The sequence below is a fragment of the Bradyrhizobium prioriisuperbiae genome (assembly GCF_032397745.1).
In the GTDB taxonomy this organism is placed as follows: domain Bacteria; phylum Pseudomonadota; class Alphaproteobacteria; order Rhizobiales; family Xanthobacteraceae; genus Bradyrhizobium_A; species Bradyrhizobium_A prioriisuperbiae.
In genome coordinates, this window is sequence record NZ_CP135921.1 from 1432896 (window position 1) to 1489713 (window position 56818).

The 56818-nt window shown below is 62.8% G+C and carries 53 protein-coding genes, 1 tRNA gene, 3 pseudogenes and 1 riboswitch (2 of these 58 only partly in view); of the genes and pseudogenes, 18 read left to right on the forward strand and 39 right to left on the reverse strand.

Annotated elements, in window-relative coordinates; genetic code table 11:
* From RS897_RS06700 to RS897_RS06710, 3 genes are all read right to left on the reverse strand, one after another.
* A protein-coding gene (locus RS897_RS06700) for an SCO family protein (RefSeq protein ID WP_315835802.1) crosses the window boundary here: on the reverse strand, positions 1-178 show its 5' end (the start). Its footprint begins 413 nt before the window's first position; only the first 178 of its 591 coding nucleotides appear in the window; it begins with the start codon at positions 176-178; its stop codon lies beyond the left edge, outside the window.
* Between the two features lie 19 nt (positions 179-197).
* Positions 198-374 (reverse strand): hypothetical protein, encoded by a 177-nt coding sequence (locus RS897_RS06705; protein WP_315835803.1) that lies wholly within the window; start codon positions 372-374, stop codon positions 198-200.
* A 131-nt stretch (positions 375-505) separates the two neighbouring features.
* Positions 506-976, reverse strand: coding sequence for a hypothetical protein (locus tag RS897_RS06710; RefSeq protein WP_315835804.1), 471 nt, complete (start codon positions 974-976; stop codon positions 506-508).
* A 245-nt stretch (positions 977-1221) separates the two neighbouring features.
* On the opposite strand from RS897_RS06710, the gene RS897_RS06715 reads away from it, so the two are divergent.
* Positions 1222-2892, forward strand: coding sequence for an FAD-binding dehydrogenase (locus RS897_RS06715; protein WP_315835805.1), 1671 nt, complete (start codon positions 1222-1224; stop codon positions 2890-2892).
* A 6-nt stretch (positions 2893-2898) separates the two neighbouring features.
* Here RS897_RS06715 and RS897_RS06720 read toward each other — a convergent pair whose 3' ends face one another.
* Complete coding sequence (locus RS897_RS06720; RefSeq protein WP_315835806.1) at positions 2899-3471, reverse strand: hypothetical protein; 573 nt, start codon at positions 3469-3471, stop codon at positions 2899-2901.
* A 145-nt stretch (positions 3472-3616) separates the two neighbouring features.
* On the opposite strand from RS897_RS06720, the gene tcuC reads away from it, so the two are divergent.
* Both tcuC and RS897_RS06730 read left to right on the forward strand, forming a co-directional pair.
* Positions 3617-4909, forward strand: coding sequence for an MFS transporter (gene tcuC, locus RS897_RS06725; protein ID WP_315835807.1), 1293 nt, complete (start codon positions 3617-3619; stop codon positions 4907-4909).
* 20 nt (positions 4910-4929) lie between these two features.
* On the forward strand, positions 4930-5859 hold the full coding sequence (locus tag RS897_RS06730) for a CE1 family esterase (RefSeq protein WP_315835808.1): 930 nt from the start codon (positions 4930-4932) through the stop codon (positions 5857-5859).
* Here the strand turns inward: RS897_RS06730 and RS897_RS06735 are convergent, their stop codons facing one another.
* The 12 genes from RS897_RS06735 to RS897_RS06790 all read right to left on the reverse strand — a co-directional run bounded on the left by RS897_RS06735 (position 5860) and on the right by RS897_RS06790 (position 19390).
* A complete protein-coding gene (locus RS897_RS06735) occupies positions 5860-7041 on the reverse strand; it encodes an NADH:flavin oxidoreductase/NADH oxidase (protein WP_315835809.1) in 1182 nt (393 codons plus the stop codon).
* A 163-nt stretch (positions 7042-7204) separates the two neighbouring features.
* Positions 7205-7966, reverse strand: a complete 762-nt coding sequence (locus RS897_RS06740; protein ID WP_315835810.1) for an ABC transporter permease — start codon at positions 7964-7966, stop codon at positions 7205-7207.
* Positions 7963-8889, reverse strand: coding sequence for an ABC transporter ATP-binding protein (locus tag RS897_RS06745; protein ID WP_315835811.1), 927 nt, complete (start codon positions 8887-8889; stop codon positions 7963-7965). The genes RS897_RS06740 and RS897_RS06745 overlap by 4 nt, the downstream gene beginning before the upstream one ends.
* A gap of 205 nt (positions 8890-9094) precedes the next feature.
* On the reverse strand, positions 9095-9871 hold the full coding sequence (locus RS897_RS06750; protein ID WP_315835812.1) for an SDR family oxidoreductase: 777 nt from the start codon (positions 9869-9871) through the stop codon (positions 9095-9097).
* 22 nt (positions 9872-9893) lie between these two features.
* On the reverse strand, positions 9894-11096 hold the full coding sequence (locus RS897_RS06755; protein ID WP_315835813.1) for a CaiB/BaiF CoA transferase family protein: 1203 nt from the start codon (positions 11094-11096) through the stop codon (positions 9894-9896).
* A 49-nt stretch (positions 11097-11145) separates the two neighbouring features.
* The gene (locus tag RS897_RS06760; RefSeq protein ID WP_315835814.1) at positions 11146-12108 is read right to left on the reverse strand and encodes a 3-hydroxyacyl-CoA dehydrogenase NAD-binding domain-containing protein; all 963 of its coding nucleotides are present in this window, start codon (positions 12106-12108) and stop codon (positions 11146-11148) included.
* 10 nt (positions 12109-12118) lie between these two features.
* Positions 12119-12886 (reverse strand): acetoacetate decarboxylase, encoded by a 768-nt coding sequence (locus RS897_RS06765; RefSeq protein WP_315835815.1) that lies wholly within the window; start codon positions 12884-12886, stop codon positions 12119-12121.
* 294 nt (positions 12887-13180) lie between these two features.
* A complete protein-coding gene (locus RS897_RS06770; protein ID WP_315835816.1) occupies positions 13181-14509 on the reverse strand; it encodes an MFS transporter in 1329 nt (442 codons plus the stop codon).
* 119 nt (positions 14510-14628) lie between these two features.
* On the reverse strand, positions 14629-15054 hold the full coding sequence (locus RS897_RS06775) for a phasin family protein (RefSeq protein ID WP_315835817.1): 426 nt from the start codon (positions 15052-15054) through the stop codon (positions 14629-14631).
* A gap of 189 nt (positions 15055-15243) precedes the next feature.
* On the reverse strand, positions 15244-16893 hold the full coding sequence (locus RS897_RS06780) for a fatty acid--CoA ligase (RefSeq protein ID WP_315835818.1): 1650 nt from the start codon (positions 16891-16893) through the stop codon (positions 15244-15246).
* A gap of 297 nt (positions 16894-17190) precedes the next feature.
* Positions 17191-17874 (reverse strand): TetR/AcrR family transcriptional regulator, encoded by a 684-nt coding sequence (locus RS897_RS06785; RefSeq protein ID WP_315835819.1) that lies wholly within the window; start codon positions 17872-17874, stop codon positions 17191-17193.
* 79 nt (positions 17875-17953) lie between these two features.
* The gene (locus RS897_RS06790) at positions 17954-19390 is read right to left on the reverse strand and encodes a helix-turn-helix domain-containing protein (RefSeq protein ID WP_315835820.1); all 1437 of its coding nucleotides are present in this window, start codon (positions 19388-19390) and stop codon (positions 17954-17956) included.
* Positions 19391-19536: 146 nt separating this feature from the next.
* On the opposite strand from RS897_RS06790, the gene RS897_RS06795 reads away from it, so the two are divergent.
* A complete protein-coding gene (locus tag RS897_RS06795; protein WP_315835821.1) occupies positions 19537-21174 on the forward strand; it encodes an isocitrate lyase in 1638 nt (545 codons plus the stop codon).
* A 418-nt stretch (positions 21175-21592) separates the two neighbouring features.
* Positions 21593-22141: a hypothetical protein gene (locus tag RS897_RS06800; protein WP_315835822.1), complete on the forward strand. Its 549-nt coding sequence runs from the start codon at positions 21593-21595 to the stop codon at positions 22139-22141.
* Positions 22142-22499: 358 nt separating this feature from the next.
* On the opposite strand, the gene RS897_RS06805 is transcribed toward RS897_RS06800, so the two are convergent.
* The 4 genes from RS897_RS06805 to RS897_RS06820 all read right to left on the reverse strand — a co-directional run bounded on the left by RS897_RS06805 (position 22500) and on the right by RS897_RS06820 (position 27584).
* Complete coding sequence (locus RS897_RS06805; protein ID WP_315831728.1) at positions 22500-23540, reverse strand: IS110 family RNA-guided transposase; 1041 nt, start codon at positions 23538-23540, stop codon at positions 22500-22502.
* 136 nt (positions 23541-23676) lie between these two features.
* On the reverse strand, positions 23677-25020 hold the full coding sequence (locus RS897_RS06810; protein ID WP_315835823.1) for an 8-oxoguanine deaminase: 1344 nt from the start codon (positions 25018-25020) through the stop codon (positions 23677-23679).
* The gene (locus tag RS897_RS06815) at positions 25017-26594 is read right to left on the reverse strand and encodes an ABC transporter permease (protein ID WP_315835824.1); all 1578 of its coding nucleotides are present in this window, start codon (positions 26592-26594) and stop codon (positions 25017-25019) included. Before RS897_RS06815 ends, RS897_RS06810 begins: the two co-directional genes overlap by 4 nt.
* Before the next feature lie 15 nt (positions 26595-26609).
* Positions 26610-27584, reverse strand: a complete 975-nt coding sequence (locus tag RS897_RS06820) for an ABC transporter substrate-binding protein (protein ID WP_315835825.1) — start codon at positions 27582-27584, stop codon at positions 26610-26612.
* Positions 27585-27721: 137 nt separating this feature from the next.
* On the opposite strand from RS897_RS06820, the gene RS897_RS06825 reads away from it, so the two are divergent.
* The 5 genes and pseudogenes from RS897_RS06825 (at position 27722) to RS897_RS06840 (ending at position 30907) form a co-directional block, all read left to right on the forward strand.
* Positions 27722-29002, forward strand: a complete 1281-nt coding sequence (locus RS897_RS06825) for an ABC transporter ATP-binding protein (RefSeq protein ID WP_315835826.1) — start codon at positions 27722-27724, stop codon at positions 29000-29002.
* Positions 29003-29037: 35 nt separating this feature from the next.
* Positions 29038-29484, forward strand: coding sequence for a nucleoside deaminase (locus RS897_RS06830; protein ID WP_315835827.1), 447 nt, complete (start codon positions 29038-29040; stop codon positions 29482-29484).
* Positions 29485-29521: 37 nt separating this feature from the next.
* Positions 29522-30019, forward strand: a complete 498-nt coding sequence (locus RS897_RS06835) for an FAD binding domain-containing protein (RefSeq protein WP_315835828.1) — start codon at positions 29522-29524, stop codon at positions 30017-30019.
* A 2-nt stretch (positions 30020-30021) separates the two neighbouring features.
* Positions 30022-30264, forward strand: a pseudogene (locus RS897_RS42250) (hypothetical protein); the annotation flags it as partial.
* Between the two features lie 154 nt (positions 30265-30418).
* Entirely contained in the window at positions 30419-30907 is a 489-nt protein-coding gene (locus RS897_RS06840) for a (2Fe-2S)-binding protein (protein ID WP_315835829.1), read from the forward strand.
* Positions 30908-30929: 22 nt separating this feature from the next.
* On the opposite strand, the gene RS897_RS06845 is transcribed toward RS897_RS06840, so the two are convergent.
* Genes RS897_RS06845 through RS897_RS06885 form a run of 9 tightly spaced genes read right to left on the reverse strand, consistent with a single transcriptional unit; the run spans position 30930 to position 41107 of the window.
* The gene (locus tag RS897_RS06845) at positions 30930-31904 is read right to left on the reverse strand and encodes an isopenicillin N synthase family dioxygenase (protein WP_315835830.1); all 975 of its coding nucleotides are present in this window, start codon (positions 31902-31904) and stop codon (positions 30930-30932) included.
* Positions 31905-31964: 60 nt separating this feature from the next.
* On the reverse strand, positions 31965-32942 hold the full coding sequence (locus tag RS897_RS06850) for a substrate-binding domain-containing protein (RefSeq protein WP_315835831.1): 978 nt from the start codon (positions 32940-32942) through the stop codon (positions 31965-31967).
* Positions 32924-33979 carry a hypothetical protein gene (locus RS897_RS06855; RefSeq protein ID WP_315835832.1) on the reverse strand — a complete coding sequence of 352 codons (1056 nt, stop codon included), beginning with the start codon at positions 33977-33979 and terminating at the stop codon, positions 32924-32926. The genes RS897_RS06850 and RS897_RS06855 overlap by 19 nt, the downstream gene beginning before the upstream one ends.
* A gap of 30 nt (positions 33980-34009) precedes the next feature.
* Positions 34010-35515, reverse strand: a complete 1506-nt coding sequence (locus tag RS897_RS06860; RefSeq protein WP_315838544.1) for an NAD(P)/FAD-dependent oxidoreductase — start codon at positions 35513-35515, stop codon at positions 34010-34012.
* Positions 35512-36024: a flavin reductase family protein gene (locus RS897_RS06865; protein WP_315835833.1), complete on the reverse strand. Its 513-nt coding sequence runs from the start codon at positions 36022-36024 to the stop codon at positions 35512-35514. Before RS897_RS06865 ends, RS897_RS06860 begins: the two co-directional genes overlap by 4 nt.
* Positions 36021-37529 carry an amidohydrolase family protein gene (locus RS897_RS06870; RefSeq protein WP_315835834.1) on the reverse strand — a complete coding sequence of 503 codons (1509 nt, stop codon included), beginning with the start codon at positions 37527-37529 and terminating at the stop codon, positions 36021-36023. The genes RS897_RS06865 and RS897_RS06870 overlap by 4 nt, the downstream gene beginning before the upstream one ends.
* On the reverse strand, positions 37526-38446 hold the full coding sequence (locus RS897_RS06875; protein WP_315835835.1) for a polysaccharide deacetylase family protein: 921 nt from the start codon (positions 38444-38446) through the stop codon (positions 37526-37528). The genes RS897_RS06870 and RS897_RS06875 overlap by 4 nt, the downstream gene beginning before the upstream one ends.
* Positions 38443-39621, reverse strand: coding sequence for an amidase (locus tag RS897_RS06880; protein ID WP_315835836.1), 1179 nt, complete (start codon positions 39619-39621; stop codon positions 38443-38445). The genes RS897_RS06875 and RS897_RS06880 overlap by 4 nt, the downstream gene beginning before the upstream one ends.
* Positions 39622-39625: 4 nt before the next feature.
* Positions 39626-41107, reverse strand: a complete 1482-nt coding sequence (locus RS897_RS06885; RefSeq protein ID WP_315835837.1) for a 4-hydroxyphenylacetate 3-hydroxylase family protein — start codon at positions 41105-41107, stop codon at positions 39626-39628.
* 395 nt (positions 41108-41502) lie between these two features.
* Here RS897_RS06885 and RS897_RS06890 point away from each other — a divergent pair, with 395 nt between their 5' ends.
* The 3 genes and pseudogenes from RS897_RS06890 to RS897_RS06900 all read left to right on the forward strand — a co-directional run.
* On the forward strand, positions 41503-42204 hold the full coding sequence (locus tag RS897_RS06890; protein ID WP_315835838.1) for an isochorismatase family protein: 702 nt from the start codon (positions 41503-41505) through the stop codon (positions 42202-42204).
* Positions 42201-42500 carry a hypothetical protein gene (locus RS897_RS06895; protein ID WP_315835839.1) on the forward strand — a complete coding sequence of 100 codons (300 nt, stop codon included), beginning with the start codon at positions 42201-42203 and terminating at the stop codon, positions 42498-42500. The genes RS897_RS06890 and RS897_RS06895 overlap by 4 nt, the downstream gene beginning before the upstream one ends.
* A gap of 36 nt (positions 42501-42536) precedes the next feature.
* Positions 42537-42998 (forward strand): annotated as a pseudogene (locus RS897_RS06900) (amidohydrolase family protein); the annotation flags it as partial.
* Between the two features lie 41 nt (positions 42999-43039).
* On the opposite strand, the pseudogene ftrA reads toward RS897_RS06900, so the two are convergent.
* Both ftrA and RS897_RS06905 read right to left on the reverse strand, forming a co-directional pair.
* Positions 43040-43181: pseudogene (gene ftrA, locus RS897_RS42255) on the reverse strand (transcriptional regulator FtrA); the annotation flags it as partial.
* Between the two features lie 131 nt (positions 43182-43312).
* Positions 43313-43386 (reverse strand) — tRNA-Gly (locus RS897_RS06905).
* 185 nt (positions 43387-43571) lie between these two features.
* Here RS897_RS06905 and RS897_RS06910 point away from each other — a divergent pair.
* Both RS897_RS06910 and RS897_RS06915 read left to right on the forward strand, forming a co-directional pair.
* Positions 43572-44333 (forward strand): P-loop NTPase family protein, encoded by a 762-nt coding sequence (locus RS897_RS06910; RefSeq protein ID WP_315835841.1) that lies wholly within the window; start codon positions 43572-43574, stop codon positions 44331-44333.
* Positions 44334-44727: 394 nt separating this feature from the next.
* Positions 44728-45879: an EAL domain-containing response regulator gene (locus RS897_RS06915; protein ID WP_315835842.1), complete on the forward strand. Its 1152-nt coding sequence runs from the start codon at positions 44728-44730 to the stop codon at positions 45877-45879.
* Here the strand turns inward: RS897_RS06915 and RS897_RS06920 are convergent.
* Positions 45876-46634, reverse strand: coding sequence for an SDR family NAD(P)-dependent oxidoreductase (locus RS897_RS06920; RefSeq protein WP_315835843.1), 759 nt, complete (start codon positions 46632-46634; stop codon positions 45876-45878). The two genes, RS897_RS06915 and RS897_RS06920, sit on opposite strands and share 4 nt — an antisense overlap.
* 236 nt (positions 46635-46870) lie before the next feature.
* Here RS897_RS06920 and RS897_RS06925 point away from each other — a divergent pair, with 236 nt between their 5' ends.
* Complete coding sequence (locus RS897_RS06925) at positions 46871-47401, forward strand: MarR family winged helix-turn-helix transcriptional regulator (protein ID WP_315835844.1); 531 nt, start codon at positions 46871-46873, stop codon at positions 47399-47401.
* Positions 47402-47426: 25 nt separating this feature from the next.
* On the opposite strand, the gene RS897_RS06930 is transcribed toward RS897_RS06925, so the two are convergent.
* On the reverse strand, positions 47427-48536 hold the full coding sequence (locus tag RS897_RS06930; protein WP_315835845.1) for a 2'-deoxycytidine 5'-triphosphate deaminase: 1110 nt from the start codon (positions 48534-48536) through the stop codon (positions 47427-47429).
* 131 nt (positions 48537-48667) lie between these two features.
* A riboswitch (SAM riboswitch) is annotated at positions 48668-48747 on the forward strand.
* A 68-nt stretch (positions 48748-48815) separates the two neighbouring features.
* Here RS897_RS06930 and RS897_RS06935 point away from each other — a divergent pair.
* Positions 48816-50045, forward strand: a complete 1230-nt coding sequence (locus RS897_RS06935; protein ID WP_315835846.1) for an O-succinylhomoserine sulfhydrylase — start codon at positions 48816-48818, stop codon at positions 50043-50045.
* Between the two features lie 164 nt (positions 50046-50209).
* Here the strand turns inward: RS897_RS06935 and RS897_RS06940 are convergent, their stop codons facing one another.
* From RS897_RS06940 to RS897_RS06955, 4 genes are all read right to left on the reverse strand, one after another.
* Complete coding sequence (locus tag RS897_RS06940) at positions 50210-51493, reverse strand: IS701 family transposase (protein WP_315831101.1); 1284 nt, start codon at positions 51491-51493, stop codon at positions 50210-50212.
* 186 nt (positions 51494-51679) lie between these two features.
* The gene (locus RS897_RS06945; RefSeq protein WP_315835847.1) at positions 51680-52630 is read right to left on the reverse strand and encodes an SGNH/GDSL hydrolase family protein; all 951 of its coding nucleotides are present in this window, start codon (positions 52628-52630) and stop codon (positions 51680-51682) included.
* On the reverse strand, positions 52630-53523 hold the full coding sequence (locus tag RS897_RS06950; protein WP_315835848.1) for an SGNH/GDSL hydrolase family protein: 894 nt from the start codon (positions 53521-53523) through the stop codon (positions 52630-52632). The genes RS897_RS06945 and RS897_RS06950 overlap by 1 nt, the downstream gene beginning before the upstream one ends.
* Positions 53520-54785, reverse strand: a complete 1266-nt coding sequence (locus tag RS897_RS06955; RefSeq protein ID WP_315835849.1) for an OpgC domain-containing protein — start codon at positions 54783-54785, stop codon at positions 53520-53522. The genes RS897_RS06950 and RS897_RS06955 overlap by 4 nt, the downstream gene beginning before the upstream one ends.
* Positions 54786-55100: 315 nt before the next feature.
* Here RS897_RS06955 and apaG point away from each other — a divergent pair, with 315 nt between their 5' ends.
* A complete protein-coding gene (gene apaG / locus RS897_RS06960) occupies positions 55101-55493 on the forward strand; it encodes a Co2+/Mg2+ efflux protein ApaG (RefSeq protein WP_315835850.1) in 393 nt (130 codons plus the stop codon).
* Positions 55494-55597: 104 nt separating this feature from the next.
* Here apaG and RS897_RS06965 read toward each other — a convergent pair whose 3' ends face one another.
* Complete coding sequence (locus tag RS897_RS06965) at positions 55598-56608, reverse strand: Hsp33 family molecular chaperone (protein ID WP_315835851.1); 1011 nt, start codon at positions 56606-56608, stop codon at positions 55598-55600.
* Positions 56609-56809: 201 nt separating this feature from the next.
* Positions 56810-56818 carry the end of an ornithine carbamoyltransferase gene (gene argF, locus RS897_RS06970; protein ID WP_315835852.1) on the reverse strand. 933 nt of this gene lie beyond the right edge of the window, so only the last 9 of its 942 coding nucleotides appear in the window; its start codon lies beyond the right edge, outside the window — the gene reads right to left on this strand; the stop codon is at positions 56810-56812.

The window sequence follows — 56818 nt, forward strand, 5'->3', positions numbered from 1 at the left end:
GGCTCTTCTCGGTCACGGCCTTGCCGGTCTGGTCGCTGAGCTGGAACGGCCCGCCGATCGCGGCCGGTGCGGTGGCACCATTCAGGCCGCCGACCAGCCACAATGTCGCCAGCAGGCCGATGGCGAGGCTTGCCGCGAATGCCGCGACAATCACGAGCGGCCGTGTCCGAGTGGTCATTATGAATTCCTAAATCCGATCAGAAACAGGCGGCGAGCCCGGCCGCCAGTATCTGGAAAAACACCGCGGTGCCGTAGTGAATCCACGCCACCACTGCAGCCGCGAGCGCCAAGCCGAATGCGGCCAGCGCCACAGCCGCCAGCACCGTGGGCAACCGCCCCGGCAGTCGATCATCAGACAGTCGATTGTCGGACACGGATGTTCCGCGCGCCATCACCCGATAGCCTCCGCCATCCCGATGAGATAAGTCCGGTTCCGCCGGCAGGCAAGCGCTATTGCCCGCGGCCCGATCACGTCCTGCGGAGAGCGAATAGCGATCGCGGCAGATTAGCGCGGCAAGGGCTGATGAACCGAGGCCTGAGCATCCAGATAGCAGGGCCGGTACATGTTGGCGAGCTGCCGGCCGCGCAGGAAAATCATGCGCGGTGTGAGTCCGCCGCGATGCGCGATCCAGCGTTTGATCGAGGGCGGATACATCGAATAGAGCATCTGCGTCGCTTCGGGATTGGTGATGGTGCGACCGTTGGAGCCGAAATCCCAAGCTGCGTGGAAGCCAAGATTGGCGCGCGAGGTCACGCAGATCCTGTCGCGGGGAACGGCGCCGAGCACGATGGTGCAGGCCGAGGCGCAAAGGCCGTCGATCATCACCGACTCACCGGACGTTTTCAGATCCTCATACTTGTCGACATAGGTTCCGATACGACCGCCCCGATCCTCCGAAATTCGAACAACCGCATGACTTGCGCCGACGCCTGTGATGAGCAGCACGGCTGCGAGCAATCCCGTAACGATCTTCATTCCCCCGCCCCGTCCCACCGGAACAATCGAAATCAATCTGGCGCAAAGGTCTTTCGAACGCGCTGGTTTGTCCAGTGTCTGACGCCGGGTCGACGAACTTTCAAATCAGGTGTTGCCCGGAAGATGCACTGCGTCGAACTGAAACACGTCATCCGACTCAACAGCCCCTTGCACGGCTTCGTATATTTTCCGTTGACCGGAGTTCCACCCGCGCGCTTCAATCCACAGACGCTGGGGGAAACAAAATGGTTGGTCAGGCTGATCTGCAGGCTGATGTGATTGTCGTGGGCGCGGGTCTTGCGGGGCTGGTCGCTGCGACCGAGATCGCGGACGCAGGCAAACGCGTCATCGTGGTGGATCAGGAAGCTGAACAGTCGCTCGGCGGCCAGGCGTTCTGGTCGTTCGGCGGATTGTTCCTGGTCGATTCGCCGGAGCAGCGGCGGCTGCGAATCAAGGATTCCTTCGACCTGGCATGGCAGGACTGGCTGGGAACCGCAGGCTTCGATCGCGATGAGGATCACTGGCCGAAGCGATGGGCGCAGGCTTATGTCAACTTTGCGGCAACCGAGAAACGCGACTGGCTGCGCGCCATGGGCCACCGGATCTTTCCCGTGGTCGGATGGGCGGAGCGTGGCGGCTACGATGCCATGGGACATGGCAACTCAGTGCCGCGCTTTCATGTCACCTGGGGAACCGGCCCGGGCATCATCGAGCCCTTCGTGCGACGCGCACAGCAGGCCGCCAAAAGCGGCCGGCTGACATTCAAGTTCCGCCATCGCGTCGATGCGCTGACCATGACCAACGGCACGGTGACCGGCGTCAGCGGCACCATCCTGGAGCCCACCACAGTCGAGCGCGGCCAGACATCGTCGCGCACCGTGACCGGCGATTTCGCCCTGACGGCGCAGGCGGTGATCGTGGCCAGCGGCGGCATCGGCGGCAACCACGACCTGGTGCGACAGAACTGGCCGGCACGGCTGGGCGCGGCGCCGAAGCGCATGATCGCCGGCGTGCCGGCACATGTGGACGGCCGCATGATCGGGATCACCGAGGCCGCCGGCGCGCGCCTGATCAACCGCGACCGCATGTGGCATTATGTCGAGGGCATCCAGAACTGGAATCCGATCTGGCCGAATCACGGCATCCGGATTTTGCCCGGCCCCTCGTCGATGTGGTTCGACGCCAAGGGCAAGCGCCTGCCCTCGCCGCTCTATCCCGGCTACGACACCCTGGGACAGCTCGAATACATCATGAAGGGCGGCTACGACTATTCGTGGTTCATCCTGACCCAGAGCATCATCAAGAAGGAGTTCGCCCTCTCCGGCTCCGAACAGAATCCCGACCTCACCTCGAAAAGCTGGCGTTTGACCATCAAGCGCGCCACCAACAAGGGCGCGCCGGGACCGGTGGAGGCGTTCAAGAAACACGGCGTCGATTTCATCGTCCGCGACTCGCTCGACGAACTGGTCGCCGGCATGAACGCGCTGGCCGGCGATCGACTTCTGGTGCTCGACGACATCCGACAGCAGATCGAGGCGCGCGATCGCGAGATCGACAACCCCTACGTCAAGGACACCCAGGTGATGGGCATCCACAACGCGCGCCGCTATCTCGGCGACAAACTGATCCGCACCGCACGTCCGCACCGCATTCTCGATCCGGCGCATGGCCCCTTGATCGCGGTACGGCTGAACATCCTGACGCGCAAGACGCTCGGCGGTTTCGAGACCGATCTCGACTCACGCGCGTTTGGTGCCGACGGCCAGATCATACCCGGACTCTATGCGGTGGGTGAAGCCGCAGGCTTCGGCGGCGGCGGCATGCACGGCTACCGCGCTCTGGAAGGCACCTTCCTCGGCGGCTGCCTGTTCTCGGGACGCAATGCCGGCCGCGCCGCGGCAAAATCCGTGGCCTGATCCGTTTCAGGCCACCGCAAACGAAACCGGACGATCGCTGCAAAGACCTTTCACAAGGCCGATCGCGACGCCGGCTTGCCAGACCGGATAGAGCACTGAAACCAATGGCACCTTGATCAGGATATCGACCGCCAGCAGTATGCCGACAACGACGCCGATCGCCAGCATCGGCAGCCATGCGCGAAGCCCGGCCCGACCGAGCGGCAGCAGGCGCAAGCCGATCGCCATGATCGACGTCCCGACAAGTCCGCCAGCGATGCCCGCCAGCATGTATCTCACCACCTTCGGTAGTCCGGAGGGAAGCTCGACCACGAAAACGGCCGCTGACACAGCCGCCACGAAGGCCACTGTGGTCACCAGCGCCGCAGTCACCAGCGCCCACCAAGGCGGCGATCGCGTGGCATGGAGAAGTCCCATCACGAGGACGGCAAAAGGCAGCGCAAGCAGCACCAACGCGTGATTTCCACTTAGCTGGGTTCTGATCACCAGAAGCTGCATGAAGGGCGTCAGGACACCCGTGATGAGTCCGCCAAGCCCGGCCGCGACATACAGGCTCCGCCCGGCATCTGACACGTTCATTCCGGTATGTGCCTCCCCTCATCCCCGGCGATGGTATCGCAGTGAGTGACGGCCGCCGGCAAGGGGATATGGCTGGTGCCTTGACCGGGTGCGACAAAAGCGCACAGAGTAGTCCCTCAAAAGCATCCGAGAGAGAGACCTGTTCATGGCGACGGCACCGACATCCTCCAAGCTTGCCACGGTCCTGCGCGTGACCAGTGGCAACTTCCTCGAAATGTTCGACTTCTTCTTGTTCGGGTTCTACGCCACCCACATCGCGAAGGCGTTCTTCCCGGCCGGCGACGAATTCGCCTCCCTGCTGCTGACCTTCGGAACCTTCGGCGCCGGCTTCCTGATGCGGCCCCTGGGGGCGATCTTCCTCGGCGCCTATGTCGACCAGGTCGGGCGCCGCAAGGGCTTGATCGTGACGCTGGCGATCATGGCGCTGGGCACCATCCTGATCGCGTTTGTCCCGGGCTATGCGACCATCGGCCTGCTCGCACCGGTGCTGGTGCTGATCGGACGGTTGCTGCAGGGCTTCTCCGCCGGCGTCGAACTCGGCGGCGTGTCAGTCTATCTCTCGGAGATGGCGCCGCCCAACCAGAAGGGCTTCTACGTCAGCTGGCAGTCCGGCAGCCAGCAGGTGGCGATCATCGTCGCGGCGCTGATCGGCTACACCCTCAACAAGATGCTGTCGCCGGCCGAGATCTCGGACTGGGGCTGGCGAATTCCGTTCTTCATCGGCTCGCTGATCGTGCCCTTCATCTTCGTGATCCGGCGCTCGCTGCAGGAGACCGAAGCCTTCCTCGCCCGCAAGCACCATCCGACCACCGCCGAGATTTTCCACTCCATCGTGGAGAACTGGCAGATCGTGGTGGCCGGCATGCTGATGGTGGTGATGACCACGGTGTCGTTCTATCTGATCACGGTCTATACGCCGACCTTCGGCAAGAGCGTGCTGAAGCTGTCGGAGGTGGATTCGCTGATCGTCACCTTCTGTGTCGGCATCTCCAACCTGGTCTGGCTGCCGGTGATGGGCGCGCTGTCGGACCGGATCGGGCGCCGGCCGATCCTTTTGGCCTTCACCGTGCTGACCATCGTGACCGCCTATCCGGCGATGGCGTGGCTGACCGGCGCGCCGTCGTTCCAGCGCATGCTGCTGGTGGAGCTGTGGCTCTCGTTCCTCTACGCCAGCTACAACGGCGCACTGGTGGTGGCACTCACCGAGATCGTGCCGGCCAGCGTGCGCACCGTTGGCTTTTCGCTGGCCTACAGCCTCGCGACGGCCTTGTTCGGCGGCTTCACGCCGGCAGTATCGACTGCGCTGATCGAGATGACCGGCAACAAGGCCGCACCCGCGTTGTGGATGACCTTCGCGGCGGTGTGCGGCCTCGGCGCAACGCTGATAGTCTATCGGCGTGGCGAAGCCGGCCGCGTGGTGACGGCGGCGGCCGAGTAAGTCTTGCGAGTGATGCCTGCATGCGTCTTGCGATCGGATGGATCTGCCTCGTCCTTGCCGGACTGATCGCCGGACCGGCGCAGGCCGGCAGCGAGACGATAACGCTCAATGGCGCCAAGCGGACATACATCGTCGAGGTGCCGGCGCGGCGTCCCGCGCCACTGGTGATCGTCCTGCATGGCAACACCCAGCAAGGCGTCGACATGACGACCCGCACATCGTGGCCGGCGGTGGCGCGTCGCGAGCAGCTCGCGATCATCTATCCGGACGGGCTGAACAAGGCGTGGGCCGATTTCCGCAGCGACAGCAAACGCGCCGGTTTCACGCCGCCGCCGGGCACCGACGATGTCGCGTTTGTGACGGCCCTGATCGACAAACTGGTCGCGGCCGGCTCGGCCGACCCCAAACGCATCTACCTCACCGGCCTGTCCAATGGCGGCGCCATGACCATGACCCTGGTGTGCGCCCGCGCCGATCTGTTCGCGGCCGCGGCCAGCGTGATCTTCAGTCTCACCGATCTCGCCGACACCATGTGCCATCCCTCGCGGCCGGTGCCGATGCTGCTGATGAACGGCACCGACGATCCACTGATTCCTTATGAAGGCGGCAAGGGCAGCAGCGATCTCGCCGCCGGCGGTTTCTGGTCGACCGAAAAGACCTTCGCGTTCTGGAAACGGATCAATGGCTGCGACCCGGACCCGGTCAAGGCCGTCGATCTGCCGGATCGCGATCATGCCGACAGCTCAACCGTATCGCGCCTTGACGCGCACTGCCCGACCGGCCGCGACGTCGTGCTCTACCGCATCAATGGCGGCGGCCATCGTTTCCCCAGCTTCATGTCGGACGCCCGCATGCCGCGCCTGCTCAACGGCATGCTGGGCCCGCAGAACCATGACATCGATGGCCCGGAGGTTGTCTGGGCGTTCTTCCGGAAGTTCAGCCGGCCGTAGTTACCGCGCCTGACGGAACGGCAGCGCCGGACCATCGAGTTTGCGCAGGCCGGGCTCGCGGCGTTCCAGCCACCAGCCGTATTGTTTCGGCCAAGAATCAAACATGCCGTCGAACGCACCGTCGGTTTTGCCGGCCAAGGCCAGTTCCGCATGCAGCGGCCAGTTTGGATCGAACAGCGCTTCGCGCCCGACCGCGACGATGTCGGCATGGCCGTGGACCAGAATGTCCTCCGCGTGCTGCGGATGCAGCACCAAGCCCACCGCCATGGTGGCAATCCCGGCCTGCTTGCGGATCTCGGCCGCGAACGGCACCTGGAAGCCGTAGCCGCGCGGAATGCGCGCCGCGGTCGCCGAGCCCATCAGGCCGCCGGACGAGCAGTCGATCATGTCGACGCCGCGCGTCTTGGCCTCGCGCGCAAAGGCGATAGAATCCTCCAGCGTCAGGCCTCCGTCGAGGCCGTCGACCGACGAGATGCGCACAAACAGCGGCAGGTTATCCGGCCAGACTTCGCGCACGGTTTCGATGATCTCGAGCGGAAAACGCATCCGCCCGGCGCGGTCGCCGCCATAGGCATCCGTGCGATGGTTGGACAGCGGCGACAGGAACTCATGCAGCAGATAGCCGTGGGCGCAGTGCAGTTCCAGCAGCTCGAAACCGGCAGCGGCAGAACGCAGCGCGGCGACGCGCCAGCTCTCGCGCAGTGACTTCAGGTCGGCTTCGGTCAATTCATGCGGCAGCAGCCAGCCCTCATCCATGGCAATCGGGCTCGGTGCCACGATCTGCCAGGGCAGATCGCCGCGCGCATGGTCCTCGGCGGTCAGCGCCGCGTTGCCGTACCACGGACGCTGCATGCTCGCCTTGCGCCCGGCATGGGCCAGTTGAATCGCCGGTACGGCGCCATTGTTGCGCAAAAATGTCGCGATCCGCGCCAGCGGCGCCACCTGGCCGTCATGCCAGATGCCGAGATCGCCATGGGTGATGCGCCCCTCCGCCACCACGGCGGCGGCTTCGGTCATCACGATGCCGGCGCCGCCCTGGGCGAACTTGCCGAGATGCACCAGATGCCAGTCGTCGGCCAAACCGTCGGTCGCGGAATACTGGCACATCGGCGAGATGATCACGCGATTCTTCGACGTGACACCGCGCAGCGTGATCGGCGTGAACAGATTGGGATGCGGCATGAGAGAGACCATCTTCAGATTGGGCCGGGCGGCGGGACCATCATATGACACAGGCATATGACGTCAGGTCCATCGCTGCGCGCAAGCGACGAATCCGCGCGGCACCCCTGCGATGCCTCGCGGCGTCAACACGCTGCGACGATCCGACGCCGCAGCAGGCCGATCAGGTCTTGAGCCGGTAGCCGGTCTTGAAAATCCACCAGATCGCAATCAGGCACAGCGTCAGGAACGTCGCTGCGACCGCGGCGCTGATCGCCACGTGCACGTCGGAGATGCTGTAGAAGCTCCAGCGGAAGCCGCTGATCAGATACACCAGCGGGTTGAACAGCGAGATCTTCTGCCACATCGGCGGCAGCACGTTTACCGAATAGAATGTTCCGCCCAGGAATGTCAGCGGGGTCACCACCAGCAGCGGAATCACCTGTAACTGCTCAAAACCCTGCGCCCAGATCCCGATGATGAAGCCGAGCAGGCTGAACGACACCGCCGTCAGCACCAGGAACGTCAACATCCAGAATGGATGATCGATCCGCAGGTCCACGAACAGCGCCGCGGTGGCCAGCACGATCAACCCGAGGATGATCGATTTCGACGCCGCCGCCCCGACATATCCGATCACCACCTCGAGATAGGAGATCGGCGCCGACAACAGCTCGTAGATCGTGCCGGTGAATTTCGGAAAATAGATGCCGAACGAGGCGTTGGAGACGCTCTGGGTCAGCAGCATCAACATGATCAGCCCGGGAACGATGAATTCGCCATAGCTGACGCCGTCGATCTCGGTGATGCGCGAGCCGATCGCGGCTCCGAACACGATGAAGTACAGCGAGGTCGACAACACCGGCGACACGATGCTCTGGAACACGGTCCGCTTGGTGCGCGCCATCTCGAATCTGTAGATGGCATAGACGCCGTGAAGATTCATTTTCCCTTCCTCACCAAACCAACGAAAATGTCTTCAAGCGAGCTTTCGCTGGTCCGCAAATCCTTCAACGTCATTCCGGCCTGCCTGAGATCGCTCAGCAGCGAGGTGATTCCGGTGCGCTCGGAGTGAGTATCGTAGGTGTAGACCACCTCATGACCGTCGGCTCCGATCGTCAGCCCGTACGGCGCCAGCGCCGCCGGAATGGCATCGACCGGCGATTGCAGATGCAGCGTCAACTGTTTCTGGCCGAGCTCGCGCATCAGCTCCGCCTTTTCCTCGACCAGGATGATCTCGCCCTTGCTGATGATGCCGATCCGGTCGGCCATCTGCTCGGCTTCCTCGATATAATGCGTGGTCAGGATGATGGTCACGCCGTTGTCGCGCAGATAGCGGACCACCTCCCACATGCCCTTGCGCAGTTCCACGTCGACGCCCGCGGTGGGCTCGTCGAGGAACAGCACGGTCGGCTGGTGCGACAGCGCCTTGGCGATCAGCACGCGGCGCTTCATGCCGCCGGACAGCTGCATCAGCATGCTGTCCTTCTTGTCCCACAGCGACAGCGCCTTCAGCACACGCTCGATGTGCGCCGGATCGGCCGGCTTGCCGAACAGGCCGCGGCTGAAGGAGACCGTCGCCCACACCGTCTCGAACGCATCGGTGGTCAATTCCTGCGGCACCAGGCCGATCACGCTGCGCGCGGCGCGATAGTCCGTAATGATGTCATGGCCGTCGACGACGACCTTGCCTTCCGACGGATTGACGATGCCGCAGATGATGCTGATCAGCGTGGTTTTGCCCGCACCATTGGGGCCGAGCAGCGCAAAAATCTCACCACGACGGATGTCGAGGTTGATGTTCTTCAGCGCCTGGAACCCCGATCCGTAGACTTTCGAGAGGTTCGAGACGGAAATGATCGGCTGCATGGGGCGAACGCATTCTGCGACAACGGGTGATGAAAAATCGAGCCCACGACATACAGCCTGGAGGCACGATTTGCCAGTGCCTTGTCGGCGCAACACCGAGTGCATATATCCGGCGCTGCTATCGTTCCGACATCCCAGCCATGTTGTCGCACGCCATGCAAAACGTGCGACACCGATTGATGCGACGATGTCGGATCGATTGCCGCTACGCCGTGGTCGCCAGCCCGCCGTCGACCGGAATCACCGCACCGCAAACAAAGCCGCTCGCCTTCGAGGCAAGATAGAGCGCGATGCCGGCGAGGTCGTCAGCATTGCCCATCCGCTTCATCGGCGCATTGGCGACCACCTCATGTGCGCCTTCCTCCTCGATCGCCGCCGTCATCTTGGACGGAAAGTAGCCGGGAGCAATGGCGTTGACGGCGATATGTTTCGGCGCCAGGAACTTGGCCATGATGCGGGTGAGATGGTTTACGCCGGCCTTGGACGCCGCGTAGGAATAGGCCTCGAGATGCGAAGTCCGGATGCCCTCGATCGAGCCGATGTTGATGACACGCGCGTAGGCGTCCGGCGACCCCGCCGCTTCCAGCAGACCGAGCAGACGCTGGGTGAGGAAGAACACCGACTTGACGTTCAGGTCCATCACCTTGTCCCAGCCATTCTCGGGAAACTCCGCGAACTGCGCGCCCCAACTGGCACCGGCATTATTGACCAGGATGTCGAGCTTGGTCTCCCGCTTCTGCAGTTCGCCAGCGAGGCGATCGATCTCCTCCATGCGCGACAGGTCGGCTGGAATGGCGAAACATTCGCCGATCTTCGACAGTTCATTCGCTAGCGCCTCGCAGGCATCGGCTTTGCGAGCGGTGATGTAGACCCTGGCGCCGTTTTCCACGTAGGCGCGGGCCATCATCTCGCCGAGGCCGCGGCTCCCACCGGTCACCAGCGCCACCTTGCCGCGCACCGAGAACAGCTGTTCGATTTTCATGAGTCTCTCCCGAGGATTGTGATCAGCCGATTGCCCCATTGGCGCGCATCTGCGCAATCGCCGCCGCATCGAAGCCGGCCTCCCGCAACACCTCGTCGGTGTGCTGGCCGACCGACGGCGGCAGCCGCGGCTGGACTTTTTCGCTGCCGCGCAATGCGACCGGCGTGTTGATGGTCAGCGTGTCGCTGCCTGCGAAGGGAATCAGCACGTCGTTGTCCAGCAGTTGCTGGTCGGTCGGGATATCGGCCGGTGTCGCCACCACATCGAACACGATGCCGCGCGCGGTCAGCTCCTTGCGCCAGTGCGGACGATCCTGTTTGGCGAATTCGAGGTCGAGCAATGCGATCAATTCGCGGGAACGCGACAGCCGGTCGGCCTTCTTGGCGAAGCGCGGATCCTCGATCAGGTCGGCGCGCCCCAGGCATGAGGCGAACTCCGGCCACTGCTTCTCCTCGTTGAGGATGGTGAGGATCAGCCACAGGCCGTCACGGCAGCAATAGTAATTGGTCAGCGCGTTGAATGCCTCCTCGCGCGGCGGGCGGTCAGTGAAGGTGGCGCCGCACAGCGCCGCCTGCGCGGTATAGCCGTTCGCCCACAGCCCGTTGCCGACCAGCGACGAGGTCACCTCGGTGCCCTTGCCGGTTGTCTGGCGCTGGTACAGCGCCATCACGATGCCGGAATACAGCGCGAACGCCGAGGAGTGATCGCCCATGCCGTTGGCGGGGCGCACCGGCACCGCGGCCGACGACGCGCGCACCGTGTCCATCAAGCCCGAGCGCGCCCACCACGCGGTGACGTCGAAGCCGGGCTTGCTGGCTTCCGCACCGTTCTCGCCATAACCGGAGAACGACGCATAGATCAGCCGGTCGTTCAGCGGCGCCAGCGCTTCGTAGGTGATGCCGAGCTTACGGCGCACCGCCGCGGGATAATTGGTGATGAAGATATCGACCTGCGAGGCCAGCCGCTGGATCGCGGCCTTGCCATCCGGCTTGGACAGATCGATGGCCAGGCTGCGCTTGTTGCGCGAACCGATCATCCAGGCGTAATTCTGATCGCTGCGCGGGTGCCCGGGCAGCTTGGTGAGATGGCGATAGGGATCGCCAGTGCCGGGCGGCTCGATCTTGATCACGTCGGCGCCGAAATCCGACAGGATGGTGGCGGCCGCCGGCGCAGCGATGAAGCTGCCGCAGTCCACCACTTTCAGGCCGTCGAAGATATGTCCCATCGCTCTCTCCCTGTCGCACGCGGCTCGGTCAAGCCGATCGCTTGCCGTGTCATTTTGTCTTCAAAGCTTTCAGCGCGCGGATGATGGCGAGTTGCTTGTCGTCGCGTTCGGCTTCGAGCTGCTCCATCGGCGTGGCGGCGAACGACGCATCGGCCTGGGCGATGATCTTCCGCTGCGCCGCTTCGTCGAGCGACACCGGAGCCATGTTCTTCCAGGCGTTGTCGAGGCCGGCTCCGAACTGCTTGAAAAACGCCTCGAAGCCGCCGGCCCCGCCGCCGAGATGGAACGAGCGGAATGGACCGTCGGCGGCCCAGCGCAGCCCAACCGAACTCGTCACCACGTCGTCGAGCTCGTCGACCGTGACCACCCCCTCGATCACCAGGTAACAGCACTCGCGGAAGATCGCGCGCTGCAGGCGATTGGCGACAAAACCATTCATTTCCTTGCGCAGCACCCGCGGCACCTTGCCGAGCGCGAGATAAAACGCGACCGCGTCGTCGACCGCGGCGGGATCGGTCTTTTCGCCCGGCACCACCTCGACCAGCGGGATCAGATGCGGTGGATTGAAGGGATGGCCGACCAGCAATCGCTCCGGATGCGCCATGTCGCGGGCCTGCTCGGTCGCGGGCTTGGCTGAGCTGGACGACAGCAGCAACGCGTCCGCGCCGACCACGCGGCTGATCCGCGCCCACAGCTCCTGCTTGAACTCGATGCGTTCGGGGCCGTTTTCCTGCACCAGCGGCGCGCCCTCCACCGCCGTTTCCAGATTGGCCTCGAACCGCAGCTTCCTGGTCAGGTTGTCGGTCGGCAAACCCAGCGCCTCCAGGGTGCGCAGACTGCCCTTGATGTAGTCGTGGACGATGCCTTCCACGTCCGGGCGCGGGTCGTTGACCACGACCTCCAGTCCGTGAGCGAGGAACAGCGCCGTCCAGGACGCGCCGATGACCCCGGCGCCGATCACCACGGCCTTCGGATAACGCTGCAAGACGTCGGAGTTCGAAGCTGCTGTCATGACAAGCTGCCTATTTCTCTTTCGAGCTGGACTGCGGTGCGCTGTCGGTCAGGTAGTCGTAGATGACGACGGCCGGCGACAGCGTCAGGTCGGTCAGGATATGGGTGGCGGCAACGATCTCGCGCACCGGCAGATCCGCCAGCGGCGCCAGCACATGTTCGAACAGCTGCAGCCGCGCCGGCCCCCGCCACGCACCCTTGATGGTGATGTTGGAGATCTCGGTGCGAACCAGTTCGCAGATCCGCGGGCGCTTTTCATAGCCCGGCAGGATCTTCAGCATGAAGGTCGGCACGCAGATTTCCGCGCGCGCCTTCTCGAAGTCGAGCGGCTTGTGCTTGTAACCCATGGTGGCGGCGGCGACCCGCAGCGAGCCATAGTCCAGGGTTCCGACCAGTGTGTCGGAATCAACAAACAGCCTGGCCGAGCCGAGCTTCTTCGGGAACGCGCTGAGTTCGCGGCCCGCCGCAATCGCCGGCAGGTTGTCGAGATACATGCCGATAATGTACTCGCCGACCTCCTCCTTGTGGCGCACCACGGCCGCCTGCCCGCATTCCACATAAGAGCCATAGCCCGTGGTATCGGGCATGTTCATCACCTCGAAACGAACCAGCGGCTCGTCGATCTCCAGCGGTTCCGGCACCAGTTTGGCGAGCGCCTCGCGATCGGTGCGATAGGTGATGTTGAGATACTCACGCGATGTGAAGCGGTGCGGGCCGGGAACGAAAGCCGGCGCGCCGGTCGGCGTGGTGTATTGCTTGAGGACGTCTTCTTTTTTCATTGTGAGGCCCGGGTTCGAGAGTGGAAGCAGGCTCTGGCGGGACGAACCTGCCGCGGGCGGCAGGCGACGCATTTGGGCGAAGCGCTGGCGGGATCACGAACTGTCACGTGTCATCGGACGTGTCTCCACCGATGCTAGTGTCCCGAATTCGAAGTTCGCATCATTTCCCGCACCACTGAACGAACTTCGAATTCGAAAAGGACACTAGCAACTTTATGATTCTAGTGTGCTTGATGAACGCGAAGTTCCTGAAAGAGCTAGCCGCATACTCACAGGAACTTCGCGTTCAGCACACTAGGTGCCCGCCAGCATCTTCTTTGAGATGGTCGCGAGAAGCAACGCCGCTGCCAGCAGCAGACCGCATGCCATGATGTACAGACTGTGGGTGAAGTCGCCGGTGATCGCCTTGAAGTACGCCACCATGGACGGCGACACCGCGCCGGCGGTGACGCCGAGCGTGCTGATCATGGCGATGCCCGCGGCCGCCGCCGACTTGTTGAGCAAGGTTCCGGGAATGCTCCAGAAGATTGGCACGCAACTGGCGATGCCGGCGTGTCCGATCGCCAGGCACAGCACTGCGCCGACCGGGTTGTGCATGAACAGCGTGGTGGCGGAAAGGCCAAGTGCACCGATGCATGCTGCAGCCGCGAAGTGCCAGCGTCGTTCCATGGTCTTGTCGGAATGTCGCCCGAGCAGGATCATGGCAACGATCGAGACCACCGGCGGGATCGCCGACGCAAACCCGATCTCGAGATAACTCAGGCCCATGCCTTTCAGGATGGTCGGCTGCCAGAACGCCAGCGCAAACGAGCCGACCAGGCAGAGGAAATAAATCACGCCGAGCACCCAGACCCGCCAGTCGCCAATGGCCTGGCCGAAGGTGTGGTGATGCGAAGCGTCATGTGCCGCGCCGTCCTGCTGCAGCGCATAGGCGACGGACTGCTTCTCGGTGGCCGACAGCCATTTGGCGTCTTCAGGGCGATCGTCGAGGTAAAAATAACAGACGATGCCCAGCGCGACGCTGGGAATTCCCTCGACCAGGAACAGCCATTGCCATCCGTGCAGCCCCGCAATGCCGTCCAGATAGGCCAGCACCAGACCTGCGAGCGGCCCGGACACCATCGGTCCGGTCACAAAGGCCGCAATGAACAGCGCCGTGACCTGGGCGCGGCGATGCGAGGGATACCACAGCGTGAAATAATACAGCACGCCCGGCACGAAGCCGGCTTCGAAGGCGCCCAGGATAAACCGCAGCACATAAAACTGCGTCGCCGTCGAGACGAACATCATGCAGGCGGAGGCGAGCCCCCACAGCAGCATGATCCGCAGCAATGTCGTCCGCGCGCCCCATTTCGCCAGCAGCATGTTGCTGGGAACTTCCGCCAGCGCATAGCTGATGAAAAACACGCCGGCGCCGAAGCCGAAGACGGCGTCACTGAAGGCCAGTTGGTCCTTCATCTGCAGTTGGGCGAACCCGATATTGGTCCGGTCCATGTAGTTGAAGAGATAACAGATGAAGAGCAGCGGCAGGATGCGCCAGGTGATCTTGCTGTAGAGGTCGTCGGCGTCGCGGGCCCGGCCCGGCTGAGTGGCAACATCTGCCACGTCTGCGACTGAACTCATGGTCTTCCTCCCCGCTTCTGTATCGGCGAACGTTATCGCGCGCCATTAACTGCAAAGTGGTAGCGACCTGCCGCGGAGTGCCGCGCCGGCACTCCGCGTTTGCTTCAGTTGATCCCAGTCTATTTTCGCTCGATCGCCGCCCGCGCTTCGGCGACGCTTTCCTTCATGCGCTCCATGATGATGGCGGATGCGGCAGTGCCGGATTTCTGGATCAGCTCGGCGATATCGCGCATGTTGGCGATCGCGGCTTCGAACACCCGCCGCGACAGCTCGGCCTGCTTGGTGAGGATGTCCTGCGGATTGCCCTGCGGCTTGAAGTCGGCGATCAGCGCCTGCGTCTCGCGCATCACACCGGCGGCGATTTCCTGCTGCTTTGCGGCGATCGAGCGGCCGCCTTCCGAGAGCGCGGCCGCGGACTTGCTGATGGCTTCGATGTTCTTGCGGTGCGCCGCGGTCAAAGCCTCGAAATCGATCTGCGGCAGCTTCATCTGCTTGCCCCAGTCGGTGAACATGTCCGTGATGGTCTTGTCAGGCTTGTCCGTCATCTCGTTCTCCCTGTGTCATGTTTTGATTTTGATTGCGCCGCCTGATGGTGCTGCGGGCACCGGCGACGCCCGCCTCAGGTTCCCTTTCTTGCTGCATCGCGGCGACCGCTACGGATCGTCATCATTATAAGGATCATAGGGCGATCATTCCCCGTTAATCAAGCAATCGATCGATTAGATATCCAACGGTTAGCCGTCACCGTATTTCGCCCGCAGCGCTTTCTTGTCGATCTTGCCGACGCTGGTCTTGTCGAGCTCTTCGACGAACAGGATCTTGTGCGGAATCGCGAACCGCGAAATCACGCCCTTGTCGGCGAAGCTCTTGACGTGCGCCTGCACCGCATCGCTGCCGACAGTCTCGGTCGCCTTGGCGGAGGCGACCAGGATGGCCAGCGGGCGTTCACCCCATTTGGCATCGGAGATACCGATAATGGCGGCTTCGCTCAGCTGCGGCATCTGCAGCAGGATGTCCTCGATTTCGATCGACGACACCCATTCGCCGCCGGTCTTGATGACGTCCTTGATCCGGTCGGTGATCTGGACCATGCCGTGCGGGGTCATGGTGCCGATGTCCCCGGTGTGCAGATAACCGCCTTCCCACAGCTTTTCCGATGCCGCGGGATTGTCGAGATAGCCCATGGTCAGCCACGGCGCGCGGACCACGATTTCGCCGGGGGTGCGGCCGTCGTGGGGGACGTCCTTCATGGCATCGTCGACGACGCGGAGGTCGACCAGCGGCACGGGGATGCCGGTCTTGGTGCGCAACTCGACCTCGCTGTCGGGATCACCCGTGAGCTCGCGCGCCTTCAGCTGCGCGATGGTCAGGATCGGGCCGGATTCCGACATGCCGTAGCCGGCGAAGATATCGATGCCGCGCTGCATGGCGGCTTTCGCCAGCGCCTTGGTCAGCGCGGCACCGCCGATCACCATCTTCAGCTTCGAGAGATCGACATCGGCGCTGTTGGGCGCCGACAGCAGCATCTGCAGGATGGTCGGAACGCAATGGCTGAAGGTCACCCCTTCGGTCTTGATCAGGTTGAGCAGATGCTCCGGCTGGTAGCGGCCAGGATACACCTGTTTCACGCCTGAGGCGGTGGCGGCATATGGCAGCCCCCAGCCATGGACGTGAAACATCGGCGTGATCGGCATGTAGACGTCTTCACGGTGGAAGCGTCCCTGGCTGGCCGGCGACCCGAAGCCGATCAGATCGATCAGGGTGTGCAGCACCAGCTGACGATGACTGAAATAGACCCCCTTCGGCACCCCCGTGGTGCCGGTGGTGTAGAACATGGTCGCGCGGGTGTTTTCATCAAAGTCCGGAAAGTCATAGTCCGGCGATGCAGTGGCCAGCAGGTCCTCGTAGCGGCCTGCAGCCTTGGCGCCATCCGGCACCACGCCATCGTCCGACATCAGAATGATGCGCTCGACCGACTCGAGCTTGTCACGCAACTGCTCGACCAGCGGCAGGAATTCGACATTCACCAGCAGCAGTTTCGGCCGCGCATGGTTGAGCGTGAACAGCACCTGTTCCGGGGACAAACGGATATTCACGGTCTGCAAGGTCGCGCCCATCATCGGAACAGCGAAATAGCATTCGAGATAACGATGACTGTCCCAGTCCAGCACACCCACGACATCGCCAGGCGCCACGCCTTGCGATGCCAGGGCGCCGGCGAGACGCCCGATCCGCGTCCGCAGATCACGATACGTGTAACGGCTGACGTCGCGGTAGACGATTTCCTGGTCGGCCGCCTGGGTCAGCGGCGCATGCAGCAGATGCTTGATCAGCAAAGGATAGTGATAGGCCGAGGGGGTGACCTCGATCGCAAAATCCGACATCGCTTCCTCCGTTGCCGGCGACTCGTTGTTCGCCGGTCGTCGTGAGCTCGCGGATTCTTCGGACCCGTCAGGCTCCATATTCCCAGAAGCATGGTCCTTCGGACCACCGGTGTCCACACCATGCTTGCGCCAGTTGCACTTGAGCGGATCACCATGTTGCGGCGTGGCGATCCCAGCGCATTTTTCTTAATCTATCGCACGCTTGATTAATTAGCAAGGAAGCGGCAACACGCGGGAATTCACCTGCGCGCGCAATACGACGTTGCCGTCGCGACAATACTTGGCGCACGTGTGCGATCAGCCGCGCGGTTTGCGCGCTTCCTTGACTGATCCCTTGGGCGATTTCGGCGCCGCGCCACGCGCCATCAATGCGATCTGTCGCCCGACCTGCTCGACGCTGAGGCGGCCGTCGGCGCTGTACCAGAACACGGTCCAGTTCATCGCGCCCAGCAGCGACAGCCGGAACGCGTGGCGGTCGCATTCGGCCGGCAGCGGCAGCTGATCGATCAGGCCGGCGAAAATCTGCTCATAATCGTCACGCTGGCGAACGAGTTTCTTGGCGCCGGGCAGCTTGTAATAATAATAGCGCGGCGGCGTCAGGATGGCGCGGGTCACGCTGCCGCCAAGCAGCACCTTGCAATGCGCAACAATCGCCTCGTCGAGACGCGCCCACGGCTCGGAGATGCCCTCGATGGCGGCCTCGACCTCACGCCGCATCTCGGTCAGGCTTTCCTGATGCACCGTGAACATCAGGTCTTCCTTGGACGGGAAGTGATAATACAGCGACCCGGACAGCACGCCCGAGGCGGCGGCGATATCGCGGATCGAGGTGCCCTCGAACCCCTTGCTGGCGAACAATTCCGACGCGGCCGCGATGATCTGCTTGCGGCGATCGGGCCCACGCCGCAGTTTTTTCAACGGCTTCTTCGGCAGTTTTTTTGCCGACTGTTTGCCTACACCAGCACCGCGTTTGAGCATCATCATTCTCTCGGCCGTCGAAACTCATCCGGGCAGTCGGGCCAGAGGTCGGTTATAGAATTCGAAAACACACGGTTCAAGATCAGTCGGTCGAGAACCCGAACGGAACGCTGAGCCGCCTGAAATCGTCGGGAAGAAGCTCGCGGCCGATCGGAAGCTGCGACCGCGCCGCGCATCTCGGACGATGACAGACGCGGCATGCGACGCCGATCGGCGTCGGCGCATCCGCAGGCGGACCCGCGCCGTCGCGGGTATAGATCAACTGCCCTGCGTGCTCGGCCGCGCAACCGATGGCGATGGCACGCTCCACGCGCACCGCGCCGAATGCGCCCCCGCCGGCCGTGACCGTGCGGGCGACGGAAAAGAACCGCTGACCATCCGGCAATTCCAGCCACTGGGTGACGATCTGGCGCGGCGTCTTGAAGACGCCATGAACCGACCACAACGGACACGCGCCGCCGTGCTTCGCGAACGGAAAGCCCGCGCCGTCCAGCAGCTTCGAAATATTGCCGGCCGGATCGACGCGGATCAAAAAGAACGGGACCTTTTCCAGGCCCGGCCTCTGCAGGGTGGTGATGCGATGCGCGGTCTGCTCGAAGCTGGTGCCGAACTGGCGCCCCAGCGCTTCCAGGTCGTAACGGCGTGTGTCGGCCGCTTTCGCGAACGCCGAATACGGCATGATCAGCGCCGCGGCGGCGTAACTTGCCAGCGCCCGGCGTGCCAGCAACTCGGCGCTCTTGGTGGTGAAGTGGCCGGCTTCGAGCGCCGCGTTGATCTCACCTTCCATTTCGAGATAGGCGAGCTGCTGGGCCAGCTGGAAGTTGAGGCTTGCGGTGTCGAGCGAGTCTTCGAGCAGCAACTGCCTGCGATGAAGATCCAGTCGCCTGACCGAGCCCAGCATGACATCCGGCGGCAGGTATCGGACGCTGAGATTGTGACGAACCTTGAGGCGTTCGATAAAGCCACTCGGGCCGGCAGCCGCCTGGACGAGACGCTCGGCTGCATCGTCGATATCAGCGAAGTTGTTGCGGCGCGCAGCCAGAAATCGCCGGACTTCCGCGACCGGATCGTTGGCATCGTACCCCTCCGCGCCTGACAGCGACGCCGCGCCCGCAAGCGGAGCCCTCCGGTCGGCAAGTGCCAGCTGCTCTTCGCGGTAGGCCGTGTAGAGACGGAGAAATGCCTCCGTCATGCCCGGATAGCTGATGGCGAGATCGCTGATTTCAAGCGCGGGAATATCGATGTCGGAGAACATCGGCTCCTTCAGAACGGACTGCATCCGCGCCGTGTGATCGGCACCGCCATCACCGGCGAGATCGGCCAGGTCGACCTTGTAGGTGCGGGCAAGGCGCAGCAGCATGTCGGCCGTCACCGGCCGCTGATTGCGCTCCAGCAGCGCCACGTAGGGGGCCGATATATCAAGATCGGCGGCCATATCGGCCTGGGTCAGCCCCAGGTCGCGCCTGAGACGTCGCAGTCGTGGCCCCATGAAGACCGAGCGGGCGGTCGAGGTTGCCATATCAGGATCCCCGGTTGTGTAATATCCTTACAGCATTACACGCCAAATTTGTAAAGTATGACAAGTTATCCGCGAACCGGCTGGTGCGGTGCCGCGAGGCGCTTACAAACGCTGCAGATTTATCGCCAGCCGAAGGGATCATCGACATGAACTACCAACCGCGTGGGATCAACGATCTGGCCATCCAGGGCCCAGCTTCCTACCAGAGCCAGATCGAGGCTGCCGAAGCCCTGCTCAAGACCAAGGACACCTGGAACGGGGTGACCGCCGAGGCCGTCGCGCGGATGCGCCTGCAGAACCGCTTCAAGACCGGCCTGGACATCGCCCGCTACACCGCGGCGCTGATGCGCAGCGACATGGCCGCCTATGACGCGGACAGCACGAAATACACCCAGTCGCTCGGCTGCTGGCATGGCTTCATCGCCCAGCAGAAGCTGATCTCGGTGAAGAAGCATTTCGGCACCACCGATCGCTGCTACCTTTACCTCTCAGGCTGGATGATCGCGGCGCTGCGCTCCGAGTTCGGACCGCTGCCCGACCAGTCGATGCATGAGAAGACCTCGGTGCCGGCCCTGATCGAGGAGCTCTACACCTTCCTGCGCCAGGCCGACTCCCGTGAGCTCAACGACATTTTCCGCAGCCTCGACGCGGCCCGCAAGGCCGGCGACACGGCGAAGGAAAAGGCGCTGATCGAGAAGATCGACACCTTCCAGACCCACGTCGTGCCCGTGATCGCTGACATCGACGCCGGCTTCGGCAATGCGGAAGCGACCTATCTGCTCGCAAAGAAGATGATCGAAGCCGGCGCATGCGCGCTGCAGATCGAAAACCAGGTCTCGGACGAAAAGCAGTGCGGCCACCAGGACGGCAAGGTGACGGTGCCGCATGAAGTGTTCCTGGCGAAGATCCGCGCCTGCCGCCACGCCTTCCTCGAACTGGGCGTGGAAGACGGCGTGATCGTGACCCGCACCGACTCGCTCGGCGCCGGCCTCACGCAGCAGATCGCTGTCAGCCACAAGCCGGGCGACCTCGGCGACCAGTACAACAGCTTCCTGGATTGCGAGGAAATCACAGCCGAGAACGCCAAAAACGGCGACGTCATCATCAACCGGAACGGCAAGATGCTGCGCCCGAAGCGGCTTCCCAGCAACCTCTATCAGTTCCGCGCCGGCACCGGCGAAGACCGCTGCGTGCTCGACAGCATCACATCGCTTCAGAACGGCGCCGATCTGTTGTGGATCGAGACCGAGAAGCCGCATATCGAACAGATCGCCAAGATGATCGACCGTGTGCGTGAAGTGATCCCGAACGCCAAGCTGGCCTACAACAACTCGCCGTCGTTCAACTGGACCCTCAACTTCCGTTGGCAGGTGTACGATGCGATGAAGGAAGCCGGCAAGGATGTCAGCCAATACAATCGCGCCGAGCTGATGAAGGCGGACTACGACACCACGCCGCTGGCGATCGAAGCCGATGAGCGCATCCGCACCTTCCAGGCGGATTCAGCCAAGCGCGCCGGCATCTTCCACCACCTGATCACGCTGCCGACCTATCACACGGCCGCGCTGTCCACCGACAACCTCGCCAAGGATTACTTCGGCGAACTGGGCATGCTCGGCTATGTCAGGAACGTTCAGCGCCAGGAAATCCGCCAGGGCATCGCCTGCGCGAAGCATCAGAACATGGCCGGCTCCGACATCGGCGACGACCACAAGGAATACTTCGCCGGCGAGGCAGCCCTGAAGGCGGGCGGCGCCCACAACACGATGAACCAGTTCGGCTGATCGCCGGATTAAGGAGCCTGGGGTCCGATCGGGCCCTAGTACCCACTTTTGATCAAACGTGATTCAGAATCGGTGGGCACGTACAGTGTTTGCTCGTGTCACTTGGCTATGATTCCGGGTACTAGACTCAGCCAACGATCCTCGTTTTATCCATGAGACAGCGCCGAGCGGCTTTTGCCGCTCGGCGCTTTTGTCTTGCGGATAGCGATAACGGCGCTCTCAGTGAACGCGACGAACACCAACCGCATCGGCTGCTGCAGAAAAGTATTAAGTTGGCTGTCTTACGCTCTATGACCAGAATTTGATCATACCGGGGGTGAGGACTTTGAAGCGGTATATCGTTCTTGCCGTTTTGGCTGCGGGAATAGCGTGGCTCGTGGTCAGATGCACAACTTCGGAAGCGACTTTACGCTACCAAATGACCGTCGAGGTCCAGACCCCGAGCGGCGGAAAATCCGGGTCTTCGGTCCAGGAGCTGGTGCTCCTGCGAAAAAACCTGGTTCCTCTTCCAGGCGCCGGTGGCTCTGATTGGGGCGGGGGCTTCAGAATAAATGGTGAAGCCCCGTTCGTGGATTTGGGAAATGGCGAGGTTCTATTCACGACGCTGCACGACGCAAGTTATAGCTATCCGCGCATGATGACGAGCGTCGCCCTGCAGGCTCTCCGCATTTTCGAACTTCGACGATCTCTCCCTAGCGGCAGCGACGCCAAAATCATGGGTGATCTTGTCAAGGCCAAACCTTTCAGCGTGCTGCAACGAAAGCACTATCCAATGCTGGCGACGTTCACCAACACGGCTGAACCGAAGTCCCTTGTCGAGGTGTCCCCTGATAACCTCAATGCCCGCTTCGGATCAGGCTACACGCTCAGCAAGATTACATTTCAGGTTGTCGACCAGGGCACGCCACTAACGACAGCACTCGCGGCCCGGTTTCCGGCTCTCGCCAGAGAACGCGGCCTCCTCTAGACGGTGTGGACGCTTGTCTGACTAGCGCGTAGCCCGGATGGAGCGCAGCGCAATCCGGGGCTTTTGCTCCGCGGATGGACCGGTCCCGGATTACGCTTGTGCTTCATCCGGGCTTCTGTAACGGGCGCTGGTTAGTCAATCCCTTTTTGCGCCATCCGTTCGCCGAGGACTTGCTTCTGTACGGGGTCGGCGCTGAGGCCGCCACCTGATGAGGTGCATGAGGAGCAGGTCGGCCAATCTACGGATGCGCGGTCGTGTGCCGCTTCCCGGATGTCGGCCTGGCCTGATCCATCGTCCCGGCGAGGGACTCCGCATCGGAAAGACCTGGTGTCGTGGCCCGTCCGAAACTTTGATCTCCTTAAGCTGCCGCAGTCACTGATTTGGCTGTTGGATTGAAGACTCGGCCATCAGCCAGCATGCGATGCAGGATCACTGCGAGCTTACGCGCAAGCGCCACCTTGGCCTTGCGCATGCCGGCGCGTCTGGCGATCCGCATCGCCCAGCTTTTGAGGTCCGAGCAGCCCCTGATCGGTTTGGTCAACATGACGTGAGCCGCCTGATAGAGCGCCTCGCGAACCGAAGCGTCGCCGATCTTGCTGATCCGGCCGCTGTAGTCCGTCTCGCCGGACTGGTACTTCTTCGGTGTCAGCCCAAAGTGAGGCCCCACCGCCTTGGAGGATTTGAACCGGCCGGGATCGTCGATTGCCGAAGCGTAGGTGAGTGCGACGATCGGGCCGACCGACGGCGTCGTCATCAGCAGCTTGGCTGATGCATGCGAGCGGGCCATGGTCCGTACGCGCTTCTCAAAGCCGGCGAACTCGCCTTTGAGCACGGCATGCACTGCGAGCAAAGCTTCCGCAATCGTCTCCAGGGCCGGATGGCCGGCCACCAGGTCCCGGATCCGCCCTGCAAAGCCATTCTCCGTCGTCTTGCCAACCTTCAGCCCGAAGCCGCGCAATATCCCACGCAAGCTGTTCTCGATATCGCGCTGCTTGGATTGCACAAGCTTGCGGGCGGCCAGCATGGCGCGGACTTCCTGAGACGCGATCGACTTGCAATGAACCGGGCGGAACCAGCCCAGCCGCATCAACTGGGCAATGCCGCGCGCATCGTTGCGATCCGACTTTACCGGGTTCGCTTGAAAGGCGGCATGGACATGCCGTGTCTCCAGAAGCTCGATTGAAAGCCCCGCTTCCTGCATCGCAGCGTAAAGCCACTGTGACAATGGGCCTGCCTCCAGCCCGATCCGTGAAGCCTCAAATCCCAGCGCACCAAACCACTTAATCAGCGCTGCCGGTTCACTCGCAACCTTCCCCTCTCGAACGATCTTGCCCTGCGCATCCACAACGCAAACGCTCGAGTATTCCAATGACACGTCGATTCCTGCATAATGGTCCATGGTCGTTCCTTTAATGATGCTTGGAGCGGGCTTGCCCGACTCCGTTTGACACCATCAATTTGAGGGACGACCACCCAGCACGCTAGGCCCGCGAAAGCCCGTTACCCCATCTACGGGTCGGCGAGAGGAGCGGCCGCTAAAGGAAGGCCTTGGCGGCTTCGCCGTGCATCGATCGAAGTCGCGCGAGGTCGAAATCGGCCGGCCGGCCGTCGACGACGCGCCAATGTCCTGCGACCATCACCCGGTCGGCACTGTGGGCGCCACACAGCACTAGCGCCGCGAGCGGATCTCCGGCGCCCGAAAACCTCAGATCGTCGAGAAGAAACAGGGCAAGGTCCGCTTGGGCGCCTTCGGTGATCGACCCGATGTCTTTCCGTCCGAGGCAATCCGCGGAACCGCGGGTGCCCCAGCGCAGGGCGTCGAGATGCGTCACTGCTTCGGCACCATAGCGAAGCTTTCCCATCAGCATCGCGTGCCGGACGGCCTCCATCATGTTGGAGCTGTCGTTCGAGGCGCTGCCATCGACGCCGAGGCCGACGGAGACCCCCGATGCCTCCAGCTCGACCGTCCGGCACATTCCGGACGCCAGCAGCATGTTCGAGGTCGGGCAATGACAGACGCTGACTCCGTGTCCGCCAAGCAAGCGCATCTCGTCCTCATCGAAATGAACGCCGTGCGCGAGCCAGGTCCGGTTCGAGAGCCAGCCGCAGCTCTCGAGATATTCCACCGGCGTGCAGCGGAATTGCTGCCGGCAGTAGTCGTTCTCGTCTTCGGTTTCCGCAAGATGCGTGTGCAGCCTGCAGTCATGCTTCGCGGCAAGCGCCGCGGTTTCAACCATCATCCGTCGCGTGACGTTGAACGGCGCGCAAGGTGCCAGTGCCACGGTGGTAAATGAGCCGGCATGCGGATCGTGATAGAGCGAGATGACGCGCTCGCAATCGGCCAGCACCGTGTCGTGATCCTGCATCAACCTGCGATCGGCGATGCCGCCATCCTCGAAGCCGAGATCGATCGCGCCGCGGGTCAGCGCCATCCGCATGCCGAGCGCACGCGCCTCCTCGACCTCGATGTCGACAGCGTCGGGCATGTCGGCTGGAAAGACGAAGAGATGATCGGTCGTCGTCGTGCAGCCCGACATCAGCAATTCGGCGAGCGCCACCCTCACCGCGAGGCGGAACGCGTCGCGGTTCAGTTCGCGTCCCCAGACGGGATAGAGCGTCTGCAGCCAGGGAAACAGCTTCTTGTTGATCGCGCGGGGATGCGCCCGCGTCAGCGTCTGGAAGAAATGGTGGTGCGCATTGACCAGTCCGGGGATGATGACGTGGCGGCTGGCATCAAATACCAGATCGTAAGTCGATTGCGGGCCGTTCGCGCCGACCAGTTCGACGATCACACCATCAGAAACGACAAGCCCCCTCTCCGCCCCGTCGGCGAGGACGGCGATCGGATCGCGCAGCCACAGCCGTTGAGATGAGCTCATGCGGCGCGCCCGGAATAGATCGAGCGCTCCAGCAGGTCGGCACCGCGATAGGCGAGCACCGAGATCACAATGCTCAGCACCGCCCCGCTCCATACCATGCCGTAATCCAGCGAGCCGCGCGAGATATCCATGAGATTGCCGAGCCCCGTGCCGGTCAAGAGCCACTCCGCGATCATGACGCCGAGCAGCGCCCGCGGCGCCACCAGCTTCGCGGCGGCCGCGATGTAGCGGAATGAATACGGGATCGAGATGAACCTCAGCTTCTGGATCGGACCGCCGCCATAGACTTCGACGGTTTCAAGCGCGGCGCGGGGCACGACGGCAAATCCCTGGATCAGGAGGACGAAGGCCGGAAAGAACACCACCACCACGGCCATGAAGATGCAGGCCGAAATGGTCCTGCCCAACAGCAGGAGCACGATCGGCGTCAGCGCGACCAGCGGGGTGCTTTGCAGCACCATGGCAGCCGGCAGGATCACCTTGAGCAAGCCGGGCATCACGACCGACAGCGCGGCGAGCAGAAACGCAATGCCGAGCCCGACGAACAGGCCGAGCAGCGCCATTGGGATGGTCTGCCCCACGGCATGCAGCAGCGCCGACCTCGCTTCATCGGATCCGTCGGCAAAGGTCAGGTAGGACACGATGTCCAAAGGCCGCGGCGCGACGATCGGGCTGACGTCGGCCCATTTCAGCACGGCCCACCACAGCACGAACGGCAGCGCGACCGACGCAATCAGCATAAGATAGCGCTTGAGGCCGGCCTCGCCGTCCTGGCCATGCAGTTCGTCCGGCATGCGCCCCGCTGCCACGGTGACCGGGATCGTCGCGCCAACCATCGAGGATCCGAGCGAGAAAAGCCCATAGCCGGTCAACGCCAAGGCCGCCGCGGCGATGCTGATCCCCCACAGCCTGTCGGCGTTGGACTGGCCGAGGGAGCCCAGCAGGAAGGTGCCGAGACCCCATCGCTCGCCGGAGCCGAACTCGCCCAGGATCGCTCCCAGGACCGATAGCGACGCCGCTACCCTCAATCCGGCCAACACGCCTGGCATCGCACTGCGCAGGCGGATCAAGCGCAGCAGCGCGATCTCGCCACCGCCGTAGGCCTTGACCAGGTCGGCATGGCGCGGATCGATGTCGCGAAGCCCGACCAGCATCGAGACCATTGTCGGGAAATAGATCATGGTCGCGGACAGCACGATCTGCGGCCAGCGGCCGTCGAGCAGCAGCACGAGAAGCGGTCCGATCGCGATCGCCGGCACGGCGAACAGCGCGATGTTGACGCTCCGGAACAGCCGCTCCATCGTCGGGAACAGACAGAAGACAAGCGCGGCGACCGACGCAATCGACGTGCCGATCAGGAAGCCATAGGTCGATGTCGCGGCGGTTGCCGCGACATGACCCCAGTACAGATCGGAATTGGCAACGACGTCCCCGATCACCCCGGAAAGCGGCGGAAAGATCCTCACACCGCTGACAGGTACATGCCCCAGCGCCTCCCAGGCCAGCACAAAGCCCAGCGCGCCGAGGATCGTGATCCCAACCTTGGCCGGAAGTTCACTGGCGGAGCGAAGCATCGCCGACCGCCAATCTCAGATTTCGGCCAGAAGGCTGGTGTCGAACATGTCCTTCCGTCCGGTGACGCCGACGCTGCTCAGCGACTTCAGGTTCTGCTCGATCGCCTCCTCCGTGATCGTGAACAAGCCCTTCGGATGGTTCACGAGCGACGGCTGCATGGCGTTGAAGAACTTCTCGGCGCCTACCGTCGACCCTGTCCCCTTGAACCAGGTGTCATGGTAGAGTTCCGGATATTTCGAGGGATCGGCGAAGTTTTCGGCCCATCCGCGGCGACTGGCCTGCAGGAATTTCAGCAACTCCGGCCGCTTCGACGACAGCGTGTCGGTCGTCACGGTCACGAGGTCGATCAGCAGCGGCAGGCCGTGATCGTCGAACAGGAAATACGACGCCTTCTTCCCGGATGACTGCTCGATGATGAAGGGAAGCTGGGTCGCGAAGTCCACGGTGGCGTCCACCTCGCCATTGATGAGCGGCGCCGGATTGAAAGCATAGGGCACGATCTTGACGTTCTCGACCTTGTGCAACTTGACGAAGGCCTTGAACACGTCGGCGCTGAGCGTCGGCACCGCGACCGTCTTTCCGGCGAGGTCGGCCGGACCCTTGATGTTGCTCGACGCCATCGCGATCACGCCCAGCGGGCTTTTCTGGTACTGCGTGCCGATCACCTTCAGCGGCGCGCCCTTCTGGACGATCGCGGTCGCCGTGGTCAACAGCGCCGTAAGCGCGATGTCGGACTTGCGCGTGAGCAGCGAGCCCTCGGGAATCACGTTCGGTCCGCCGGGCAGATAGGTGACCTTGAGTCCAGCCTCCTCGTAGTAGCCTTTGTCGATCGCAAGCATGTAGCCGAGGAATTCCGGATCATTCAGCCAGTTGGCCTGGAAGGTGATCGGCGTCGGCGCGGCCGCGAGCGCGCGGCGGCCCGCCATCGCCGCTACCGCGCCGCCGATGCTGGCTGCGCCGAATTGCCGACGGTTCATGAGGGAGTTCATACAGTTCGTCCTTTCTGCGAGCAGGCAACGCAGCACCGGCCGGCCATGCCGACCGCGGCGCTACCGCGATGCTTAAGCTCCAAATTGATTTTGCTGATTTCAGCGACTGAGCTCGTACCCGAGGTGCCGCGTTCGAGTTGACCGACGCGCGTACGTCGATCCATCCACAGCGCCCGAATCACAACCGACGCCCGACTATTGCCACGACATCGGTGAGCAGCCTGTCTTCTCTTTTTCGAGTCCAGACACTGGGAACGTATCCGACCGGCGCGGCGCAACAAGCCCTGAATTTAGGCTGCCTGTGGCATCGCGCGCTCAGACAAATTCCCGCGGAATCTGAAACCTATCGAAAGGACTGCCTTGTTCTTAAACACCGTGCTGCATTCTGGCGCGCATCCCCGAACCGAAAAATCCGATCTCGGCCCGATCTACGGAGAGAAAAGCAACATTGCGCGACGGCATATTCTTTGCTTTCCTCGAGATACGGTCTGATTGTCCCGGAACATCGGGTCGACCGCTTACCCGAAATTTTGGCGCCTACCGACCACGTCGCGCGTGATGCACGACTGGCACTAACGGAGTGGTTTATGCCCGCGACCTTGAGGGCCGTTCCCGAATCCCGCGCTGTCGAATCCGCTGCGACCGAAGGCAGCGGCATCCTGGTCGAAGGCGCGACCAAGAGCTTCGCCAAGCGCACCAGGCAAGGCACCAGCGTGCTGCAGGCGCTGGACAACGTTTCGCTCGATTGCGCGCGGGGGTCGCTCACGGCGCTGATCGGACCGTCCGGTTGCGGCAAATCGACCCTGTTGCGGCTTGTCGCTGGCCTCGAAACGGCGGACGCCGGCACGATCGCCTTGAATGGAGAACCGGTCAGCAAGGTGCAGGCCAGGGGCGATCTTGGGATTGCGTTTCAGGATCCGGCCCTGCTGCCTTGGCGGAGCGTCAGCGAGAACATCGCGCTGCCGCTTGAGATTGTCGGCCGTCCGGTGGCCGGCCTGAGCAGCCACATTGCGACCTTGATCAACCTCGTCGGGCTTTCCGGTTTCGAGAATTCGCTTCCGGGCGAGTTGTCAGGGGGCATGAGGCAGCGGGTCGCGATCGCCAGGGCGATCGTCACCAATCCCTCGGTACTGCTGCTCGACGAACCCTTCGGCGCGCTCGACCAGATCCTCAGGCGCACAATGAATCTCGAGCTGCAGCGGATATGGATGGGCGGCAAGACGACGGCGCTGCTGGTCACGCACGGAATAGACGAGGCCGTGTTCCTGGCCGATCGGGTCGCCGTCATGAAATCGCGGCCCGGCCGCATCGCCGCGGTGGTGGACATTCCCTTCCCCCGTCCGCGGCCGGAGAGCCTGTTCTCGTCGGAGGAGTTTCACCGTCTGTGCGACAGGATCGCAAACCTCCTCCACGACTGACGAGCCCACGCACGCAAAAGCGACAGGAGTTTCCCATGGATGATTTGAAATACCTTGCCGAGGCGTTCGACATGGCCAAAGCCGGCATGGCCGAAGGCGGCATTCCGATCGGATCGGTGCTGGTCTGCGATGGCGAGGTGCTGGGACGGGGCAATAACCGCCGCGTTCAGCAGAATAGCGTCATTCACCACGCCGAGATGAACTGCTTCGAGAATGCGGAGAGATATCCCGCCTCGGTCTATCGGACATCGACGCTGTTCTCGACCCTGTCGCCCTGCTTCATGTGCGCGGGAGCCGCGGTCCCCTTTGGCGTCAAGCGGGTGGTGATCGGCGAGAACCGCACGATCAACATGTCGGAACAATTTCTGCGCGACCAAGGCGTCGAGGTCCGCGTAATCGACGATCCCGCCTGCCACCAGCTGCTGCAAGACTACATCAAGGCGCATCCCGAGGTCTGGGACGAGGACAAGGGCGATCACTGATGACGTCGGGCCCGATCTCCGCCCGCGGAAACTGCCGATGAAGCCAGCCCGCTTTCGCTACTATCGTGCCAGGGATGCGAGGGACGCCGCCGAGAAACTCCGCGTTCATGGCAGGCCGGGCAAGGCATGCGCGCTCGCGGGCGGACAAAGTCTCGTCCCTGCGCTCGCCGCACGCGAGCAGCGCCCGGACCTGATCGTCGACATCATGGGCTGCGCGGACCTGCGCGACATATCGGTATCGGATAGCCGGCTCCGGATCGGCGCCGCCTGCCGCCAGTTCGAGGGCGAGGCCTCGCGAACGGTCATGGATGCATGCCCGTTGATCGCCGACGCGCTGCGATGGGTGGCGGTGCCGCAGGTGCGATCGAGAGGAACGGTCGTGGGCAGCCTGATCCAGGCCAATCCTGGCGGCGAGATGCCGGTTGTCGCCCGCACACTGGACGCCGACCTGGTCGTGCTGGACGAAGGCGGCGAGCCAAGATCGGAGCCGCCCGTCTCTATGCGGCAGCCGCGGGCACAACCTTGCCGCCGCTGACATTGGCCGTCGGCGTCGAGTTTCCGGTTCTCGACGAACACGAACTGTGGGCGTTCGAGGAAATTCAGCTCCGCCCGGGCCATGTCGCGATCGCCTGCGCTGCCGTCGTCCTTCAGGTCAAGAACAGACAGATCCATTCGGCGCGCATCGGAATCGGCGGCCTGACGTCAAACCCATATCGCGCCGCGGCGGCCGAGGCGTTCCTGCAGGGAGTCAATCTCGACAATCACGAAACCGCATTTGCGACCGCGGCGGCAACCGCAGTGGAGGAACGCCGTGGCCGAGCCGGACCGATCTTCACGCATCCGACCGATACCGTCAGACCGCTGCGCGCACGGTCGTCCGAAACGCGCTGGCAAAGGCGACGCGGCGCTGCACTTGCATCAAAGGGGACTAGCAATGGACGTCGCCGAGGATATGCACGTCGTTTCGATGTCGGTGAACGGCGAGCCGGTTTCCCGCTCGGTATCGTCCCGCACCCTTCTGTGCGATTTCATCCGCGACGACCTGCAGCTGGTGGCGACGCATATCGGATGTGGCGAAGGCGTTTGCGGGTCCTGCACCGTCATCATCGATGGCCAGCCGGCGCGGTCATGCACCCTCCTCGCGGTCCAGGCCGCAGGATCATCCATCGTTACCATCGAGGGCCTCAATCCCGACGTCGGACTGAACAAGGTGCAGGCCGCGTTCCAGGAATTCCACGCCCTGCAGTGCGGATTCTGCACGCCCGGCCTGCTGGCGACCGTGCATTCGATGGTCGAAGCCAGGCTTCCGGCGGACGACGATACGATCGTCGCCCACCTCTCGGGCCACCTCTGCCGCTGCACCGGCTACGTCAACATCCTCAAGGCCGTACGCAGCCTGCTGGCCGAGAACGCAGCCACGTAGGCTGCGCTCTGCCTGCCGAGATCTATTTCGCGAGCGTCAAATCCATCGACGCAGCAATCTTGGACTTGATGTAGTCACCAGCAATGACAGGCTCGTGCTGCGGCGGATGGGCCGCATCCGAACAGGTCGGCAGACAGGCTATCTCGGCGTTTTCGTTGGGTCCCACGAACGCCACCATGGACAGGCGCTGCGTCGAGCCGGTTAAATTCCGCGGCGGATTGATCACGCGATGGAGCGTCGACCGCCAACGACCATTGGTCCACCGGGACATCAAGTCGCCGACATTGATGACGAACGATTCAGGAATGGGCGTAACGTCGTGCCAGCCGCCGTCATCCCAGATTTGCAGCCCGCCGGGCGCGGAATCCTGGCGCAAGACCGTCAGCCCGCCGTAGTCATGATGCTCGCCATAGCGCATCTGGCCGGGCTTCGGCGGCGTTTCCTCGTCCGGGTAGTTGACAAATCGGAGCGTGAGAGACGCGTCGGAATAAGCCGCGTCGAAGTAGTGCTCGGGCAGATCGAGGGCGAGAGCTGACATGCGGGCGAGATAGCCCGTCAGTTCCTCCATTGCCTGGCAATATTGGGAAATGAGCGGACGCAGTTCTTTCGGCTCGGTGGGCCAGAAGTTTGGCTTTCCGGCTTGGCCTCGCAATTCCCGGTGTAGCGCACCAAAGACGAGGGCCTCGCAGAGATCGGGGGGAGTCTCCCCCGACAGTGTCTTCGCCACGCTTTCAATGCCGGCCGGCAGATAGCCGCGACTCTTGGCTTCTTCAGGCACGGTGTAGCAGAGCTTCTCGTCAAGCGGTTGGGCAAAGAAGAGCTTCGCCGCATCATAGGTGCTCTGGATCAGATCGTTCGAAATGCCGTGCCCGACGATCACCGCGAACCCGTTGTTCTCGAAGGCGGCCCCGAAGGATTTCGCGACGTGGGCTCGTGCGGCGGCGTCTCCATGGATAAAAGAACTGATGTCAATCGTGGCTACGGCATTGCGGCTCATCTTCGGTCCTTTTCAGAATTCGCTTGGCTACATAGGATTTGGTTGTCGGTGAGGCGGCGCTTAGGTCGCGAGGATGTCCGCGCCCTCGAAAATATCCTCGATCGCGAATTGCTTCTCGATCAGGCCGTCCTCCGCCATGTAGCGGATGATCGCCTCCAGCATCGCCTTGTTCTTCGCGACGCCGGCCGGCCAATAGTCGGCGCCGAGACGCTGCTTGGCGAGCAACAGATTCTCGAGCTGCCAGGGCAGCATGGTCGAGAGCGCCGTGCTGTCCGCAAGCTTCGACTGGGCCACCTCCTGCGCCGCCGCGAACGCCTTGAAGACGGCCATCGGCAAGTCGAGGTGCTTCTCGACGATCGAGCGCTTGATCGCGACGAGATGCATCGCCGGAAATACTCCGGTGCGATCGAAATAGCCGAGCTCGGCCGTCATAGGATCCTCGAACAGCCGGCCGACGGTCGCGGAAGGCCAGGTGCTCGGCGCCCTCGCCGTGTAGAGCGCGTCGATCTCTCCGCTGGCCAGCATCGATGCCAGGCTGCGGTCCGTGCATTGCTCGTGCTTGAATCGGGCCGGATAGAATTGCGGATGCTCATCGCCCGCGCGCGGCGCCTCGAGGCCACCGGCCACATAGATCGGCGATGCCCGGTCGAGGCCAAACTGATCGTGAAAGATGCCTCTCAGCCACACGGCGGCAGCCATGTCGAAGACCGGCACACCAATCCTTCGGCCCGCGAGATCGGCCGGAGACCGGATACCCCTGGTCTTGTTGATGAAGACGCTGGAGAGCCGGAAATGGCGCGAGGGAAACACCGGTAGGCCGACATATCTCCTGTCGGGCCGCTCCAGTGTCCGCAGATACGAAGTCAGCGGAAATTCACAGCAGTCGAAGGTGTGCTCGGTCAATTGCCGATTGAACAGGACTTGAACGCCCATCACCTCGATGTCAGCGGCGACCCCCTCCATCTCCACTTCGCCGGATACGAGTGGGCGCGTCCGGTCGGAGTCGCTGACGCCTATTCTCAGAGCCGTGCGTTCCATGCTTTCTCCGTCACTTCCTCAGCCGACACCCGGCCGATCCGTTCAACCAATGCGTCGAGAAGCTCGGGAAGCGCCAATGGCGTCGCCCCCACGCCGCCGCGCGCATAGATCCCGTTCGCCTTCGCGACACTTACATTCAGCCGGCCCGCAAGGCGCTCGAGGGCGACCCGGCATTGCTCCCGGGTCGGCAAGCTGCAGATCGGCTTGCCCGGCAGATGGTCGTTGGCGCCGACCAGTTCCATCTTCTTGCTTCCGACCTGCCTGGTCGCGGGGACATTGTTCGCGGACCGCTCGTCGCGCGCCAGGACGAAGCTGCGATGTGTCAATCCCGGCGCCACCCAGGCGATGATGTCGTCGTAGTGATGATCGATCCGGGCTACGACCTTGGCCACCGTTTCTGCCATCGCGTTGTGCATCAGCACATAGTGCCTGCGCTCCTCCCGGCCCCATTCCCAGCGCGTCGCCGAGCAGCGCTTGGCCGTGCAATCGGAGCGCCATGGCGAGACCGCATTGCCGCGGCCCTCGAACAGGCCAGGATCGTCGTAAGAGACGGCCGGCGACTGCTTGCCCCTGAACTCGGCAATATGCTCATAGGGCACGACGCCGAGCGGCTCCGAAATCACCATGCGATGCACCACAGTCCCAGCGCCATTCACGAGCGGCGACAGGTTCAGCACCTCCTGCGAGAATGGCGGCTCCAGCCGCGCCTGCAACTCCTGTGGCAGATAGATCCGGCCCGACGGCTTGAAGCCTTCGTCCAGCAGGCGCTGGTTGATCGCCTTGTGCTCCGACGAGAACGGATAAGGCTTCGTCTTGGTGCATGGCATGAACAGGAGGATGTTCCTGGTACCCTTCGGCAGGCGCGGCTCGTACTCGTACTCGACGAATTTCATCCACTCCACGATCCGGGGATGCTGGAGCGAGTCCACGTTGTCCTGCGGACTGTACAGGCAGAGGCTTTCATCCAGCACGAACGGGCTCTGGATTTTCTGCGCCGATTCGAGCAGGCGCTTTGATCGGTCTTCTACGCTAACCACGATACTGCTCTCCGCTCTCTCGTTCTTCGATCATGCCACTCGCGCCCCGGCACCCGGCGCCGCCTTTTCCGGGCCACCGATATCCAGCTCGACTTCGTTGTAAGACTTCAGGGAGACGAGATAGGAATCGGCGTCCTCCACGAACAGCGCACGGCTTATTCCCGCGGCAACCCGCTCGACCCCGAACTTCAAGGCCGAGATGCCGGCCGAGCAGGCAAGGCTCGGCATCGCCGCAAACGTGTAGCAGAACATGTTCCGGAGGAATGGCGCGGAGCCTGCGACCTTTTCAGTGAACTGGAAGTTAGCCGACAGATACGGATAGGCGCCAAGAACAGCGCTTTCCTCGCCCGGCGGGGGCGTATAGCGATCCGACCAGAGCGCGATCTTGTTGGAAAATCGGGCGAGCTCTTTCCTGGTCCCGAGATCCACCGTGAAGCCCGTGCCGGCAATCAGGAAATCGAACAGTTTCTTCTCGCCATCGACAGTGATGGCGACCTTGCCGTCTTCCACGCCGATCTGGTCCGGTGCAATCCAGAGCCTGAAGGAGAAGTTCGGAAACTTTGCACAGCGGTCGAATGTCTCCTGCGGCGGCGGCTGGTTCATGTCGAAGATCGTCTTCATGAACGTCCATTTCCTGGCGTCATCGAGGTCACCGAAGTGACGCAGGAAGCCCGCGAACTCCATCCACCTGTTAGGATTGACGACGGGAAGAGCCTTGCGGCGGACCAGCAACTCCACCGACGCTGCACCATGCTCCAGCGCCGTGGCGGCATTATCAAAGGCTGACGCGCCTGCGCCGATCACGACGACCTTTTGTCCGGACAGTTGGGTGAAATCGATCGCCTCGGAGGTGTGCGCGTATAGGTGACGCGGCAGCGACTGCTCGATCAATTTTGGCGTCGTCCACGAGCCGGACCCCTCGATGCCGGTCGCGAGAACGACGTTGCGCGCATACAGCGTCTGCATGCCGCCGCCAATATTCGCGTGAACGGCCAGCAGCCCGTCCGGCAATGGCTCGATGTCGAAGACCTCAGCGTTGTTGGTGACGTCGATCCCGGCGACGTCGCGGACCCAGTTCAGATAGTGATGCCATTCGGTGCGAGGTACCTTGTCCAGGTCCAGCCAGGATTGCCTGCCGAACTTTGCTTCCCACCACGCTTCGGCCGAGAGGCTCGGAATCCCGAGGTCTGGTCCGGTCACGTGCTTTGGCGTCCTGAGCGAATGCATTCGGGCGAATGTGGACCAGGGACCTTCCATGCCGGCTGAACTCCTGTCCAGCACGCGCACGTTCGAGACCTGCTCGCGCAGCAGCCGAAACGCGATCGAGGTCCCGCTTTGTCCGCCGCCAACGATGACCGCATCGGGCACGCCCTGGCCCCGGTGGACACGCGGGAGCACCCAGCTCCGTGCGGGGTAGCCCAGGCAATCCATCTCGAAGCGCGCCTGTCGTGCCAGCTTCGAGAGGTTTTCGTTCGAGGACGGCGTGATGTCGCCAATTCTTGTCTTGCTGCGAGAACCCGAATTTCCTTCCGTCATGATTTTACCAGTTGTTCGAGGTTCTTCGTATCCGAGAGAAGCTGTCCGCCGTAAAACAGCAGTGGCGCGCCCTCGTGGACGGCTAGGCTGTTGACGCTTCCGATGATGATCCGATGATCGCCGCCGTTGCGGATGTCGCAGGTCGCGCATTCCATGTGCGCGATGGCGCCCGCGATCAAAGGCAGTCCGCCCGGCGAGGCGACCGTTTCCGCCATCGCAAATCCTTCGAGGCTGCCAACCGCAAAACATCGCGCCAGCCTTGCCTGCTCCGAGGAAAGAATGCTGATCGCAAAGCTCGCAGCGGTCTCGAAAACCTGACGCGATTTGGCGCCGTTCCGCAGACTCCACAACACCAGCGGCGGCTGGAGCGAAACGGAAGAGAAGGAATTGATGGTCATCCCCACGACCTGGCCACCATGACATGCCGTCACGACGGCAACGCCCGTGGCAAACCTGCCGCACGCACGGCGCAGGTCGGCAATCTCTATTGTCGTCGACGCGACCATCATGACGACGCCTCCGCCTTCGGGCGCACCAAGCGATCGAAACCAAGAGGCTCGCGCGAAAGATGCTGCGCGAAGGCGACGACGTGCGGTTCGAGCTGCGACGCGAGCGCCTTCACGCCGGACATGGTGACGGTGAGATCGGCCAGGCTGCCGGAGACGCGCTCCCCCAGGTCCGCGAGATCGATGGAAACAAGCTTCCGGTTCCGCACCCTGAACACCCCGCCTGCCATGACATCTGTGACCGCAGCGGAATCGGCACAGGTCACGAGCTGGTTGACGGGGTCGTTGGCGGGCACGAAATCCACGTGCTCGGCATCGAGGAAGACAAGGTCGGCCGCCAGGCCGAGCGCTATCCTTCCGGCCTCATGTCCCAGAATGCGAGCGCCGTTCTTGGTCGCGAGCCGCAGGACTTCTCGAGCCGACAACCAATCTTCGCGCGCACTTGCGATCGCCCTGGCGCCGTACGACGCCAAGCGCATCGCCTGAAGCATGCTCAGCGCATCCGACGAATTGGCACCATCGGTTGCGAGGCCGACATTGATGCCCCGCTCGAGCATCGGCCTCACATGTGCGATGCCGGAGCCGAGGCGGAAATTGCTGGCGGGGATATGCGCGATCGAGCAGCCGTGCTCGGCCAGCAAGTCGAGATCGGCCTCATCGAGCCAGACGCCATGCGCTGCGGTGAATTTTGGCGAGAGTATCCCGAGATCGGCGAGATAGGCGACGGCCGAGACGCCATACACCCGTCGTGCGACGACCGCCTGTAGGCGCGACTCCGCCACGTGCATATGGATAGGAAGATCATGGCAGACCGCGAGATCGCAGCAGTTCAGCAAGAACTGTTCCGAACAGTGATGCGGGATCGTCGGCGCGATCGCGAGCGTGACGCCGGACGGCAACTCGCCACGGGCCGCAACGATTTGACGGATGGCGTCCATCGTCGAGTCGCTCGGCGCAAGCACCATCTTGCCGACTTCCTCGCGCAACTGCGGCGGAAGCGCGTCGGTCAATCCGGGGATGGATTGGAAAAGGCTCTTGTCCGCGACCATGGGCGCGAGTACCGCCCGCATTCCGGCATCGTGGTAGGCTGCCGCAACGGCCAGGAAACCTTCTCGGGTCGGCTGCGGAAACTCGTAGACCAGGTCGAAGCAGGCGGTGCAGCCTTTCGACAGCATGTCGATCGCACCGATCAGGGTCGACAGATAGATCGTCGCAGGATCACGCTTTCCGCCAAGCCATGGACCGTTGGTGAGCGAGGCCTCCAGCGTCCAGGCGTCGGCCACTCCCTTCATCAGGTTGGCGTGGCCGTGGGTGTGGGCGTTGACGAAGCCCGGGCAGATGAATCTGGCCGTGGCGTCGTGCACCAGCGCGCTCTCATCCCAAAGCGTGCCCGGCTCGCCAACGTCAGCGATCAAGCCATCAACAACAAGCACGTCCTTCCTTCCGGTGACGCCATCGGCGGAAAGCAGCGTGCCGCCCCGGATAAGGATGCGTCCCGCGCGCGTCATGCAGCGCTCCCCGCGGGATGGGTCTTCATCCAATGGCGTGCCACGTCCGACCGCTTCGCGATCCAGACCCGCTCGTGCGAGCCGACCAGATCGAGGAACCTTGCGATGCCTTCGGAGCGAGCCGGCTGGCCGGAAATCCTGGAGTGCAGGCTGACCGTCATCATTTTCGGCGCCGCCGCGCCCTCCGCGTAGAGCACGCGGAATGCCGACGCGAGATGATCGTAGAAATCGTTGGCGGTTGCCAGCTTGGCGGTGGCAAGCCGGTTGTCGTTGTTGGTGAAACTGTGCGGAACGATCAAATGGTCGCCGCCGCCGACATCGACCCAGTAAGGCAGGTCATCGGCGTAGCTGTCGGAATCGTAGAGAAAGCCGCCATGCTCGACCAACAGCGCACGGGTACGGCTGCTCGGCGAATACCGGCTTTGCCAGCCGAGCGGCCGTCGCCCCACCAGCCGTTCAAGGCTGCGCACGGAATTGGCGATGACCGCCCGCTCCTCCTCTGCCGTCATCAGGAACTGGCGCGCGAAGCGCTCGCCGTGGCAGCAGAGATCGTGGTCGGATGACCGGATCGCGTCCGCGATCTCGACATTGCGTTCGACCGCTTGCGCGCAGACATTCAGCGTAATCGGGATGCGCCTCTCGTCAAAAAGCCTCATCAGACGCCAAAAACCGACGCGCGAGCCGTATTCGAACAGCGACTCCGCGACGAAATCGCGTGAGCCGGCCGGCACCTCTCCGGCGATCGCATCGGTCAGCGCCGTCTCCGTCGCGCCGTCGCCGTCGGTGATCGACGGCTCGGCGCCCTCCTCGACGTTGAGCACGACGACGACAGCTATCCGTGCATCGTTAGGCCATCTGGCCCGCGGAACGCTGCGACCATAGCCGACGAAATCGCGCCTGCCATCTCGCGTCGTCATGATGTGCGAGCCGCCAACTGCTCCGCAGCATCGAGCAGCAGATGTTCCTTCCGCGGACCGGCGATCAAGGAGAGCCCCGCCGGGCAGCCGTCAACAACGGCGGCAGGGATGTTGATCTGAGGAAGCCGGCAGAGACTGGCGACGCAGGTGAGCGCCAGGGTCCTTTCGCGGAACTCGACCTGCTTCGAGAGCGGCGCATCCAGCAACGGAGGCAGGTCGTGAGCGGTCGGCAGGACGATGACGCCGTCGTCTCCGAGCATCTCGACAAGGGCATCCGTCAGACGCTCGCGCTGAACGACCGCCTCGGCCAGCTTCGCGGGATCGACGGTCGCCGCAAGATCGAGGCGCTGCGCGACCATGGGGCTCAGCATGCGGTTCGGCATCCTGCCCCAGGCGCCGAAGGTGGCCCAGAGATCGTGCAGTTGCAGCAGCCTGAACGTATCGAGCCAGAGGTCGACACCGCCGGCAAACAGTTTTGTCTCGCGCGCGGGCCCCATGGACTGCGCGACGGCCAACAGCGTTTCGCCCACCGCCTGAACCGGAATCTCGAACGCATCGCGCGCCAGCAGGAGACGCGACGCGATCCGCCGCCCCGCAGGCCCGAAATAGCGGTCCGCCACACGCCGCATCGTGCCAACGTCGCGCGCGAGCAGGCCGACGGTGTCGAAGCTCGGCGCCATCGGCATCACGCCCGCGGTCGAAATCCGGCCGAACGTCGTCCGCAAGCCGAACAGTCCGCAGAAGCTGGCCGGCACGCGGATCGAGCCGCCCGTATCGGTACCCAAGGCGAAATCGCAGAGACCTGCGGCCACCGCCGACGCTGATCCGCTCGATGAGCCGCCCGGGACGCGCCCCGGCGCCGCCGGATTGAGCGGCGTTCCGAAATGCGGGTTCATGCCGAACATCCCGCATGCGATCTCGTCGGTGTGGGTCTTGCCGATCATCTCGGCGCCCGCCATCAGCGGCACCAATACCGCCGGCGCCGTCGCCACGGCTTCGGAAGCATCGCGCAGCCGATCCGGATTTCCCCAGCCGGACTTGTATCCCTTGATGTCGAAGAGATCCTTGACTGCGAAGGTGAGGCCGGCGAGCGGCCCGTCGGCCGCCATCCGCAGCGAGGACAGTCCATGCTCGACGAATGCCGAGCGTCTGGCTTGTTCAGGAGTGAACGACATTGCTCTACTCTGCGGCGTCCGGCATTTCCTGCGCGGACGGAAGTCCATAGGAGGACATAAAGTCGTCGACCGCGCCCTTCACGGCATCCCAGTCGAAGAAGCGGAACGAATTGCCGCGCGTGACGAAGGGGGGACCCGAATAGAACATCTCGTACTGGAGATGGCGCGAGCCGAATTCGGATCCGACGGCATCCCATGCCAGCTTCATCAGCTTGACCCGCTCCTCGGAGGAGGCGACGGGAGAGCGCTGTGTCTTGCCGATGATGGCGCGGGTCTCCGGATGCTCGAAGTCGGCATAGGACGATGGCACCATGATCATCCCACCGCCCGAAAGCGACCGGATGGTCTCGACGACCTCGGGATAGGTGGTCTGCGCGATGACCTGCGCCGTGCAGAGGATGGACCTGTCAGGCACGTAGTAGCCGTGAAAATTCTCGCCCTTCAGCTCCATCGCGATGACGAGGGCCTCGATATTGCTGACTTTCGCGGCGACCAGGCCGAGCGTATCCCTCACCTGCGGATGATTGATGATGTTGTTGGTTTCGGCGATCTTCCTGGCGAGACCGAGCAGGAATTTCAGCTTCACCATCAGGCGGATCATGCATTGGTAGTTGTGGAAGACATGGGCGCGCGTATCGTGCCATTGCGCGCTCGCCATCCTCAGGTTCTTGAACACGAAGACCCGATCCCAGGGGATCTTGACGTCGTCGAAATAGACCACTGCGTCGTTCTCGTCGAAGCGCGACGACAGCGGATAATCGAACGACGATGTCGCGCTCTGCTCGTAGCTGCGGCGCGACATCAGCGTCAGCCCCTTCATCGAAACCGGCACGACCGCGGTGAAGGCGTAATCCTCGTCTCCGGCCTGCAGGGCCTGGAAACCGGATATCAGCAGTTCGTTCGCCATGACGCCAGAGGTCGCCAGCATCTTGGCGCCGCGGATCGTGATGCCTTCGGCATCCTCGTCGACGACGGAAGCGACCAGATGCCGATCCGGCTGCTGCCCCGCCGACTTCGCCTTATCCGCCTGCGGATTGATGATCACGTAGGAGAGGAAGAGATCGTTGTCCCGCGCATATTCGAAATAGGATTCGAGCGCCGCGGCCCGCTTCGGATCGCATTCGGAGAACGCGGCAAGCCCCATCCGGAAGCCGGCCAGCGTCGAAGCCACGTGATCGGGCGAGCGGCCGATCATGCCGCAGGAGAGCTCGGCCCATCGCTCGAGCGCCTGCCGGCGCCGCACCAGATCGCCGTAGGTTTTCGGAAGCTGCCACGCAAGGCTGACCCGCGACCCGCTGGACGGGGATGTAAACGTCATCTGTTCGAGATTTTCGGGCGCGGCCTGGTAGTCGTACAGGCGCGCGGCAGATGCGACGGCGTTGCGAAAGCACGGATCGGTCGTGACGTCGGATACGTGACGTCCATCGATGAAGATCGATCGACCGTCCCTGATACTTGAGAGATAGGACTTTCCGTCTTTAGCCATGGGGACTCCGCAAAGTGTGCTGGAATCCGACGCCAGGCTCTTACCCATTGCAGCCGGAGAGTTCACGTGTCGCATCATAGTGATGCACCATCCGAACCGTCAAGCCGATCCATTGTGCAGACAGGTTCATTGCAATTTCAGCATTTCGTCGCACCGGTGACCGCATGTTGAGCAGTTCTGTAGCCAGGTTGCACAACATGAGGACACTCGATCGATGGACGCGTTCATATGTCGCCGCAATAGAGCTTCCTCCCCGGCTCGCTTCTTGCTAAGTTTGCTTATGTTCGATCGGCCGAAAATTCGGGTCGAACCCAAATCCTACATTGCTTTGATCTGAAACCGGTCCGGCGCGCGCTCGGCGCTGCCGACCGCTGTTTCCTACTGCGAGTTTCATGATGCCCAGCACCGATGTACTGAAGATTGACGCGAGACCCGGCGCGGTCGAGTGGCGTCTCTCAGAGATCGCCTTGATCGTCGTCGACATGCAAAATGGCTTCTGCTCGGCCGGTGGCTATCTGGACAAGGTCGGATATGACATTTCGGGCGCGCGCCCGGTGATCGAGGCGACCGCCCGGCTGCTGCCGCTCGTCCGTACCGCCGGCATGAAGGTCGTCTTTCTGCAAAGCGGTTTCGATCCCGGCTACAAGGTTGTGGCGGGTCCGTCGGCTCCGGTGTGGCATAAGTCGGAGGCCATCCTGCTGATGCGGTCGAGACCCGAGCTGCACGGGACGCTGATCACCGAGGGCACGTGGGACTATCGGATCGTCGATGAACTTCGTCCACAGGATGACGATATCGTCGTGCAGAAATCGCGCTATGGCGGCTTCTCCGGGACCAATCTCGACCAGGTGCTTCGCGCACACCGCATTCGCAACCTCCTGTTCACGGGCATCGCGACGAATGTCTGTGTCGAAACCACGCTGCGAGAGGCCTACGGCCTCGAATACTTTCCCCTGCTGCTGGAAGACGCGACAAACCAGGCCGGGCCGCCGGAGCTGAAGCAGGCCACGCTGTTCAACGTCGAGCGCTATTTCGGATGGGTATCCGATACGAGCGCGCTGACGCGCGCCATCAGCGGATCGAGAGAGGCTGCATGAGCCCGCCACGCGAGCGCATTGCGCTCACCAAGGTCTCGCGTGTCTACACATGCGACGACCCTGCCTCCACGATCGCCGACGCCACTGTTCTGGTCGAGGACGGCAAGATCCTGGCGATCGGACCCAGCCGCGAGATCGACACCTCTGGCTTTCGGCAGATTCCGCTCGCGGACCGCATCCTGCTCCCGGGGTTCGTAAACACGCATCACCACTTCTTTCAGCACCTGACGCGGAGCGTTCCGTTTGTGCACCGGGGTCGCGTGCTCGACTGGCTGGGTGGACTGTATCCGCTCTAGGCTGAACTCGACGCCGACATGATGTACTGGGCGACCATGGCCGCCTGCTGCGAGCTTCTGCTCAGCGGGTGCACGACGGTGGCCGACTGCTCCTATCTGCGCCCGAAGGACGACGGCTCGATCGTTGCAGCCGAGATCGAAGCGGTGAGGAGAGCGGGGCTGCGCTTTCATCTTCATCATGGATCGATGCCAACCATCGAAGGTGATCTCGCCGAGCGGCTTCGCCCCATCATGGGGGCGCGGCTGGATCATCTACTCGACGACGAAGCCGCGATCTTTCACGCCCAGGAGCAGTCGATTTTGCGATATCACGATCCGTCGCCCTATTCGATGCTGCGTGTAGCGATCGGCCCGACCTCGCTGCCCTATGCGAACCACAGGCTCTTGCGGCGCTTCGCCGAACTGGCGATGGAAGCGGATATCGGGCTTCATACTCATTTCCACTCCGGTCCGTCCGATTGGGAAGGAGCCGGCCTTCGTCCGCTCGATCTCCTGAGCGAACTGGGATGGATCCGGCCAAAGACATGGTTCGCTCACGCAACCCGGCTGGATGCCGAATTGGCGGCGCGCGGTCCAAAATCCTGGCGAACGATCTCAATCATGAGGTCAATCCCCGCCGCGCTGCCGGCCGATGTGAAGATACGCCCATGCGCCCGATTAGAGTGATGCGTCATCGATTTCGACGTTCGGAGCACGTTGGCGCAAGGATTCGACTGAAATTTGTATGGGCGTTGTACGGGATTTCGACAGGCCGCATAAAGTAGAGTAGTGAAAATGCCAAGAACCCCTTATTTTTCCGATAGAATTTGAATTGGAGCGGGCGAAGGGAATCGAACCCTCGTATGCAGCTTGGGAAGCTGCCGTTCTACCATTGAACTACGCCCGCATTATCAATGACTTGGCTGGTTCTCGCTTTGCGTTATGTGGCCATGAGGTGGACACTTCGCGCGGGGCCGATACCGCCAGACGACGCAGCTTATACTGATTTTTGATCAAGCCCGCTACGCTCGCCCGGCAGCTTTTTTCCTTTTGTGCCCCGTCTTCAGCGACCTCTATCATCAGGCGCTCGACGTGGTGTTGCTCACGCCCCCGCAGTTCGTCCAGACCGGAGAGGACCGTTCCGCCGTGACCCCGCCATTGACCAGCGTCTGGTCCAGGCTCGTGATCGTTGAGGGGATCATGGGCTCCGGCAAATCAACCAACACCCAGAGCATCGCTCGCAGGCTGGATGCACAGGGCATCCCCGCAATCGGGATCACCGAAGGGGTTCGTCCACATCCGATCCGTCTGAATTCCAACTTGCCCTGGAGTGAGACGAAGCCGGCCGAGCTTGCCAATTCGTGCATCGCCAAGTGGCGCTCATTCGTCGACAGGTCCTTGGCGATGGAACGCGTATCTGTTGTCGACGGACAACTCTTCCACGGCAATCTGACGACGCTATTCTTGCTCGAAGCCGATTTCGACTTGATTGCCGGATACTGTCGGGACGTTGTCGCAGTCATCAAGCCTCCGAGCCCCCTGCTCGTCTATTTTCACCAGGAGGATGTCGACAGCGCAATTCACGCCGTCTCGACGCAGCGAGGCGAGACATGGGTGAACTATCAGATCAATTGGAAACTGGAATCGCCGTACGCAAAGAGGCGCGGCCTGGCGGGCCTCGACGGCCTCATCGTCCTTTATCGTCACTATCGGGCACTCACCGATCAGCTGTTTGCGGATGTCGAGATCCCCAAGATCAGCATCGAGAATTCGCGGCAGGAGTGGGCGATATACGACGGCATGATCGATCGCGCGTTGAACAACGTAAACGCAATTTCGAAAATGCCGATTTGATGTCACAGAACTGGCACCAAGCAAGCAGGCCGGCGCGTGTTTGAGATTGTACGACGAGGCTGCTGGTCACCGGTCGTGACAAGCTAGTGCGGCGGAACGGGGCGAGACAACCGGCTATTTTCCAGCAGAAGCTGCGCCCTCGCATCGCCGCCGAACGAGGCGCTACCGCTGTCCCGGCACATTGCTTTCAATCTGCAGAAAATTTGAATCACATTGGCGGGCTTAACCTTACCGGGGCATAGCGGTGCATAGCCCCAACTATTCCCTAATCTGGGATCGTCGGCTCGCTAGGAAGGATGCGCTCAAAACAGCCGGTGATTCGATGCAACATCAAAAATCAGAAACACCTTCCAAAGCACCTTCCAGGTTCGTCGCATTCGGACGGCGCAAGATCATGCCGAGCGTCTGCGTGCTCGACGGCAAACAACACATCCGTACATTTCTGGTCGAAGCGCTCGAAGAGTTGGGACTGCTCACGACCGAATGCCGGGATGCGCAGGAGCTGGATGCGCGGCTCGCCCAGCAGCACATCGACCTCGTGGTGCTGGGACTGTCGGCCGGAGGGGTGGAAGCGAGCCACGTGCTGACGTGCCTCGCCGCCCAATCGTTCGAGGGCCAGGTCCTCGCACTCGGCCCAGCAGGTTCGCCCGTGGTGGCGGCGATCCGGCAATTGGGCCATGAGCTGGGGCTTGTGATGCGGCCGACGCTCGCCACGCCATTCGGCGCCGAGAGCCTGCGCGCCAGCGTCGCCGGCCTGTTGCCGGCAGACGGAGCTCCGAGCGCACCGGTGGACGTGGCGGAGGCGTTGAAATCGGGCTGGCTGGAGCTGTGGTACCAGCACAAGGTCGACGCGCGCACCTTGATATCGCGCGGCGCGGAAGCGCTGATCCGGATGCGGCATCCGTCGTGGGGCGTGGTACCGCCGGCCTACTTCATTCCCGAAGACGGCGATCCGAATTTCCGTGGCCTGTCGGAATTCGTGATCGGCAAGGCGATCGACGACTGGCGCTATTTTCTTGGCCACAGCGGCCCCGTGGATCTGTCGATCAACCTGCCGGCGTCGTTCCTCGAAGATCCGGAGGCGATCGACCGGCTCTGCCTGCAGATGCCGAACCATCCGGCCTTCAGCGGACTGATCATCGAAATCAACGGCACCGACATCGTCCGCAGGCTCGACCTGCTGGTGGATGTTGCCAAGCAGGTGCGTTTTCACAACATCGCCGTTTCGATCGACGACATCGGCACGGACTGGCCCTCGCTGATGGGGCTCAACGATTTCCCGTTCACCGAGATCAAGGTCGATCGCAAATTCGTCAGCGGCTGCGCCGACGACAGCCTGAAACGCAGCGTATGCCGCCGCATCATCGATCTGGCGAACAGCTACGGCGCGCGAACCGTCGCCGAGGGCGTCGAGACGCGCGCCGACCTCATCGCCGTGCACGAGATGGGCTTCGATCTCGCGCAGGGCTTCCTGTTCGGCAAGCCGGTGGCGCCGCGAAAGTTCGCGCGTTCCTCGCTGTCGCGGCCACTGGCCATGCTGGATTAGCGCGGCGCCATGCGAATGGCACCGTCGAGCCGGATGGTCTCGCCGTTCAGCATCGGGTTCTCCGCGATGTGCACGGCAAGCGCGGCGTATTCGTCCGGGTGTCCGAGACGGGAGGGATGCGGGACTTGGGCGCCGAGGCTTTTCTGCGCCTGCTCGCTCAGGCCCTTCAGCAACGGCGTGAGGAACAGGCCGGGCGCGATGGTGTTGACGCGAACAAGCGACTGGGCGAGGTCACGCGCGATCGGCAATGTCATGCCGACAATGCCGCCCTTCGACGCGGAATAGGCAGCTTGCCCGATTTGTCCATCAAACGCTGCGACGCTGGCGGTATTGATGATGACCCCGCGCTCCTCCCTCACAGGTTCCGTCGTCACCAGACGTTCGGCGACAAGCCGGATCACATTGAACGTCCCGATCAGATTGATGTTGATCACGCGCTGGAATGCAGCCAGCGGATGAACGCCGTTCTTGCCCACGGTCTTGATCGCATCACCGATGCCGGCGCAGTTGACCAGGATGCGGGGAATGCCGTGACGCGCCTCGCTTTGCGCGACAGCGGCCCGAACCTGCTCTTCGCTGGTGACGTCACCCGTGATCGCGAGCCCGCCGATCTCGCTGGCGACGGCCTCTGCGTCCGCCGTGTTGAGATCGAACACCGCGACACGCGCGCCCTTGGCAGCCATCGCACGTGCGGTCGCGGCGCCCAGTCCCGAGCCGCCACCGGTAATCAACACAGACAGATTATCGAGCTTCATGATTCAACCTTCAAAAACAGCGAATGGAAACCACCGCGGCAACGCGGCTGCGCGATCGGGACGATTCCTTGACAAGTGGCCAGCAGCCGTCGCCCTCCGCCCGGCAAAAAACCTGTCCCATGAGGCCTCCTTGCGTCTACAACCTGATGGGCGGTCAATTCGTGCTGCTCGAGAATGGTTATAGTATATAATTATTCTCGGAGGTGTCAATTCACGCACGGAGGCAGACGTTCGGAATGGGACAGTCCAATGGAACTTCCACGCAAAACGACACGCCCGCCGCGGGCGCAGCGGAGAAGGCCGGGCGAGACGATCTCGACCTGACCGCACTGCGGCAGACGCCGGGCTTCATGATCCGGATTCTGCAGCTTCAGATCTTTGAAGACTTCTTCGCATTTTTCGCCCCGCTGGGCCTTTCTCCCGCCGAACAGTCGATCCTGATGGTCGTCCAGGACAATCCGTCGGTGACGCAGACCGAGGTTGCCGGGGCGCTGAAGATTCAATTGCCGAACCTGGTCAAGATCCTGGCCAAGCTCGAGGCTGCGGGACTTCTGAAACGCAAGCGCTCGCTCCGGGACAAGCGCGCCGTCGAGCTGAGCCTCACGCCTGCCGGCCACACGACCGCCGAGAACGCCGCGAAACAGGGCCTCGCGTTCAATGCCCAAGTGCTGTCGGCGCTCACCCCGCGTGAGCAAGATCAGTTTCTGGCCATGCTGACGCGCCTGGTCGCCACGCGTGCGACGATACAGGACAGAAAGCCGGATTGAGGATGGGTTGTAGCGGCGCGCAGGATCAGGGCGCGCGGAAATGCTTCGACAGTTTTAGGCCCTGGCCCTGATAGTTGGAACTGATGCGCTGGCCGTACAGCGCGTCGGGTCGCGACAGCATCCTCTCGTACACGAGCCGTCCCACGACCTGGCCATGCTCGAGGATGAACGGCACTTCGCGCGAGCGCACCTCCAGCACGGCGCGCGAGCCCTGCCCGCCGGCACCGGCATAACCGAAGCCGGGATCGAAGAACCCGGCATAATGCACGCGGAATTCGCCGACCAGCGGATCGAACGGCACCATCTCGGCGGCGAAATCCGGCGGCACCTGGACCGCCTCCTTGGAAGCCAGGATGTAGAACTCGCCGGGATCGAGGATCAGGCTACGATCGGCGCGGGCCTTGATCGGCTCCCAGAATTCATCCACGGCATAACCGCCGCGGCGGTCGACGTCGACGACGCCGGTGTGACGCTTGGCGCGGTAGCCGACAAAGCCGTTCGATCCCTCGCCGGAGAGATCGACACTCAAGGCCAGCCCGTTGCTGAGATCGGCATGGTCGCTGTCGACAAGCTTCTCCTGGGCGTGCAGGGCTTCCAGCGCCGCCGTGTTGAGCAATGCATCGCCGGCGCTGAAGCGAATCTGCGACAGCCGCGATCCCTCGCGCAACAGCACCGGAAAGGTTTTCGGGCTGATCTCGGCATAGAGCGGACCATGATAACCCGCTTCAATCATGTCGAAGCGGCGGGTGCCGTCGGCGATGACACGGGTGAACACGTCGAGCCGGCCAGTCGAACTTTTCGGATTGGCCGCAGCCGAAATCGAGGGCGGCAGCGCCAGGCTTTCCAGCAGCGGCGCGATGTAGACGCAATTGGTCTCCAGCACCGCGTCATTGGACAGATCGATCTCGTGCAGCTTGAGATCGTCGATGCGCTCGGCGACGGTGGCGCCGGGGCCCGGCAGGAAACTGGCGCGGACGCGGAAGGCCGTGCTGCCGAGCCGCAGGTCGAGGCTGGCCGGCTGGATCTGGCTTTCAACAAAAGGGTATTCGGGCAGGATCACGCCGGCATCCGCCATCGCCGCGATCAGGCGATCGGGCAGAATTCCTTTGGAATCGGCTGGCAACGGCAATGTCACGATCGGGCCCCTGAGTTCCCCTTGGCTCCCCGCTGGAAGCCGTTTGGCTCCACCTAACCCACGAAAATAAGGGCTTTTATCGGTTACCTGAAGCCCGTCTTGACGAAAAGCCCACCCCGGATTAAGACGGCGACTTATCCCGTGGTCATTTGAGCCGGCCGGCTTGCAGCCACGTTAAATAAATCGCTAAACAGGCCGGGGACACATGTGATCCCGGCCGAACGCTTGTTCAGGCCGGTTTTTTTATGGCCAACTCAGGTTGGCCAGTCTGGAGTCACGATGTCCGAGTCACCCAAAACGCCTTCAAACAAGGCAACGAAAGCCCCCTCTGCCACTGCCCACTACCGCCCCGAAACCCGGCTGGTGCATGGCGGCTCGCTCCGCTCGCAATATGGCGAAACATCCGAGGCGCTGTTCCTGACCCAGGGGTTCATCTACGACAGCGCGGAACAGTGCGAAGCGCGCTTCACTGGCAAGGACCCCGGCTTCCTCTACTCGCGCTTTTCCAACCCGACGGTCGCGATGTTTGAGCAGCGCATGATCGAGCTCGAGGGCGCGGAAGCCGCGCGGTCGACCGCCACCGGCATGGCCGCGGTGACCACCGCGATCCTGGCCCCGCTGCGCACCGGCGATCACGTGGTGGCAGCCAAGGCGCTGTTCGGCTCCTGCCGCTATGTGGTGGAAGACCTGCTGCCGCGCTACGGCATCGAGTCCACCCTGGTCGACGGCCAGGATCTCGACCAGTGGCAGAAGGCCATGCGCCCCAACACCCGCAGCTGCTTCCTGGAAAGCCCGACCAATCCGACACTGGAGGTGGTCGACATCGCCGCGGTGGCCGACATCGCGCACAAGGGCGGCGCGCGGCTCATCGTCGACAACGTGTTCGCCACGCCGATCTGGCAGAGCCCGCTGCAGCTCGGCGCCGACGTGGTGGTGTATTCGGCGACCAAGCATATCGACGGCCAGGGCCGTTGCCTCGGCGGCGTGATCCTGTCGTCGGAGCAGTTCATCCAGGACCACATCCACAATTACCTGCGCCAGACCGGCCCGTCGATGTCGCCGTTCAATGCCTGGGTGCTGCTGAAGGGACTGGAGACGCTGGCGATCCGGGTGAAGCAGCAGACCGAGAGCGCAGCCGCGATCGCCGACGAACTGGCCAAGCACCCGAAAATCTCGCGGCTGATCTATCCCGGCCGCGACGATCATCCGCAGGCCGCCATCGTGAAAAAGCAGATGCGCGCCGGCTCGACCCTGATCGGATTCGAGGTCAAGGGCGGCAAGCCGGCGGCGTTCCGCACCCTGAACGCGCTGAAGCTTGCGAAGATCAGCAACAACCTCGGCGATTCCAAGAGCATCGTCACCCATCCGGCGACCACGACGCATCAGCGCCTGACACCGGAAGCCCGCGCGGAGCTCGGAATTTCGGAAGGTTTCATCCGCTTCTCCGCCGGCCTCGAGCACCGCGACGATCTGATCGAGGACCTGCAGGCGGCGCTGGAGACGGCGTAACTTGAATCTCGGCGTGTAGGGCGGGTTAGTCTTACTGCGTCATGATTTTTCTGCGCGTGGGTGATGCTGCGACGGCGCCGCAACAAGGGCATCGTATGATTGTTTTGCTGAGGGCCCGGCTCAACCGCACGCGCATGGTTGCGATCGAGTTCGGGACGTGGCGTTCAGGCCGCAAGGGCAGATCCTCTGGGTCGATAATTGTCGGGTAAGGGAGGGACCTGGACTGGCGCGGCGGAACAAGTTTCTGAGGGGGGAATCGTCGCCTGTTCGGCGATCAGGAAGCCGTAGGCCGCGATGCACAGGGTTGCGTGATGATGGAAGCCACGCCAGCCGCGCCCCTCGTAGTGACCGAGCCCGACCTCCTGCTTGAGCTCCTGATAGTCGCGCTCGATGCGCCAGCGCAGCTTGGCCAGATTGACGAGCTGCGTGAAGCTGACGTTCTCCGGCAGCGTGGCGAGCCAGTATTTGGTCGGCTCTGCTTCGCCCTCCGGCCATTCGATCAGCAGCCACTCCGGCGACAGCTTCTCGGGGATCAGTTTGTTGTACCCGACGCGGACACGCACCCGCGCAAAGCGCGAGGATAGCTGGTCGGCCGAGCCTTCCCGCCACGCCACCGTGCGCCAGGCCTGCTTCGGGAGACTGAGTGCCACTTTTTTGGCCGAGACCAGTTCGGGCTCGTCGCGGCGGCCGGTGTTGTTCATCGGCTTGTCCATCCGCCGCGGGCCGCTGCCAGGGGCCCACATCAAGATGGTCGGCACGATGCCGACCACGTAAGGCAAGCCCAATTCTGTCATGCCGGCACGCAGCCGCGCGTCCCTGCCGTAGGCCGCATCCATCAGCGCGACGCCGCGTGGCAGACTGCTCTCGCAGGCCCAGCGGATTTGCTCCAGCGCGATCTGCGGCTTAGTCTTGAACTTGATCTGCTTCGGCACGCCTGCCTTCTTCCGCCGGGCACGATCCTTCGTCCAGGCTTCCGGCAAGTACAGCCGATAGGCCACCGGAAGGCTGGCGGCATGATTGGCGATCGAGAGCGACACCGCCACCTGGCAATTGGCCTGCTTGCCGAGCTGCCCGCAATATTGGTGGTGCACGCCGACCGAATGCTTGCCTTGCTTGGGGAACGAGGTGTCGTCGATGATCCACGCCTCGATCGGCCCGCTCTTCTCGATCGCCGGCAGCACCAAATCGCGCACCTTGGTCAGCACGTCCTCGTCCGACCAGGCCGCGTTGGCGACAAAATGCAGCAACGACTGATGCTGTGCCGCCGTGCGCGCTGGAGCCGTCCGCGCCGCCATCGGCTCCACGCTCTTGCGTTCCCCAGGCAGCATCAGGCCCGTGCAATAGTCGCGCAGCGGTCTCGTCCGCTCCACGTGACCGATCACGCTTCCAAGACCGGCTACATACTCCGCAAACCGCGTTTCGCTATCCCCACCCTGATCGAGATTCATCCGGCCCTCCGCGCGCCAAATATTGAATCTCCTCAATTACTTGATTCTCAGCCTCAATGACTGCGACCGTCTGACTCAGTAGGATTAGCGCAGCGTAACCCGCCGCTCCACGAGCAACGCAGCAATTGTGAATGGCGGATTACGCTGCGCTAATCCGCCCTACGCGCTGCAGCGCGCGGTAGCGGCCTACATCGGCCGGAACGTCAGCACATGCGACGGCACTTCGACGCCAGCCTGCACCCGATCGACCGACTTGATGATGGAATCCCCGAGCAACTGGGCGAAGCAGGCATAGCCCCAGTCGTTCATGTGCAGGCCGTCCTTGATGACGAAATCATCAAACGGGATTTTCCGATCGTTGTGCCACTCTTTCATCACCGCGAAGCGCGGGAACACGCCGACCTTCATGACACGGGCGGCGCGGCCGATCACGCCGACCATCTTGTCGGAATCCTTCTCCCGTGCCGCTGTGGTGGCCGGGACATATTGCGGATCGACCAGCACGATATCGGCGTCGATGGCCTTCAGCCGCTTGATGCCGTCCTCGAGCATGCCCATGGTTTCGTCGATATCACCGCCCCTGATGACGGTGTTGGTGCCGAGCTGCCAGATCACCAGATCCGGCTTCTGATCAATCACGCTGGTCTTCAGCCGCTTCATCATTTCCGGCGTGTCCTCGCCGCCGATGCCCTGGTTCATCACGCTGATGTCGGCATTGGGATAACGCCGCCGCAACTGATCGGCCAGGCGATTGGGATACTGGAACGCCGGTGAGCTTGCGCCGAAGCTCGCCGTCGACGACGAGCCGAACGCGATGATGGAGACATGCTCGCCCGCTGCGATCTTGCGCGCCACGTGCGGCAGCGAGGCTTCGAATTTCATGTCCTTCGGGGTCGAGCACGGCACGCGGCTGAAAATATCGCTGGCGCTTTTCGCCACCGACTTCACCGCGTCGATGGCCTTGCCGGTCGCGCTTTTGGTCGCGGGCGCTGCGGCATCAGGCTTGACGGAGGCGACATCTCCGGTCGCCTGGGCCCGCGACATCTCGGACGTTCCGAACGTCGAGAGCAGCAGAACGGCAATAGCAGCGAAAATATCGATGGCCCAGGCAGTGGGGCCGGCAGGCTTAAATCTCATCAGCGCTGAATCCTGAGCTCGGCTGTGTTGACATGAGCCGCCTCGATCACAAACGCCGCCAGCGTCTGACCCAGGCACTCATGGACACGCTTCGCCAATCCAAAACCATGGTGCGTGTTGAACAGGTCGAACAGACCGCTCTCGTTCCAGTGTCGCATGATGGCGAACCGGTCGAACAACGGCACATTATGTTCCTGCGCGCCCACCCGCATGTTGTCGAGATACGGCGCGACGGTAATCATCGTCTCCATACGGGGACTGTACTGCAAATTCATCAGCAAAACATCGGATCCGGCGCCCTGCAGGGCTGTCACGCCATCGTCTATTGCAGCGCGAAAATCATCCGGATCGACCGATTTGACGGCATCGACGGTTCCGGTCTGCCAGATAACCAGGGTCGGCTTGCGGTCTTTTGCAAGCTTTTCGAGCCCCTCGGCCGCCTCCGCCGCGGTCTTCTTGACCTGGATGTCGGTCGAGACGTTGACCGTCACGCCGGTCAGCTTCTCGCGGAGCGCCTTCTCGAGCCGTGCGGGATAGGACGTGCTCAATCCGTCCGGCCCGGCCAGCACCGACGAGCCGCTTCCGACCACCAGGATGTCGAGCCGCTGCCGGGTCTTGATGGCGTCAGCGACTTTGGTCAGCGGGTTCTCGCTGGCGAGCAGGTAGGCTGGCACCTCGCAGTCGTTAGGGCCCCCGGCCTGGGCCTCCTGAGACGCCGCGGGTGGAACCTTGGTTTCCGGTTGTGAAGGCTGAGCCTTCAACTCCTGCGGTAGCGAGGGATCCTGCATTGCCGGCGCCGAGACCGGCGCTTTGGCATCTTCGGCGCGCGCCGACCCGCCGGCCACAAGGCCCGCGAGCAGCATCATAACCTTGATGCTGGAGCTGATTGTCACAACTCCCCTCCTGCCATATCGGCGTTTGCACCCGAGGCCTTCGCGCGCGCACCGCTCTTGTCGGCGACCCGCTTGTACCACGAAAACAGCCACGCCGCGGTGGACATCACGACAACTCCGGTCACGCTGATGGTGAAGTGCATCCATGCACCACCTGCAACCTCGGCCAGCACGAAATGGCCGGCAAACGCCAGAAACACGCCGAGACAGAAAATCTCAAGCGAATGCTGACCGCAAAGCACAAGTGGACGCAGCCATATAGACTTTAGTCCCGGCCAGTCCTTATGCAGAAACCGGACCGTGATCGCCGCCAGCGCCAGGAAATGCGCAAACCGCAGCACATCCAGATCGGTCTTGTTGATCGGGTACATCCACTGCTCGAGCAGCCGCGGCATCAGCGGGTTGAGCTGCGGGACGTACCAGGTCAGCGTCACACAGAAGGCAAAGATAAGGTACGCAATCGAGATTCCAAGGGTGATCCGCGACGACAAGATCCGCGACATCCGCTGCGCCCCGCCAAGCGCGCACCAGGCGCCGAACACAAATAACAGCTGCCAGGCGAATGGATTGAAGAACCAGACTCCATGGGGATAGGCCGGCAGTGCCAGATCATACTCCCAGGTGAGGGCATAGAGCGCGACCGACAACCCCAGCGCCAGATCGGCCTTCCGCAGCATCAGCCACAGGATCGGCGGCAGGAACAACATCAGCACGATGTAGAGCGGCAGCACGTCCATGTTGACCGGACGGAACTTGAGCAGCAGCGCCTGGATGATGGTGACGTCCGGCTGCTTCAGAAAATCGAGAATGCCCATTTCTTCCGCGTACAGCGGGTTCTCGAAGCTCGAGGCGACATAGGAAATCTCGGCGAGGTAGATGGTGAACAGGAAGACATGCGCGACATAAATCTGCCAGACCCGCTTGAGAATGCGCGCGCTCGCGACCACGAAGCCGCGATCCTGCATGGCGCGGCCATAGACGAACGCCGCCGTATAGCCGGAGATGAAGATGAAGATCTCGGTGGCGTCGCTGAAGCCGTAGTTGCGGATGGTGAACCAGGTCAGGATGTCCGGCGGCAGGTGGTCGATGAAAATCAACCACAGTGCGATGCCGCGAAACAGATCGAGTCGCAGCTCCCGTTCGCCCGTCGCAGGCATCGTGATGGCCGGCAGCGCCGATACCGCAGCCGGCTCCGGCGCCGGATCGGCCGGCTTGGAAATGTCCTCGCCTGAAACGGCGACCTGAGCAGCGACAGAGGTCATGCGTGCGATTTTACTTTTCCATCCCAGCTTGAACTTTTTGGCCGATCCGCACGCCCCACCACAGACGGTTGGAGAGTCCGCGACCTCATCCGGAGAGTCTAGAGGCGGAATCGGGGCGTGCAAACGGTCAAATTCCGGCAAATGGTAGGCTGACAGTGCGGCAAAAAAGGAGCACTTTTCGCGAAGACTCGTTCCGTTCGCATCGGAACGAAAACTCTGGATTGTCGTTTCGAGAGATTTTCTTCACGCCAACCGGTATCCACTTCGCTGGAAAACGCTTTAAGGTCCGGTTTTGATCATTGGATATACGCAGCTATGTACCGCGCCGTCACCCGCCAGATCGTCGTCACCGTGCAGCCGAATTTCATGCCGGAGCGATCGTCCGCGGAGAAGGGCCAGTACTTCTGGTCGTACACCATCGTCATCGTCAATGCCGGTCCCGAGACGGTGCAGTTGAAGACCCGGCATTGGATCATCACTGACGGATCGGGTCGCCAGCAGGAGGTTCGCGGCGAAGGCGTGGTCGGCGAGCAGCCCGTGCTCGGACCGGGTGAACGTTTTGAATACACCAGCGGCGTCCCGCTGCCGACGCCGTCCGGATTCATGACCGGCCGCTACCAGATGGTGAGCGAAGCCGGCGACCGGTTCGAGATCGATATTCCGCTGTTCTCGCTGGACCACCCGGATACCAACCGAACGATCAATTGATACAGACGGCTTGCCGCTATTTGTAGCCAGGATGAGCGAAGCGATATCCGGGTAGGACGATGCACGCAGTCCCGGGTGTCGCTTCGCTCACCCGGGCTACAAAATTAGGGCTGCGACGTCTGCGCATCCTCGGATTCGTCGGCACCGACTCCGGCTTCCTCCGGTGAAAAATCGTACACCGAACTGCAGAACTCGCAGGTCACCACGACCTTGCCGTTCTCCACCATGCCGGCGCGATCCTCGGACGAGAAACTCTTGAGCATCCCCGCCACCGCATCGCGCGAACACGAACATTGCGCATGGACCGGCAGCAGCGGAAAAACCCGCACGCCGCGCTCGTGAAACAGCCGGTAGGCCAGCCGCTCACCCGACAGATCCGGGTCGATCAGTTCAACATCCTCGATGGTGCTGATCAGCGACTGCCCTTCAACCCAGGCATCATCTTCGGGAAGCTCGTGGGCTTCGCTGCCTTCCGGCGCGTCGCCGGGATCGAGATCGGCCTGCCGCATCCGCTCCGGCGCCTGGGGCAGGAACTGCAGCAGCATGCCGCCGCCGCGCCAGCGATGCCGCGGCCCGTCGCCGGTGCGGAATTCCTCGCCGACCGCGATCTTGACCCGGGTTGGAATCTGCTCCGAGCGCAGGAAATATTCGTGGGCGGCGTCTTCGAACGTACCGCCCTCGAGCGCGACCAGGCCCTGGTAACGCTTCATGTCGGAGCCCTGATCGATGGTCATCGCCAGATGGCCGCGGCCGAGCAGCGCACCGCTGTCGAGCCCCGCCGTGAGGCGATCCTTGTCGAAGCGAGCATAGGCGCGCAGCCGGTCCGGCAGCACGAAATCCACGATGATCATCGAGACCGGGCCGTCGGTCTGGGTCTGTAGCAGGAACCGGCCGTCGAACTTCAGCGACGACCCCAGCAGCGTGGCCAGCACGATCGCCTCACCGAGCAGCTTGCCGACCGGCGCCGGATAGTCATGCTTGGTGATGATGTCGTCGAGCGCCGGACCAAGCCTGGTCAACCGCCCCCGCAGGTCGAGGGACGCCACTTCAAAGGGAAGCACCGCATCGTCGACAGGTGTCGCCGACGGGGCACGAACGTTGCCTTGATCTGTCATAGTCCGATTTGCCGTGTTGATCGGCCGACGACATGTCGGCGTTGAAGTGGGGTTGGAGCCATCTCAACCGGAACAATCTCAGCCAACGTCGTTTCGACGGGCCCCCGGTTCGAGCCTATATAAGGCCGCATCGGCCCCACGCCAACCTTATCACATCAGCCGAAAACGCTCCGTTCCCGGTCGACCGGCATCGGGAGGGCGTCAGGAGAC

What these genes read in the sequence shown, in the direction of transcription:
- RS897_RS06710 (WP_315835804.1), bottom strand. Translation starts at nt 976, where the DNA reads ATGAAGATCGTTACGGGATTGCTCGCAGCCGTGCTGCTCATCACAGGC.
- RS897_RS06715 (WP_315835805.1), top strand. Translation starts at nt 1,222, where the DNA reads ATGGTTGGTCAGGCTGATCTGCAGGCTGATGTGATTGTCGTGGGCGCG.
- RS897_RS06720 (WP_315835806.1), bottom strand. Translation starts at nt 3,471, where the DNA reads ATGAACGTGTCAGATGCCGGGCGGAGCCTGTATGTCGCGGCCGGGCTT.
- tcuC (WP_315835807.1), top strand. Translation starts at nt 3,617, where the DNA reads ATGGCGACGGCACCGACATCCTCCAAGCTTGCCACGGTCCTGCGCGTG.
- RS897_RS06730 (WP_315835808.1), top strand. Translation starts at nt 4,930, where the DNA reads ATGCGTCTTGCGATCGGATGGATCTGCCTCGTCCTTGCCGGACTGATC.
- RS897_RS06735 (WP_315835809.1), bottom strand. Translation starts at nt 7,041, where the DNA reads ATGCCGCATCCCAATCTGTTCACGCCGATCACGCTGCGCGGTGTCACG.
- RS897_RS06740 (WP_315835810.1), bottom strand. Translation starts at nt 7,966, where the DNA reads ATGAATCTTCACGGCGTCTATGCCATCTACAGATTCGAGATGGCGCGC.
- RS897_RS06745 (WP_315835811.1), bottom strand. Translation starts at nt 8,889, where the DNA reads ATGCAGCCGATCATTTCCGTCTCGAACCTCTCGAAAGTCTACGGATCG.
- RS897_RS06750 (WP_315835812.1), bottom strand. Translation starts at nt 9,871, where the DNA reads ATGAAAATCGAACAGCTGTTCTCGGTGCGCGGCAAGGTGGCGCTGGTG.
- RS897_RS06755 (WP_315835813.1), bottom strand. Translation starts at nt 11,096, where the DNA reads ATGGGACATATCTTCGACGGCCTGAAAGTGGTGGACTGCGGCAGCTTC.
- RS897_RS06760 (WP_315835814.1), bottom strand. Translation starts at nt 12,108, where the DNA reads ATGACAGCAGCTTCGAACTCCGACGTCTTGCAGCGTTATCCGAAGGCC.
- RS897_RS06765 (WP_315835815.1), bottom strand. Translation starts at nt 12,886, where the DNA reads ATGAAAAAAGAAGACGTCCTCAAGCAATACACCACGCCGACCGGCGCG.
- RS897_RS06770 (WP_315835816.1), bottom strand. Translation starts at nt 14,509, where the DNA reads ATGAGTTCAGTCGCAGACGTGGCAGATGTTGCCACTCAGCCGGGCCGG.
- RS897_RS06775 (WP_315835817.1), bottom strand. Translation starts at nt 15,054, where the DNA reads ATGACGGACAAGCCTGACAAGACCATCACGGACATGTTCACCGACTGG.
- RS897_RS06780 (WP_315835818.1), bottom strand. Translation starts at nt 16,893, where the DNA reads ATGTCGGATTTTGCGATCGAGGTCACCCCCTCGGCCTATCACTATCCT.
- RS897_RS06785 (WP_315835819.1), bottom strand. Translation starts at nt 17,874, where the DNA reads ATGATGCTCAAACGCGGTGCTGGTGTAGGCAAACAGTCGGCAAAAAAA.
- RS897_RS06790 (WP_315835820.1), bottom strand. Translation starts at nt 19,390, where the DNA reads ATGGCAACCTCGACCGCCCGCTCGGTCTTCATGGGGCCACGACTGCGA.
- RS897_RS06795 (WP_315835821.1), top strand. Translation starts at nt 19,537, where the DNA reads ATGAACTACCAACCGCGTGGGATCAACGATCTGGCCATCCAGGGCCCA.
- RS897_RS06800 (WP_315835822.1), top strand. Translation starts at nt 21,593, where the DNA reads ATGACCGTCGAGGTCCAGACCCCGAGCGGCGGAAAATCCGGGTCTTCG.
- RS897_RS06805 (WP_315831728.1), bottom strand. Translation starts at nt 23,540, where the DNA reads ATGGACCATTATGCAGGAATCGACGTGTCATTGGAATACTCGAGCGTT.
- RS897_RS06810 (WP_315835823.1), bottom strand. Translation starts at nt 25,020, where the DNA reads ATGAGCTCATCTCAACGGCTGTGGCTGCGCGATCCGATCGCCGTCCTC.
- RS897_RS06815 (WP_315835824.1), bottom strand. Translation starts at nt 26,594, where the DNA reads ATGCTTCGCTCCGCCAGTGAACTTCCGGCCAAGGTTGGGATCACGATC.
- RS897_RS06820 (WP_315835825.1), bottom strand. Translation starts at nt 27,584, where the DNA reads ATGAACTCCCTCATGAACCGTCGGCAATTCGGCGCAGCCAGCATCGGC.
- RS897_RS06830 (WP_315835827.1), top strand. Translation starts at nt 29,038, where the DNA reads ATGGATGATTTGAAATACCTTGCCGAGGCGTTCGACATGGCCAAAGCC.
- RS897_RS06835 (WP_315835828.1), top strand. Translation starts at nt 29,522, where the DNA reads ATGAAGCCAGCCCGCTTTCGCTACTATCGTGCCAGGGATGCGAGGGAC.
- RS897_RS06840 (WP_315835829.1), top strand. Translation starts at nt 30,419, where the DNA reads ATGGACGTCGCCGAGGATATGCACGTCGTTTCGATGTCGGTGAACGGC.
- RS897_RS06845 (WP_315835830.1), bottom strand. Translation starts at nt 31,904, where the DNA reads ATGAGCCGCAATGCCGTAGCCACGATTGACATCAGTTCTTTTATCCAT.
- RS897_RS06850 (WP_315835831.1), bottom strand. Translation starts at nt 32,942, where the DNA reads ATGGAACGCACGGCTCTGAGAATAGGCGTCAGCGACTCCGACCGGACG.
- RS897_RS06860 (WP_315838544.1), bottom strand. Translation starts at nt 35,515, where the DNA reads ATGACGGAAGGAAATTCGGGTTCTCGCAGCAAGACAAGAATTGGCGAC.
- RS897_RS06865 (WP_315835833.1), bottom strand. Translation starts at nt 36,024, where the DNA reads ATGATGGTCGCGTCGACGACAATAGAGATTGCCGACCTGCGCCGTGCG.
- RS897_RS06870 (WP_315835834.1), bottom strand. Translation starts at nt 37,529, where the DNA reads ATGACGCGCGCGGGACGCATCCTTATCCGGGGCGGCACGCTGCTTTCC.
- RS897_RS06875 (WP_315835835.1), bottom strand. Translation starts at nt 38,446, where the DNA reads ATGACGACGCGAGATGGCAGGCGCGATTTCGTCGGCTATGGTCGCAGC.
- RS897_RS06880 (WP_315835836.1), bottom strand. Translation starts at nt 39,621, where the DNA reads ATGTCGTTCACTCCTGAACAAGCCAGACGCTCGGCATTCGTCGAGCAT.
- RS897_RS06885 (WP_315835837.1), bottom strand. Translation starts at nt 41,107, where the DNA reads ATGGCTAAAGACGGAAAGTCCTATCTCTCAAGTATCAGGGACGGTCGA.
- RS897_RS06890 (WP_315835838.1), top strand. Translation starts at nt 41,503, where the DNA reads ATGCCCAGCACCGATGTACTGAAGATTGACGCGAGACCCGGCGCGGTC.
- RS897_RS06895 (WP_315835839.1), top strand. Translation starts at nt 42,201, where the DNA reads ATGAGCCCGCCACGCGAGCGCATTGCGCTCACCAAGGTCTCGCGTGTC.
- RS897_RS06915 (WP_315835842.1), top strand. Translation starts at nt 44,728, where the DNA reads ATGCCGAGCGTCTGCGTGCTCGACGGCAAACAACACATCCGTACATTT.
- RS897_RS06920 (WP_315835843.1), bottom strand. Translation starts at nt 46,634, where the DNA reads ATGAAGCTCGATAATCTGTCTGTGTTGATTACCGGTGGCGGCTCGGGA.
- RS897_RS06925 (WP_315835844.1), top strand. Translation starts at nt 46,871, where the DNA reads ATGGGACAGTCCAATGGAACTTCCACGCAAAACGACACGCCCGCCGCG.
- RS897_RS06935 (WP_315835846.1), top strand. Translation starts at nt 48,816, where the DNA reads ATGTCCGAGTCACCCAAAACGCCTTCAAACAAGGCAACGAAAGCCCCC.
- RS897_RS06940 (WP_315831101.1), bottom strand. Translation starts at nt 51,493, where the DNA reads ATGAATCTCGATCAGGGTGGGGATAGCGAAACGCGGTTTGCGGAGTAT.
- RS897_RS06945 (WP_315835847.1), bottom strand. Translation starts at nt 52,630, where the DNA reads ATGAGATTTAAGCCTGCCGGCCCCACTGCCTGGGCCATCGATATTTTC.
- RS897_RS06955 (WP_315835849.1), bottom strand. Translation starts at nt 54,785, where the DNA reads ATGACCTCTGTCGCTGCTCAGGTCGCCGTTTCAGGCGAGGACATTTCC.
- apaG (WP_315835850.1), top strand. Translation starts at nt 55,101, where the DNA reads ATGTACCGCGCCGTCACCCGCCAGATCGTCGTCACCGTGCAGCCGAAT.
- RS897_RS06965 (WP_315835851.1), bottom strand. Translation starts at nt 56,608, where the DNA reads ATGACAGATCAAGGCAACGTTCGTGCCCCGTCGGCGACACCTGTCGAC.